Raw genomic sequence first — 55565 nt, 5'->3', positions numbered from 1 at the left:
TGATCTCACGCTGCGCGTCGCGGCGCGCCAGGTCCTGGCGCTTGTCGCGGGCCTCTTTACCGCGGGCCAACGCCAATTCCACCTTGACCTTGCCCTCGGAGAAATACAGCGACAGCGGCACCAGGGTGAGGTTGCCGTCCCTGATACGACCGATGAGCTGATCGATCTGTTTGCGGTGCAACAACAGCTTCCGGTTGCGCCGCGGCGCGTGGTTCGTCCAGGTGCCGTGGTGATATTCGGGAATGTGCACGTTGCGGAGCCACACCTCGCCGTCGTCGACGGTGGCGAACGCGTCGGCCAGCGAGGCCTGCCCGTCGCGCAGGCTCTTCACCTCGGTGCCGACCAATTGGATGCCCGCCTCGAAGGTCTCCAGGATCGAATAGTTGTGTCGAGCCTTGCGATTCGACGCGACGATCTTGTTGTTGCCGGACTTGGTGGGGTCCGCTTTCTTGCCGCCCTGTTTTGGCATGGCTACCTTCGGATGTAGAGCCGAAGTGTGACGTAGGCGGTGATTCCGGACATCGCCAGACCCAGGAACAGCATCAGCGGGGCGCTGAAGTACAGCACGTCGGCGTAGTCGACCTTGGCGATCAGGTTCGCCTGATAGAACTGGTTCAGCGCGTTCTCCAGGAACAGCGCCCGCACCAAAATCAGCCCGACGATCGCGATGACCACGCCGATCAACGCGGCCAGCATCGCCTCGACCAGGAACGGCAACTGGGTGTACCAGCGGCTGGCGCCGACCAGTCGCATGATGCCGATCTCGGTGCGCCTGGTGTACGCCGCGACTTGAACCATGTTGGCTATCAACAGGACCGCGCCGATGGCCTGCACCAACGCCACCGCGAACGCGGCACTGCTGATCCCGTCGAGCACCGCGAACAACCGGTCGATCAGGTCCTTCTGGTTGAGCACGTTGAGCACGCCGGGTTGGCCCACCATCGCCTCGTCGAATTCCTTGTGCTGCTCGGGATTCTCGAGCTTGACGATGAACGACGCCGGAAACGCCTCGCGCCCCGCCACGTCCTTGTACTGCGGGAACTTCTTGATCGCATCTTCGTAGGCCTCGTCGCGGTTCAGAAAACGGACCGAGCGCACATCGTCGCGGTCCTCGATCTGCTGACGCAGCGCCTTGCACGGGTCGGCGTCGCATGACGGATCGTTGGCCGAGACATCGTCGGTGAGGAAGACCTGGCTTTCCACGCGGTCCAGGTAGATGTTGCGGGACTGGTCGGCGAGCCGGACGACGAGCAGGCCGCCGCCGAACAGGCCGATCGAGATCGCGGTCGTCAGGATCATCGCCACGGTCATGGTGACGTTGCGACGAAAACCCGTGAGGACCTCGTTGATGAGGAAGCCGAAGCGCACTAGCGATCCATTCCGTAGACGCCGCGCTGCTCGTCGCGAATCAGCCGGCCGAGTTCGAGTTCGACGACCCGCTGGCGCATTGAGTCGACGATGTGGTGGTCATGGGTGGCCATCAACACCGTGGTTCCGGTGCGGTTGATCCGCTCGAGCAGATCCATGATGTCCTTGCTGGTTTCAGGGTCCAGGTTGCCGGTGGGCTCGTCGGCGAGCAGCACCAGGGGCCGGTTGACGAAGGCCCGGGCGATCGCGACGCGCTGCTGTTCGCCGCCGGACAGCTCCGCGGGCAGCCGGTTCGCCTTGCCCGACAGGCCGACCATCTCCAGCACATCGGGGACCACGCGATTGATGACGTCGCCGCGCTTGCCGATGACCTCGAGCGCGAACGCAACGTTCTCGAAGACGGACTTCTGCTGCAGCAGCCGGAAGTCCTGGAATACGCAGCCGATCACCTGGCGCAGGCTGGGGATGTGGCGGCCCGGCAGCTTGTTGACATGGAACTTCGACACCTGGATGTCCCCGTGTGTGGGGCTCTCCTCGGCCAGCAGTAGGCGCATGAACGTCGACTTGCCCGAACCCGACGGGCCGATGAGGAAGACGAACTCACCCTTGTCGATTTTGACCGAGACGTTGTCGAGCGCCGGGCGCGCGGACGACTTGTACTGCTTCGTCACGTTGTTGAGGGTGATCATCACGGGTCGCCAGTGTAGCCGGGCGACGGCAATGCCCTAGCTGGGCGGAGTTGTGGTCGCTCCCTGCGGCAGCAGTTGCGGTTGCGGTGGCATCAGTGGTGGCGCCTCGGTCGTCGTTTCCGGTGTGACCGTCTCGGTGGTCGGGGCGCGCGGGCCGATGCCGTCCGGGTCCTGCACCGTCGTCGTCGGCGTCGGACTGGTCGTCGTGGACTCGGTCGGGCTCGTCGTGGTCGTGGTGGTCGTAGTCGGGGCCGTCGTGGTCGTGTACGACGGTTCCGTGGTCCGTCGCACGTTGGTGCGCGGCACCCACGTGTAGTTCGGGTCCGGCACGAAGCCCGGCGGGACCACCGCGGGAGCTTGGGTGGGCGCTTGGGATGGTGGCGGCTCGAACGACTGGTTGACCCAGAACAGCCCGGCGAACGCGACGATGAGCACGATCGTCGACACGCGCATCCGGCCGAAACGGGCCTTAAACCAACTCGTCATTGCTTCTGCTCCGGCGCTCCCCTGGTCTCTTCGCCTGATCCGCCCGCGACCGCCGCGGGGTGCGGAATAGCGGCGACCATCGGGGTCTGTCCGTCGCCGGGTGAGACGATTCCGCCGCGGCGCAACGCGCGGATCACGAGCACCCGAAGCCGCCGGCCGACCTCGAACTGCTTACCGGGCAGGGTCCGGGCCACCATCCGCAGGTTGACGGTGTCGAGTTCGATGCTCTCCACGCCCATCAACTGCGGGGCGTCGAGCAGCAGATCGCGCAGCCCCGGATCCTCGTACGCGTTCTCGGCGACCCCGTGCAACAGATCGTTGACCTCGTTGAGGTCGGCCGACGTCGGCACAGGGATGTCGATGACGGCGCGCGCCCAGTCCTTCGACAGGTTCACCGACTTGACGATCTGACCGTTGGGGATCGTCATCATCTCGCCCTCGCTCGACCGCAGCTTGGTGACGCGCAGCGTGACGTCCTCGACGGTGCCCTCGGCCGGAACGGTCACACCGGTGACGGTCAGCGCGACGAGATCGCCGAAACCGTACTGCTTTTCGGTGATGATGAAGAACCCGGCGAGCAGATCCTGCACCAGGCGCTGCGCACCGAAGCCCAGCGCGGCGCCCAAGACGGCGGCCGGGGCGACGAGCGAACCAACCGGGACGGCGAGTATGTCGGTGATCTCGATGAGCACGATGACGAACAGCAGCGCCACCGACACCCATGAGATCACCGAGGCGACGGCCTGGCGATGCTTGGTGCTCTCCGAACGCACCAGTTGATCGCTGCCCATGTACTCGGCGTCGAGTCGGCGCACGATCCTGACCGCGGCCCAGTTGATGAACCGGGCGGCCAGCACGCCGCCGATCAGAAGCAGCGCGATCCGCACGCCCCGGTCGAGGATCCACACACCGATGTTGCCGGTCCAGAAACCGTGCCAGCCGTCGGCGAAGTTGACTGCGAGTACGACGCTGTTCATCTCGGGCTAAACGTCATTTTGGCTCTTGCGCCAACGGATCCCGGCTTCGAGGAATCCGTCGATGTCGCCATCCAGGACCCCTGCCGGGTTGCCGACCTCGAACTCGGTCCGCAGATCCTTGACCATCTGGTAGGGGTGCAACACGTAGGAGCGCATCTGGTTGCCCCACGAGCTGCCGCCGTCGCCCTTGAGCGCATCCATCTCGGCGCGTTCCTCTGAACGCTTGCGCTCCAACAGCTTTGCCTGCAAAACCCGCATGGCCGACACCTTGTTCTGCAACTGCGACTTCTCGTTCTGGCAGGTCACCACGATACCGGTCGGGATATGGGTGAGGCGGACCGCCGAGTCGGTGGTGTTGACCGACTGGCCGCCTGGACCGCTGGATCGGTACACATCAACGCGCACATCGCTTTCCGGTATTTCGATGTGGTCGGTGGTGTCCACCACTGGCAGCACCTCGACGTCTGCAAACGACGTCTGCCTGCGGCTCTGGTTGTCGAACGGGCTGATGCGCACCAGCCGGTGGGTGCCCTGCTCGACCGACAGCGTGCCGTAGGCGAACGGCGCGTGCACCGCGAACGTCGCGCTCTTGATGCCGGCTTCCTCGGCGTAGGAGGTGTCGAACACCTCGACGGGATAGTCGTGCTTCTCGGCCCATCGGATGTACATGCGCATCAGCATTTCGGCCCAGTCCGCGGCGTCCACTCCGCCGGCGCCGGACCGGATGGTGACGACGGCCTCCCGCTCGTCGTACTCGCCGGAGAGCAGGGTGCGGACCTCCATCGCCTGGATGTCCTCGCGCAGCTTCTTGAGCTCGGCATCGGCTTCCGCGAGTTCATCGGCGCTGCCGTCCTCGGCGGCCAGCTCGTACATCACCGGCAGATCGTCGAGGCGCTGGCGCAGATCTTCGACACGCCGCAACTCACCCTGGGTGTGCGACAGCTCGCTGGTGACCTTCTGCGCGCGCGTCTGGTCGTCCCACAGGTTCGGATCGGAGGCTTCGTGCTCGAGCTTTTCGATGCGACCGCGAAGGCCCTCGACATCGAGCACCCGCTCCACCGTGGTCAGGGTGGAGTCGAGGGCGGCGAGGTCGGCTTGGCGGTCAGGATCCACGGGAGTTCAGGTTACCCGTCAGCAGTTTGGCGCCGGTTCTCACGACTGGCGGCACGGAACCGATCGAGCGTTCTAGCATCGGGTGGGTAACCAGCCCGGTCCAGCGCGACAGCCCCTCTGCGCGAGGCCGGGCAGCGACAGAAAGCTCGGACAAAGGTATTCATGCGCCCATATCACGTGGCGATCGTCGGCTCAGGACCCTCGGGTTACTTTGCCGCGGCGTCGTTGTTGAAGTTCGCCGACTCTACCGACGACACCGACCGGAAAAGAGACGTACGCGTCGACATGCTGGAGATGTTGCCCACCCCGTGGGGGCTGGTGCGCTCCGGCGTTGCCCCCGACCACCCCAAGATCAAGTCGATCAGCGCCCAGTTCGACAAGACCGCGATGGACCCGCGGTTCAGGTTCTTCGGCAACATCGCGGTCGGTGAGCACGTGCAGGCCGCGGAACTGGCCGAGCGCTACGACGCGGTGGTCTACGCCGTCGGCGCGCAGTCCGACCGGTCACTGGGCATCCCCGGCGAGGACCTGCCGGGCAGCGTCGCCGCCGTGGACTTCGTCGGCTGGTACAACGCCCATCCCCACTTCGAGGAGATCACGCCGGACATCTCGAGCGGTCGGGCCGTCGTGATCGGCAACGGCAACGTGGCGCTCGACGTCGCGCGAATTCTGGTCACCGACCCCGATGTGCTGGCTGCGACGGACATCGCCGACCACGCGCTGCGATCACTGCACGACCGAGGCGTGGAGGAAGTGCTCGTCATCGGCAGGCGCGGCCCGCTGCAGGCGCCGTTCACCACGCTTGAACTGCGGGAGCTCGGCCAGCTCGAAGGCCTCGGCGACGTAGACGTGATCGTCGATCCGGCGGACTTCGCCGACATCACCGACGAGGACCTCGAAGCGGCAGGCAAGACCGTGCGCAACAACATCAAGGTGTTGCGGGGTTACGCCGAACAGACGCCGAAGAACGCGAAGCGTCGCATCGTGTTCCGGTTCCGCACGTCCCCGATCGAGATCAAGGGCGACGGCCGCGTGGAATCCATCGTGTTGGGCCGCAACGAGCTGGTCGACGACAACGGCCGCATCGTCGCCAAGGACACCGGTGAGCGCGAGGAGGTGCCCGCCCAGCTCGTGGTTCGCGCCGTCGGGTATCGAGGCGTACCGACGCCGGGGCTTCCGTTCAACGAGCGCAACGGCACGATCCCGCACACCAGAGGCCGTATCGACGGCAGCCGCAACGAGTACGTCGTCGGCTGGATCAAGCGTGGTCCGACCGGTGTCATCGGCAGCAACAAGAGCGACTCGCAGGAGACCGTCGACACGCTGATCGAGGATCTGTCCGGGGCGCAGTTGTCCGACTTCGACGCCGAGCATTCCCAGCGGCTGGCGGAGTGGCTGGTCGAGCGGCAACCGAAGGTCGTCACCGATGACCATTGGAAGCTGATCGACGAGTACGAGCGGTCAGCAGGAGAACCGCACGGCAGGCCACGGGTGAAGTTGACGAGCGTGGCGGAGATGCTGCGGATCGGGCACGGCTGACGACGAAGGCGGCGTAGGTCAACACCCCTCGACGGTCAACGACCCTCGACGCAATCTCAGGAATAGGGCGTGGGCGGCGGGGCCGGTGGCGGGGTTTCGGGCGACGCGAATCGCCAGTTGTCCGGGTTCTTCGGCGAGTAGACCACGGGGAACAGCTGGCCCATCGTCGGCCAGTCGTCGACGTCGACCTCGAGCCGCTGGTACACCACATGTTCGTTGACCGTCGGACCGTTGATGACGCCGGTGATCGTCGCGTACTGCGGTCCGGTGACGTCCGTGGGCCGCGGGCTGACCCCGGTCACCAGCAGTTGCCCCGACGGCCAGTCGGGTGGAGCGCCGCGGCGCCGCATCAGCAGCGGTCGGGCCAGCAGCACCAGTGCACCGACCAGCAGCAGTATCACCGCGAATTCCCACACACCGACATGGTAGGACGGCAGGCATGAGTCCCGAGGATCTGACGCTGGCACTGGCGTTGGCAGACGAAGCGGATGCGCAGACCATCGCCCGCTTCGGCGCGGTGGACCTCGTCGTCGAAACCAAACCGGATCTGACGCCTGCCACCGACGCCGACCTCGAAGTCGAATCGATGATCCGCCGGCGGCTGAGCCAGGCCCGCCCGGACGATTCCGTGTTCGGCGAGGAGTTCGGCGGCGCCGCTCAGTTCGTCGGCAGGCAGTGGGTCGTCGACCCCATCGACGGGACCAAGAACTTCGTCCGCGGAGTGCCGGTATGGGCCACGCTGATCGCGCTGCTGCAGGACGGCGTGCCGATGCTGGGCGTCGTGAGCGCGCCCGCGCTGCAGCGACGTTGGTGGGCGCTGGCAGGGCAGGGCGCGTTTTCCCGAGTGACCGGGCAGCCGGAGCGACGGCTGAGCGTTTCGAAGGTCGACGATCTGGGGTCCGCGAGCCTGACGTTCTCCAGCCTCTCCGGTTGGGCCGAGCGCGGCATCCGGGACCGGTTCATCGCATTGACCGACGACGTGTGGCGGGTGCGCGGTTACGGCGACTTCTACAACTACTGCCTCGTCGCCGAGGGCGCCGTCGACATCGCGGTGGAACCCGAGGTGTCGACGTGGGACCTGGCACCGCTCGACGTCCTGGTGCGCGAGGCCGGCGGCCGGTTCACCAACCTCGCGGGCGAGCCCGGCCCGCACGGCGGCAGCGCGGTGGCGACCAACGGTCTGTTGCACGACACTGTGCTGGATCGCCTGTAGATCCGCAGCACCGTGTGAATTGCACAACAACTTACTCGCCGGTCAGTTCGCATACCTTACTCTGGAGTCAGTTCGACGAGTTCGGACGTCCCAACCCAAAGCGAGGCAGTCGAAATGACCAACACCCTGCCGTCGAAAAACGGATCGAAACCGAAGCGAAGCGGTAAAGAAAGCGCAGTCGGGCTGAAGCGGCACAAGCGCAGCGCGACCGACCTGGGGCTGGCTCTGGTCACGCCGCTGGTCGGCCAGGAGTTTTTGGATCGCTACAACCTGCGCGATCCCCTCAACCGCGGGCTGAAGTATGGCGTCAAGCAGGTGTTCTCGGTCGCCGGCGCCGCCAGCCGCCAATTCAAGCGCGTCTCGGGCAGCCAGGCGGGTCCGACGCGGCTGAAAAAGAGCGGCTCGGACTACTTCGACCTGACCCCCGACGACGAGCAGAAGATGATCGTCGACACGGTCAGCGAGTTCGCCGAGGAGGCCATCCGTCCGGCCGCGCATCAAGCCGACGAAACCGCCGACTACCCCGAGGATCTGGTCGCCAAGGCTTCCGAACTCGGTATCACCGCGATCAACGTGCCCGAGGACTTCGAAGGTATCGCGGCGCACCGGGCGGCGGTGACCAACGTGCTGGTCGCCGAGGCGCTGGCCTACGGCGACATGGGACTGGCGCTGCCGATCCTGGCCCCCGCGGGGGTCGCGTCGGCGCTGACACATTGGGGCAGCGCCGATCAGCAAGCCACATATCTGAAGGAGTTCGCGGGCGAGAACGTGCCGCAGTCCTGTGTGGCGATCGCCGAACCGCGCCCGCTGTTCGATCCGACGGCGTTGAAGACGACGGCCGTGCGCACTCCCAGCGGCTACCGCATCGACGGGGTCAAGTCCCTGGTACCGGCCGCCGCGAACGCTGAATTGTTCATCGTCGCAGCGCAACTCAACGGTAAGCCGGCGCTCTTCATCGTCGAGTCGTCGTCAAAAGGGTTGAGCGTCACACCCGATCCCGGCATGGGCATCCGCGCGGCGGCGATCGGTCAGGTCACGCTCGACGGTGTGACCGTGCCGCTGTCGGCGCGACTGGGCGAAGCGGGCGCCACCGATGAGGATTACTCGGAGGCGGTCGCGCTCTCGCGGCTGGGCTGGGCGGCACTGGCCGTCGGCACCTCGCACGCGGTGCTCGACTATGTCGTGCCATACGTGAAGGAACGGCGCGCTTTCGGCGAGCCGATCGCGCACCGTCAGGCGGTGGCGTTCATGTGCGCCAACATGGCGATCGAATTCGACGGCCTGCGGTTGATTACCTGGCGCGGGGCTTCGCGCGCGGACCAGGGGCTGCCGTTCACCCGCGAAGCGGCGCTGGCCAAACGGCTCGGCACCGACAAAGGCATGCAGATCGGCCTCGACGGTGTGCAACTGCTCGGCGGCCACGGCTACACCAAGGAACACCCCGTCGAACGCTGGTACCGCGATCTGCGCGCGATCGGTATCGCCGAGGGCGTCGTCGTTATCTAGGCCTTACAAGCGAAAGACGAATCATGGCAATCAATTTGGAACTACCGCGCAAACTCGAGGCGGTCATCGAGAAGGCGCATCAGGGCGCCGCGGAGATGCTGCGACCGATATCCCGCAAGTGGGACCTGCGCGAGCACGAGTACCCGGTGGAGCTCGAGACCCTGGCCACGCTGTTCGAAGGGATCTCGGAGGCAAAGGCTTTCGCGTTTGCCGGCGCCGAGGCCTTCGCGGGCGGCGACGAACCCAAAGACGTCAACCACAACGGCGCCAACATGTCCGCGGTGCTCAACGTGATGGAGATCAGCTGGGGCGACGTCGCGTTGATGTTGTCGGTGCCTCGGCAGGGGTTGGGCAACGCCGCGATCTCCAGCGTCGCCACCAAAGAGCAACTGGAGCGGCTCGGCAAAGACGTCTGGGCCGCGATGGCGATCACCGAACCCGACTTCGGGTCCGACTCGGCGGCCGTGTCGACCACGGCCAAGCTCGACGGCGACGAGTACGTCATCAACGGCGAGAAGATCTTCGTCACCGCCGGCTCCCGGGCCACTCACATCGTGGTCTGGGCGACACTCGACAAGTCCCTGGGGCGAGCAGCGATCAAGTCGTTCATCGTGCCGCGCGAACACCCGGGCGTCACCGTCGAGCGTCTCGAGGACAAGCTGGGCATCAAGGCTTCCGACACCGCGGTGATCCGGTTCGACCATGTGCGGATTCCCAAGGAGAACCTGCTCGGCAGTCCGGAGATCCACGTGGACAAGGGTTTTGCCGGGGTCATGGAGACCTTCGACAACACTCGTCCCGTGGTCGCCGCGATGGCCGTCGGTATCGCCCGCGCCGCGCTCGAGGAACTCCGCAAGATCCTCACCGAGGCGGGCATCGAGATCTCCTACGACAAGCCGTCGCACGCGCAGAGCGCACCGGCCGCGGAGTTCCTGCGGATGGAATCCGATTGGGAGGCAGCGTATCTGCTGATGGTGCGCTCGGCGTGGCAGGCCGACAACGACATCCCGAACTCCAAGGAAGCGTCGATGGGCAAGGCGAAGGCCGGCCGGGTGGCCAGCGACATCACGCTCAAGGCGGTCGAATTGGCGGGCACCGTCGGCTATTCCGAAGTCACCCTGCTCGAGAAGTGGGCCCGCGACAGCAAGATCCTCGACATCTTCGAGGGCACCCAGCAGATCCAGCTGCTGGTGGTGGCGCGCCGCCTGCTCGGATTGTCGTCGGCGGAGTTGAAGTAGGACTGGGCGCCGCCGCCGCCACCGCCGCACCGCCGCCACCGCCGCAGCGCCGCCACCGCACTCCCGCCACCGCCGCACCATCGTTTGTGAATCTGACGACGTAAATCGCCGAAAAACGTCGCCAGATTCACAAACGATGGCGGAGCTAGGACGTATGGCGGCGCTACGACGTATGGCGGCGCTAGGACGTAGCGCGTCAGAACCCGTCGTGCACCACCACACGGGTGCGGCCGATGACGCCGCCGCCGATGATGGCGCGCAAAGTGTGCGGCGTCTCGAGCACCGAGATGTCGGTCGTGATATCGGCGAGGTGCTTGGGTTTGAGCTCGCCTTCGAGCTGCTTCCAAATCTCGCGGCGGAGCTCGATCGCGAGCTGCACCGAGTCGATGCCCGCCAGCGTTATGCCGCGCAGGATGAACGGCATGACCGTCGTCGGCAGATCGGCAGATCGGGCCAGCCCCGAAATCGCCGCGATCCCACCGTAATTCAGTGTGCTCAATGCGTACGCGAGGGTGTCGCCGCCGACGCTGTCCAAGACCGCCGCCCACTTGGACTTGCCGAGCGGACGGACCTTCTCCCCCGCCTCGGGTAAGCGTCCGATCACCTCGGTGGCGCCGAGGCCCATGAGATAGTCGTGCGCCTCCTCCTTGCCGGTCGAGGCGACCACCTCGTAGCCGAGGCCGGCCAACAGGTCGACGCTGGTGCTGCCGACGCCGCCGGTACCCCCGGTGACCAGTACCGGCCCGTCCTGTGGGCGTACGCCGTGAGCGCGGATGGCGTTGACGCTCATAGCCGCCGTGAAGCCGGCAGTTCCGATCGCGGCGGCGTCGGCCGTCGTCAGCCCGTCGATCTTGACCAGGTAATCGGCCGGGTACCGGGCGGTGTCGGCGTAGCCGCCGTGCCTGCCGGTCCCGATGTCGTAGCCGTGCGCGAACACCCGGTCCCCGACCGCGAATTCCGGCGACGAGGACGCCGCGACGGTGCCGGCCACGTCGATACCCGGGATCAACGGATACGACCGGGCGACACCGCCTTTCGGTGTGACAGCCAGCGCGTCCTTGTAGTTGACGCCCGAGTACTCGACCGAGATCGTCACGTCTCCCTCGGGTAGGTACCTATCGTCGACGATTTCGTGGCCGAGAGTGATCTCGCCCTCGGCGTCCTGGTGTGCGACCAAGGCGTTGACTGCGCTCATCTGCCTCATTGTTCACCTGGGCCCACGCGCGAGCCGGGGAATGCAAAAGTCCCCGGCCACCCCTGGCGTTCGGGGTGTCCGGGGACCTTGCGACGTGCCTACGAGCCCAGGTGCGAGATCAGGTCGGGCTTCATCTCCTGCAACTGCGCACCCCAGTACCCCCAGCTGTGCGTGCCGTACGGCGGGAAGTTGAACACTCCGTTGTTGCCGCCCGCGGCGATGTAGTTGTCCCGGAACGTGATGTTCGTGCGGATCGTCAGGCCCTCGAGGAACTCGGCGGGCAGGTTCGCGCCGCCGAGTTCGTTCGGCGTGCCGTTACCGCAGTACACCCAGAGCCGGGTGCCGTTCGCCACGATCTGCGGGATCTGGACCATCGGATCGTTGCGCTTCCACGCGCTGTTCGGGTCTTCGGTCCTGCCCCACATGTCGTTGGCCTTGAAACCGCCGGCGTCGCCCATCGCCATGTTGATGAGGAACGGCCACTGGCCCTCAGAGGGGTTGAGGAAGGCCGACAGCGCCCCGGCGTAGATGAACTGGTCGGGGTGGTAAACCGACAGGATGATTGCGGAGTTGCCGGACATCGACAGGCCCACCGCGGCGTTGCCGGTGGTGGACACGCCCCTGTTGGCGGAGAGCCACTGCGGCAGCTCGCTGGTCAGGAACGTTTCCCACTTGTAGGTCTGGCATCCGGCCTTGCCGCAGGCGGGCGCATACCAGTCGGAGTAGAAGCTGGACTGCCCGCCCACGGGCAGAACCAGCGACAGCGGCGTCTCGTAGAACCACTCGAACGCCTGGGTTTCGAGGTCCCAGCCGTTGAAGTCCTCACGGGCGCGCAGGCCGTCGAGCAGGTACACGGCCTTGGAGCCGGTGCCCTTCTGGAACTGCACCTTGATGTCGCGGCCCATCGACGGCGACGGCACCATCAGGTACTCGACCGGCAGGCCGGGCCGGGAGAACGCCCCAGCGGTGGCTGACTGGCCGGTCAGGCTCACCACGCCGGGCAGCAGGGCCGCCGCGATGGCAGCCACCGCGAAGCGCCGCGCCCACGGGCCACGAATCTTGTCAATCAAGCTCATTCTGCAATTCCATCCATCTTCCGGTTGCCGCTTACGAGGCTCTTCCGTCCGCGATCGAGCGATCGCCATCGACACGCAGCAACTGTTTCACTGCGCTGTCATGCCCGCTCGGCTGAGCCCGGGGCCGCCGAACGGACCGAGAAAATTTCAGTTGTCGCGTGTGCAGTAAAACATGATGATCAGCACTGAAGAAAGCCAAGGGGGTGCCGCGCGCCGCTTTGTGGGCGCGATCCGCTATTGACGGAGCCGTCCGCCAGGCGTCCGTTTCGAGGTTCGGCGGCCCGCAGGATGCCCGTAGGCTGCCGGTCATGGCAACGGCCCGCACGCCGCGACTGTCGGCCGAGGATTGGATCCAGGCCGGCTATGCGATCCTCGCCGAGGAAGGGATCAAGGCGCTCAAGCTGGAGTCGCTGTGCTCGCGCGTCGGGGCCACCAAAGGCAGCTTTTACTGGCACTTCACCGATATGGCCGGCTACCGGGCCGCGCTGATCCGGGCGTGGGGCGAGTTGCGCGACGACGATCGCCGACATTTCGCCACGCTGACCGACCTGCCGCCGCGACAGCGGTTGTCGCAAATGATGTCGGCCTTGGTCGACGCCAGGCATTGGACGCTGGAACGCGCGATGCGGGAGTGGGCCCGAACCGACGCCGACGTGGCCGCGGGCGTGCGCGCGTCGGATACGCGAGTGCTCGAGGCCGTGCGACAGGCGTTCATCGATCACGGGTTCGACGTCGAGGAGGCCGACTTGCGCGCCAACGCGACGTTCGCGGCGGGCATCGGCTTCCTGCACCTGTCCGTTTCGACGGTCAGCGCGAAGGTCGCGGCGCGTCGGGAACGCTTCCTGGACATCATGCTCACCGGCTGACCCCGATCCATACAAAAAAGTATGGTAACGTCCGCCGTATGACAGCCGCCTCGGCCACCGCTCTGATCGACGCCGAGTTCGTCGGCCGCCTCGCCGACCGGGCCCCGGAGGCCGAACGACTGCGCATGCTGCCGTCGGCGACGGTCGACGAGCTCGTCGCGTCGGGCCTCACCGATCTGCTGGTGCCGGCGCGCTACGGCGGCCGGCAGGCGCCGCTTCCGGCGATCCTCGATCCGGTCCGTCGGATGGCGCACGGCTGTGCGTCCAGCGCGTGGACCATCGGCTTCTACATCCTGCACAACTGGATGCTGGCGCTGTTCGACGAGCGGGCCCAGGAGGAGGCCTTCGCAAGCCGACCTTTTCTCGCGCCCGCTCCCCTGGCCCCGACGGGCCGAGGGGTGCCCGTCGACGGCGGGATCAGGCTCACGGGCCGGTGGTCGTGGGCCACCGGCGTCATGCACGGGAACTGGATCATCGTCGGCGCGCTGTGCGGCCCCGAGGACGACCTTGCCGCGATCTACCCCGCGCTTGCGCTGCTGCCGATCGAGGACGCCGTCATCGACGACGTCTGGCACACCGACGGCATGCGGGCCACCGGTTCGAACGACGTGGTGATCACCGACGCCTTCGTCCCCGAGCACCGCCTTATGCGGGTCGCCGACATCTACACCGGCACCGCACCCGGTGCCGCCCTGCACGACGACGACACGTATCGCTGGCCGATGGTGCCCGCGCTGGCGCTGCTGGCGGCCATGCCGGCGCTGGGCAGCGCCGAACGCGTCACGCAGGTTTACGCCGAACGCCTCTCGGAGCGCGTCCTGGCGTACGAGGGCATCCCCCAGAAGGACAAGCCGATCGCCCAGGCCCGCCTCGGCGAGGCCGAGGTGCGGCTGCGGGCATTGCGCGGCTTGCTGGCCGACACGGTCGGTGAGCTCGAAACCATTGTCGCGGCGGGCGATTCGGTACCGCGACCGGTGCGGGGCGCGGCGCGTCTGGCGGCGGCACACATCGTGCACGAGTCACGCGAGGTCATCGGGCTGTTGCTCGAGGCGTCGGGGGCCAGCGTCCACTTCGTCGACAACCCGCTTCAGCGGATCAAGCGCGACGTCGACGTGTTGGCCGGCCATGTCGTCTTCGACTACGACACCAGCCGGGAACTCGCCGGAGCACTGAAGTTGGGTATCAAGGTGTCGCGGACCGCGATGGTGTGACCAAGGGGGAATCATGGCCGAAGAGCTACGCGACCGGATCACGAAACTGTTCCAGAAGAACGTCGCGAACCGGTTCACGAAAATGATGCCGTTCCAGACGCTGCTCGAAACGACGGGACGCAAATCGGGCGAACCGCGTCGCACACCGCTGGGCGGGAGCCGGGTGGGCAACGAGTTCTGGTTCGTCTCCGAGTTCGGCGACAGTTCTCAGTACATCCGCAACATCAAGGCGAACCCGAACGTGCGGGTGCGGCTGAACGGGCGCTGGCACAGCGGCGTTGCGCACCTGCTGCCCGACGACGACCCGCACGAGCGCCTGCGCCTGCTGCCGCAGTTCAACAGCTTCGGCGTGCGCACCTTCGGGACGAATCTGCTCACTGTGCGCGTCGACCTGACGGACTGAAGCAATCAAGCGCGCCACCGCCCCCGGCGGGCACGTCATGAACGACAACCTCTGCACGCAGGACGCGATCCGCGACATCTACGACCGGCTGTTCCGCGCGGCAGGGATGGCTATTGCGGACGGCTGGAGATAAAAGTAACGTTAGTTTTACTTCGGCCTCGACCGCACCGGGAGACATCATGGAATCGTTTGTTCACCTGCGCAAAGGCCGCACGCCCAAACGGCTGCACGCCGACCTGGACGGCCTGAAAGACGACGAACTGGGCCGCGGCGGGTTCGTCGGTCGCACCGCGAACATCTACCGCCGCCACGACCCCACGGCGTACCGCGCGTCGGGTCCGCTTCGCCCGGTCGACGTGATGACCAGCGAGCTGAAACCGAGCGACGCCACCGACGCCTGCGGCACGCCGCTGCTGCTCTTCAGCAATCAGGACTGCCGGATCTCGCTGAGTCGGCGCAGCGAGCAGATGCCGTTCTTCGTCCGGCACGTCGACGGTGACCTGCTGTCGTTCGTCCACCGGGGCGCGGGCCTGCTCGAGACGGAGTTCGGACCGTTGCGCTACCGCGAGGGCGACTGGGTGTACGTGCCGAAGGCGACGACGTGGCGGCAGATCCCCGACAGCGAGACGACCCTGGTGATGATCGAGGCCGGCGACGAATTCCGCGTCCCGCCGCCCGGGCCGCTCGGCAGGCATTTTCCGTTCGATCCCGCGCAGGTCACCGTTCCCGAACCGGCGCCGATCGACACCGGCGACGGCCCGCAGCACGATGGCGAGTACGAGGTCCGCCTCGTGCATGAGGGCGGACCGACATCGCTGTTCTACCAACACAATCCGATGGACGTCGAGGGGTGGCGCGGCGACAACTTCCCGTTCACCTTCAACATCGACGACTACAACGTCATCGCCAGCGAGAGCGTGCACCTGCCGCCTACCGTGCACCTGTTCATGCAGGCGACCGGCGTGGCGGTGATGAACTTCCTGCCCCGGCCCGCCGAAACCGTGCCGGGCACCGAGCGTCCGCCGTGGTATCACCGCAACGTCGACTATGACGAGGTCTCGTTCTTCCACGGCGGCGACCTGTTCGGTATTCCCATGCCGCCGGGACTGGTCAGCCACGCCCCGCAGGGGGTGCACCACGGTGCGCCGGAGAAAGCCCGCGAGCGAGCGCGGCGCAAATTCGACGAACAGGACCGCGTCGGTTGGTACGTCATCTCGATCGACACCACCCGGCGACTGACGCCGTCGGCCGAGGTATTGGCAAACGATCTCGGAGCGACATCGAACCGAGGGCAGCACTGAGATGACGCAGACGACCGAGGCGCCGGTGCGCTACGAATACGACCGTATCCCGTATCTCGTTGCCTATCAGAACACTTCGAGTGTGCGCGACGTGTACGGCGGGGTGGCCGAGTTGGTGGTGCTGGAAAGCCACCTGCTTCGACCGAAGGACCCAGAGCCGTCCGCCGCCGGAGCCGCCCCCGCGGCGACATCAGACACCGTGCTGGTGTTCATGCACCCCATCGGTGGCGGCGCGTACCTGCCGATGATGAACGGCCTAGCGCGGGCAGGCCATCACGTCATCTACTGCAACAGCCGCTTCCGCGGGACCGATTCCGCGTTGCTGATGGAGAAGGTGGTCGAGGATCTCGGCGAATGCATCAAGGACGCCAAGAACCGGCTGGGCTACTCGAAGGTGGTGCTGGCCGGGTGGAGCGGCGGCGGTTCGCTGTCGGTGTTCTATCAGCAACAGGCGCAACACCCGACGATCACGGCCAGCCCGTCGGGCGACGGCCCCGACCTGACCAAGTTGGGCCTGATCCCCGCCGACGGCCTGATGCTGCTGGCCGCCCACGTCAGCCGCCACGGCACGATGACCGAGTGGCTGGACGCGTCGATCCTCGACGAGTCCGACCCGTCGAAGCGGGATCCCGAACTCGACCTCTACAACCCGGACAACCCCAACCAACCGCCGTACTCCCCGGAGTTCCTCGACCGCTACCGGCAGGCACAGATCGACCGCAACCGCCGAATCACCAAGTGGGTCAAGGAGAAATTGGCCGAACTGAAGGCGGCGGGCCGACCCGATGACGAGTTCGCGTTCGTCGTGCACGGCACGATGGCCGACCCGCGTTGGCTGGATCCGACCGTCGACCCCAACGAACGCGCCCCGGGAACTTGCTATCTGGGCGATCCTCGAGTGGTGAACAACAGTCCCGTCGGGCTGGCCCGGTTCTGCACGCTGCGCAGTTGGCTGTCGCAATGGAGCTACGACGACGCCAACGGCGACGCGGTGCAATGCGGCCCGGACATCGCGGTGCCGACGCTGGTGATCGGCAACCTCGCCGATGACGCCTGCACGCCGAGCCATACCCGCCGGCTGTTCGAAGCGATCGGGCATCATGACAAGGAGATGCACGAGATTCCGGGCGCGAACCATTACTACGCCGGCGCCAACCAGCGCGACAAGCTGCGCCACGCGGTCGGCGTGGTCACCGACTGGCTGCACAGGCACGGCTTCTCGCTATGACGGTCTCCGGTCCGCTGGACGGCATCCGCGTGATCGAGGTCGGCACGCTGATCTCCGGGCCGTTCGCCGGGCGCCTGCTCGGCGACATGGGCGCCGAGGTGATCAAGGTGGAGCCGCCCGGCGCACCGGACCCGCTGCGCACCTGGGGTCAGGCCGAACTCGACGGGCACCACTTCTTCTGGACGGTGCACGCCCGCAACAAGAAGGCGGTGACGCTGAACCTGCGGACGGATGCCGGCCGGGCGCTGTTCCTCGACCTGGTCGAGCGATCCGACATCATCGTGGAGAACTTCCGGCCCGGCACGCTGGAGAAGTGGAACCTCGGCTATGACGTGCTGCGCGAACACAACCGCGGCATCATCCTGGTGCGCGTCTCCGGCTACGGGCAGACCGGCCCCGAGGCCCACAAGGCGGGCTACGCCTCGGTCGCCGAGGCGGCCAGCGGCCTGCGCCACATGAACGGCTTCCCCGGCGGCCCTCCGCCGCGGCTGGCGCTGTCGCTGGGCGACAGCCTGGCGGGCATGTTCGCCGCCCAGGGCGCGTTGGCTGCGCTCTACCGACGGTCGGTAACCGGCGAGGGCCAGGTCGTCGACGCGGCACTGACCGAATCCTGTTTGGCCGTGCAGGAGTCCACGATCCCGGACTACGACGTCGGCGGTGTGGTGCGCGGCCCGTCGGGCACCCGGCTGGAGGGCATCGCGCCGTCGAACATCTACCGCAGCGCCGACGGCAGTTGGGTGGTGATCGCGGCCAACCAGGACACCGTCTTCCGGCGGTTGTGCGAGGCGATGGGTCGACCGGAGCTGGCCACCGACGACAGGTTCGCCAACCATGTCGCCCGCGGCCGTAACCAGGACGAGCTGGACAAGATCATCGGCGACTGGGCCGCCGACCGCCAGCCCGCCGAGATCATCGAAACGCTCAGCGCCGCAGGCGTGATCGCCGGACCGATCAACACTGTCGCCGAAGTCGTCTCCGACCCGCAGTTCACCTCGCGCGGGATGATCGCCGACCACTTCGACGAGCGGATCGGCCGCAATGTCAAGGGCCCCGGCGTCGTACCGGTACTGTCGGAAACGCCGGGCACCATCCGGTTCGCCGGATCGTCGCGGCCCGGGCAGCACAACGACGAGATCTACCGCGGCCTGCTGGGCAAAAGCGACGCCGAATTCGACGCGCTACGGGCGAAGGGAGTGCTGTGATTCCCGATCATGTCGATATCCGCGACGTCTCGCTGCGCGACGGGCTGCAGATCGAGGAGCCGATTCCGTTGTCGGCCAAGCTCGAACTGCTCGCCGCCGTGGCCGCGACCGGAGTGCGCGAGATGGAGGCGACGGCGTTCGTCTCGCCCTCGAAGGTGCCGGCGCTGGCCGACGCCGCCGAATTGGCGTCGCACCTGCAGCAGTTCCGCGATTCCCACGGCATCGACTTCTCCGCGCTGGTGGCCAGCCCGAACGGCGCCAAACGTGCGATCGCGGCGGGATTGTCGTCGATCGAGTACGTGGTGTCGGCCGCCGACGGCCACAGCCGCGCCAACGTGGGCCGCTCCTCGGCCGAGTCCACCGCGCTGATCGGTGAGATCACCGCGATCGCACACGACAGCGGCGCCACCGTCGAGGTGATCGTCGCGACCGCGTGGGACTGCCCGTTCGACGGGCCGACGCCACATCAGCGGGTGGTCGACGTGATCACCACCGCGCTGGCGAGCGACGTCGACCGGTTGGCGATCGCCGACACGATCGGCACCACCACCCCGCGGCGGGTCACAGAGACTGTCGAGGCTCTGCGCCCGCTCATCGGTGACGTCCCGTTGGGCGCGCACTTCCACAACACCCGCGGCGCCGGGTTGGCCAGCGCATACGCCGCGGTCAACGCCGGCATCACCCGGCTGGACGCCTCGGTGGGCGGCCTCGGCGGATGCCCGTTTGCGCCGGGGGCGAGCGGCAACATCGCCACCGAAGACCTCGTATACCTGTTGCGCGACAGCGGTGTTCACGTTGATGTCGACCTGGCCGCGGCGATCGACGCGGCCGCTGTGGCGCAGCGCCTCGTCGGCCATGACCTACCCAGCTCACTGCTACGCGCGGGCGACCGGATTCTGGGCGATTGAGTTGCCCGCCGAGACGCTCAGCGCCAAGGGCCGCCAGACTCGGGAAGCGATCGAGCAAGCGGCGCGGAAGCTGTTCGCCGAACGCGGATTCCACGGCACGACGCTCAGCGACATCACCTCGGCGGCCGGTAAGTCTCCGGCGGCGTTCTACCGCTACTTCGCCGACAAGGAGGATCTGCTGGCGGCGCTGGCGGAGTCGTTCCTGCACGATATGGTGGCGCCGTCCGGAGCCAGCCTCGAGCTGCCGGGGTCGCCGGACGACGACGCGTTCTTCCGCACGGTGGTCACCGGCTACTGGAACATGTTCAAACAGAACATCGGCATCATGATCGCCGTCGCGCAGCTCGCGGCTACCCAACCTCGATTCGCCGCCGTGCAGAACGAGTTCCGCCGCTTCGGGATGGACATCGTCGCCGCCTCCGTGCGCCGAGCGCAGGAGCAGGGCTACGCGGCCGAACTCAATCCCGAACACACCGCGGCGGCGATCGCTCTGCTGTTCGAGAATTTCACCACGGTCTTCGTCGGGACCTCCGGGCTCGGGCTCGAGATCACCGACGAGGACGCCGTCGTGACGCTGTCGACGATCTGGAAGAAGACGTTGTATGGCTGGTAGTCCGCCCCCGAGCGCACGGTTGGTGTACGCAAAACGCGAGTAGACACGCCGTGCGCTCGGCGAAAGTCTGAAAGGAATCACTGTGGATTTCGCTCTGCCCGACCATCTGCCCGAACTGCTCGCCGAGATGGACGCGTTCATCGAGGCCGAGATCAAGCCGCTCGAACGCGACCACATTCAGTATTTCGACAAGCGCCGCGAACACGCCCGCACCGACTGGGACAACGGCGGCATCCCGCGGCGGGAGTGGGAGGACCTGCTCGGCGAGATGCGTCGACGCGCAGACAAGGCTGGGTGGCTGCGCTACGGTCTGCCGTCACAATTCGGAGGCCGCGACGGCAGCAACATCGACATGGCGGTCATTCGGGAACATTTGGCGCACAAGGGTCTCGGACTGCACAACGATCTGCAGGACGAGTCGTCGATCGTCGGCAACTTCCCGCAGGTCATCATGATGGACCGGTTCGGCACCGACACGCAGAAGGCCGAATGGACCGAGGCGCTGATCACCGGTGACCGGTCGATGGCCTTCGGTCTCACAGAACCCAACCACGGTTCCGACGCCACCTGGCTGGAGACCGTCGCCGTGCGCGACGGTGACGACTGGGTCATCAACGGCGCCAAGCGGTTCAACACCGGCGTGCACCGCGCCACCCACGACTTGGTCTTCGCCCGCACCTCAGGCGAACCCGGGCAGGCCCGCGGCATCACCGCGTTCCTCGTGCCCACCGACGCCCCGGGCTTCACCGTGCCGTACTACTGGTGGACGTTCAACATGCCGACCGACCACGGCGAGGTGGAGCTGAAGGATGTCCGGGTGCCCGCAGACGCGGTGCTCGGCGAGATCGACCGCGGGCTCGAGGTCGGCCAGACCTTCCTGCACGAGAACAGGATCCGCCAGGCCGCCAGCAGCCTCGGCGCGGCACAGTACTGCATCGACCGCGCGGTCGCGTACGCGCGAGAGCGCAGCGTCTTCGGCAAGCCGCTGTCGGTGAACCAGGCCGTTCAGTGGCCGCTGGTCGAACTGCAGACCGAGGCGCAGATGGTCCGGCTGCTGGTGTACTACGCGGCCACCGAGCTGGACCGCAACCACCACATGGAGGTCTCGGACAAGGTGTCGATGGCCAACTACCGCGCCAACCGGTTGGTGTGCGAGGCCGCCGACCGGGCGATGCAGGTGTTCGGCGGGGTGGGCTACAGCCGCCACGAGCCGTTCGAGCACATCTACCGCCACCACCGCCGTTACCGGATCACCGAAGGCGCGGAGGAGATTCAGATCCGGCGGGTCGCGCAGCGGCTGTTCGGGTTCGGGCGCAAGTGAAGGATCGGCTCGAGGCCGTCCTGCGCCCGGTGGTGAGCGACGACGTCGCGATCGAGAACCTGCGGGCACTCACCGGCGGGGCGAGCCGGACGACGTGGGCGTTCGACGCGGTGACGTCGAATGCGGCGCGGGCGTTGATCCTCCGCACCGGCCCGCCCGACGATGTGCACGCGTCGATGGAGCTCGAGGCGCTCGTGCAGCAGCGCGCCGCGGCGGCCGGGGCGCCGGTGCCACACATCCTCGCCGCGGACAACTCCCCTGCCGCGCTGGGCAATCCGTACCTGATCTGCGAGGCCATCGGCGGCGAGACGATCGTCCGCCGAATCCACCGCGCGCTCGACGACACCGGCCGGGAGCGGCTGCTGCACCAGTGCGCGCGGGCGCTGGCCGCCATCCACCGCGCCGACCACGAGGGCGCCGGGCTGTCGGACTCGGATCAGCTCGCCGAGTGGCAAGACCGGCTCGACGAAATGGGCGATACCACCGCCACTTTCGAGTGGGCGTTTCGCTGGCTGGCCGCCCACCGGCCGCCGCCGTCGCGTCAGGTGCTGGTGCACGGCGACTTCCGGATGGGCAACCTGATCGTCGACGATTCCGGCCTCGCGGCCGTCCTCGACTGGGAACTGGTCCATCTCGGCGAGCGGTACGAGGATCTGGCGTGGTTCTGTATCCGGGCATGGCGTTTCGGCGCACCCGAGGAACTCGGCGCCGGCGGGCTCGGCAGCGTCGAAACCTTCCTGTGCGCCTACGAATCCGCGTCGGGTGAGACGCTCGACCGGGACGCGTTCCGATGGTGGCTCACCGTCGCCACGCTGCGCTGGGGCGTGATCTGCCGGTTCCAGGCCGAACGCCACCTGTCCGGGCAGAACGAATCCGTCGAACTCGCCGCGATCGGCCGGCGGGTGAGCGAAACCGAATGGGACGTGCTGGATCTGCTCGAAGGAGGTGGTCCGAGGTGACCTGGTTGTACGGCCGGCCGACCGCGGCGGAGCTCGTCGCCGCCGTAGCCGGCTTCCTCGACAACGATGTGCGCAACGCCACCAGGCCCGACGGCGGGTCCGCCGACGCGGGGCAGGTGAACTTCCACGCCCGGGTGGCCGCCAATGTGCTGCGCATCGTCGAACGCGAGCTACTGGACACCTCGGCCGGTGAAGTCACCGACGCGTTGGCCGGAATCGGTTATCGCGACGAGCCGCAGCTGGCTGCCGCGATTCGCGCCGGCGAACTCGACGGCCGAGCGGCCGACGTGCTGCCCGTCCTGCGCACGATCGTGCGCCACCGGCTCGACGTCAACCACCCCGGCTACTAGCGATTTGTGGAGCCGCAGCGGCGGTGAGCGCCGGTGCGACTCCACAAATCGCGGGTTAGACGCGCCGGACGCGGGCGAGCCAGGCCGGTTCGTCGACCAGCGAGCCGACGGGCATGCCGAACGTCTCGACGTGCGGCTCACCGATGACGCCGCGGTAGGTCGTGCTGTCCACGGCCTCCAGCACCCAGCCGTCGCCGAAGGCGCCGCGGATGTCGGATTCGCTGACCTCCGGGCCGAAACCGTGGCCGCGGTCCGAGAGCGCCAGCACGTGCACCAGTGCATCCGGCCGGCATGCTGCGTGCAGGCTGCGGACGTACCGCGCCCGGTCCGCCTCGTCGAAGATGTGGAACAGCGCGCTGTCGACAATGGTGTCGTAACCCGGGTTTCCGAGGTTCATTGCGTCAGCGACCTCGAAGCGCGCATCGACGCCCTTGGCCGCGGCGTTCCGACGCGCGAAGTCGATCGCCGAGGGCGCGAAGTCCACGCCGACCACGTCGTATCCGAGGCGGGTGAGCATGATCGTGTGCTCGCCGGCGCCGCAGCCGACGTCCAGCACCTTGCCGCGGATCAAGCCCGCCCGTTCCAGTTCGACGACCGCCGGCTGAGGTTCGCCGATCACCCACGGTGCGGTGCCGCTCTTGTAGGCGTCGTCGAATAGCGAGAGAGTAGGTGTCACATCCATGACCGCCAGTGTTCAACCTCAACCAGTCTTGAGGTCAAGGAGGGCCTGTGACCGTTGCCGACGACACCGTCGCCGAGGTGGCGGACCGCCTGTTCGGGGCGATCGAGTCCGGCGACCACGACGCGATCCGCGCGCTGTGGAACGACGACATCGTGGTCTGGAAGGTCGCCGACGGCGACCGCGACAAGGACCGGGCGCTGCGGGTCCTCGACTGGTTCATCGACACCACGACACAGCGCCGCTACGAGATCCTGGACCGTCAACTGTTCGACGGCGGGTTCGTCCAGCAGCACGTCCTGCACGCCACCGGACACAACGGCGGGGTGATCGCGATGCGCGTCGGCATCGTGATCAAGCTGGGCGCCAACGGGCTGATCAGCCGAATCGACGAGTACTTCGACCCGGCGGAGATCGCCCCACTGCTCGAGTCGACCACACAGTGAGGAGATGACATGGCAAGCCTGAGCGAGTTTTTCAGCGATCCGGGCTCGACCGGCACGTGGACCCTCGACCCCGGCCGGTCCACCATCGCGGTCAAGGCCAAGTCGATGTGGGGTCTTGTGCCCGTCAAAGGCAAATTCACCGAATTCAGCGGCGAGGGCCAACTGACCGCTCCGCAAACGGTTTCCGGTCGTATCGACGTCAAGGCCGCGTCGCTGCGCACCGGGATCCGTAGACGCGACACGCACCTGCACTCCGCGGATTTCTTTGAGGCCGAGAAGTTTCCGGTGATCACCGCCGTCATCTCCGGCGCCGACGCGGTCGATGGCGACACCGTCGATCTGCGCGCCGAACTGACCATCAAGGACACGACCAAACCGGTGACGCTGCGAACCAAGGTGACCCCGGTCGGTGACGGCGGGATGCGACTCATCACCAAGGCCGACGTGAACCGGCAGGACTTCGGCGTCGACGGCAATCTGGTGGGCATGATCGGCGACAAGGCGACGATCTCCGGCGACTTGGTGTTCCGCCACGGCGGCTAGCCGTACCATCACCGCATGGTCGAGTCATCGCGTCCGTTGCGGGTCCTCGTCTACAGCGACAACCCCAGGACTCGAGAAGAGGTCCGGCTCGCGCTCGGCAAGCGGGTCCATCCGGATTTGCCCGAGCTGAGCTACTTCGAGGTGGCGACCGGCCCCATGGTCATCCGCCAGATGGACCAGGGTGGGTTCGATCTGGTGATCCTCGACGGCGAAGCCACCCCGACCGGCGGCATGGGAATCGCCAAGCAGCTCAAGGACGAGATCGCGGACTGTCCACCGATCCTGGTGCTGACCGGCCGACCGGATGATGCGTGGCTGGCCCGTTGGTCGCGCGCCGAAGCCGCGGTGCCACACCCGATCGACCCGATCCGACTCGGGGATGCCGTGGCGTCACTTCTGCGCACACCGGTGCAATAGCTAGAAAACACGTAATCGCCTGTCGCACTTGCCTATCGATGGCACGGCGGCATAGCCAGGTGTTGCCTATAGCGATACTAACCAAAAGGTGTGGCACGCATCCCAAAGCCCGCTAGGGTGTGGGTAAGCTCACATCGAACAGCCCACGAGGGAGCGTTTGCTCGGTATGGATTTGTACACGCCAATCCTGGTGCTTGGCGCTATCGCCGCTGCGTTCGCGGTCGGCTCGGTCGCCATTGCTCTGCTGGTCGGCCCGCGACGCTACAACCGGGCCAAGCTCGAGGCCTACGAATGCGGCATCGAGCCGGTGCCGCACGGCGGCCCGGCCGGCCAGCCGACCGGCCAGCGGTTTCCCATCAAGTACTACCTGACCGCGATGTTGTTCATCATCTTCGACATCGAGATCGTGTTCCTCTACCCGTGGGCCGTGGCCTTCGACAATCTGGGGCTGTTTGCGCTGATAGAGATGCTGCTGTTCATGGCAACGGTGTTCGTGGCCTACGCCTATGTGTGGCGGCGGGGAGGTCTGGCATGGGACTAGAGGAGAAACTGCCCGGCGGGATCCTGCTGTCCACCGTGGAGAAGGTGGCGGGCTACATCCGCAAGGGCTCGCTGTGGCCAGCGACATTCGGGCTGGCCTGCTGCGCGATCGAGATGATGGCGACGGCCAGTCCCCGGTTCGACATCTCCCGCTTCGGCATGGAGCGGTTCTCGGCGACACCCCGGCAGGCCGACCTGATGATCGTGGCCGGCCGGGTCAGCCAGAAGATGGCGCCGGTGCTGCGGCAGATCTACGACCAGATGGCCGAGCCGAAATGGGTGCTGGCGATGGGGGTCTGCGCGTCATCGGGCGGCATGTTCAACAACTACGCGATCGTGCAGGGCGTCGATCACGTCGTACCGGTGGACATCTACCTGCCGGGTTGCCCGCCTCGTCCGGAGATGCTGTTGCACGCGATCCTGAAGCTGCACGACAAGATTCAGGAGATGCCGCTCGGCGTGCACCGCGAGGAGGCGATCCGCGAGGCCGAGCAGGCCGCGCTGGCCGTCACCCCGACCATCGAGCTCAAAGGCCTGCTGCGGTGAGCGCGACCAACGGCAACGGCGCTGGTGGCGGTGGAACACCCGAGATCATCGGCGTGCGCCGCGGCATGTTCGGCGCCAAGGGGTCGGGCGACACCTCGGGATACGGCCGGCTGGTGCGGGCGGTGGCGCTGCCAGGCAGTTCGCCGCGGCCCTACGGCGGCTACTTCGACGAGGTCGTCGACCGGCTGGCCGAAGTGCTCGGCGAGGACGGCCCCCACTCCTGGGCGGAGTCGATCGAGCGGGTGGTGGTCTACCGCGACGAACTCACCCTCGAGGTTCAGCGCGAGCAGCTGCCGACGGTGGCTGCGGCGCTGCGCGACGACCCGCAGTTGCGTTTCGAGCTGTGCCTCGGCGTGAGCGGCGTGCACTATCCCGACGACGCCGGACGTGAACTGCACGCGGTCTACCCGCTGATGTCGATCACCCACAACCGGCGGATTCGGGTGGAGGTCGCCGCGCCGGACGCCGACCCGCACATTCCGTCGCTGTTCGCCGTGTATCCCACCACCGACTGGCACGAACGCGAGACCTACGACTTCTTCGGCATCATCTTCGACGGCCATCCCGCGCTGACCCGAATCGAGATGCCGGACGACTGGGTGGGTCACCCCCAGCGCAAGGACTACCCGCTGGGCGGCATCCCGGTGGAGTACCACGGCGCCGAGATTCCTCCGCCCGATCAACGGAGGGCCTACAACTGATGAGCATTTCCCACGTTCCGCCCGCGCAGGGCGGCGCATCGTCGGCGGGTGCGCCCGATGGCGAGACGGTTGTCGTTGTCGGCGGCCAGGATTGGGACCAGGTGGTGCAGGCCGCCAAGGACGCCGCGGCGTCGCACGCCGGCGAACGGATCGTCGTGAACATGGGGCCGCAGCACCCCTCCACTCACGGCGTGCTTCGGCTCATCCTCGAGATCGAGGGCGAGACCATCATTTCGGCCCGCTGTGGAATCGGCTACCTGCACACCGGAATCGAGAAGAACCTCGAGTTCCGCAACTGGACGCAGGGCGTGACGTTCGTTACGCGGATGGACTACCTGTCGCCGTTCTTCAACGAGACGGCCTACTGCCTGGCAGTCGAGAAACTGCTGGGCGTCACCGACGCGATCCCGGAGCGGGCCAGCGTCATCCGCGTGATGATGATGGAACTCAACCGGATCTCCTCGCATCTGGTCGCACTCGCGACCGGCGGCATGGAACTCGGCGCGATGAGCGCGATGTTCTACGGCTTCCGCGAGCGTGAGCTGATCCTGTCGGTGTTCGAAACCGTCACCGGCCTACGGATGAACAGCGCGTACGTCCGGCCGGGCGGCGTCGCCGTCGACCTGCCCGACGAGGCCATCCCGCAGATTCGCGATCTGCTCGAGCTGATGCCGAAGCGGCTCAAGGATCTCGAGGACCTGCTCAACGAGAACTACATCTGGAAGGGCCGCACGGTAGGCATCGGCTACCTCGACCTGACCGGCTGCATGGCGCTGGGGATCACCGGTCCGTGCCTGCGCTCCACCGGGCTGCCGCACGACCTGCGCCGGGCCCAACCTTATTGCGGCTACGAAACATACGACTTCGACGTGATCACCGACGACGGCTGCGACTCCTACGGCCGGTACCTGATCCGGGTGAAGGAGATGCACGAGTCGTTGAAGATCGTCGAGCAGTGCCTGGACCGTCTCAAGCCCGGGCCGGTGATGATCCAGGACAAGAAGCTGGGGTGGCCGGCCGACCTGAAGGTCGGCCCCGATGGGCTGGGCAACTCGAATGAACACATCGCGAAAATCATGGGCCATTCGATGGAGGGGCTGATTCACCACTTCAAACTCGTCACCGAGGGAATCCGCGTGCCTGCCGGTCAGGTGTACGTCGGGATCGAGTCTCCGCGAGGCGAACTCGGCGTGCACATGGTCTCCGACGGCGGCACTCGCCCCTACCGGGTGCACTACCGGGACCCGTCGTTCAACAACCTGCAGGCCGTCGCCGCGATGTGCGAGGGAGGCATGGTCGCCGATGCGATTACCGCAGTGGCCTCGATCGACCCGGTGATGGGGGGCGTGGACCGCTAGTGAGCATTTTTCTCGAGCTCGGCCAGCGACCCGACGAACCCGGCCCGCCCATCCACGGGCCGGCGACGTATCCCGACGACGTCATGGCGCGACTCGCCGCCGACGCGGAGAAGATCATCGCGCGCTACCCGCAGTCCCGTTCGGCGCTGTTGCCGCTGCTGCACCTCGTGCAGTCCGAGGACGGTTGCCTGACCCCGGCCGGAATCGCGTTCTGCGCCAAGCAGTTGGACCTCACCGACGCCGAAGTCACCGCGGTGGCCACCTTTTACTCGATGTACCGGCGCACGCCGACCGGCGACTACCTGGTCGGCGTCTGCACCAACACGCTGTGCGCGATCATGGGCGGCGACGCGATCCTCGAAGCGCTGCAGGACCATCTGGGAGTGCACGCGGGGCAGACGACGCCGTCCGTTGATGGCGGCCCCAGCGTCACGCTCGAGCACGTCGAATGCAACGCGGCATGCGACTACGCGCCGGTGGTGATGGTCAACTGGGAGTTCTTCGACAACCAGACTCCGTCGTCTGCACGCGAACTCGTCGACGGGCTGCGTGCCGGTGACCCTCCGGAACCGACCCGGGGCGCGCCGCTGTGCACCTTCCGCGAAACCGCGCGCACGCTGGCGGGCCTGCCGGATCCGCGCGCGGGCAACGGCAAGCTCGGCGACGCCACCCTCGTGGGTTTGCGGGTGGCCCGCGAACGCGGCATGCAGGCTCCGGAAGCCGCTGCCACGGCGGCGGCGTCGGGCGCACCCGACGACCAGAAGGCAGCGGCGGAAGCCACTCAGAACGCGCCCGCACCCGGCCCGGCAGCTACGGTGCCGCCGAAACCGAATACCACCGAAACCAACCCGGACGCAACGGATTCGCGCGCATGACAGATCTGACCCCTGTGCTCAGCCGGTTCTGGGACGAACCGGAGCCCTGGTCGCTGGACACCTACCGGCGCCACGGCGGATACGGCGCACTCGAGCGGGCACTGAAGATGGATCCCGACGACGTCATCACGCTGGTGAAGGAGTCCGGCCTGCGCGGCCGCGGCGGCGCGGGGTTCCCCACCGGCACGAAGTGGTCGTTCATCCCGCAGGACGACACCGGCGCCGGCGCCAAACCGCACTATTTGGTGATCAACGCCGACGAGTCGGAACCCGGTACGTGCAAAGACATCCCGTTGATGTTGACGACGCCGCACTTCCTCGTGGAGGGCGCGATCATCGCGGCCTACGCGATCCGGGCGCATCACGCCTTCATCTACCTTCGCGGTGAGGTGGTGCCCGTGCTGCGCCGGCTGCACGCCGCGGTCGCCGAGGCCCACGAAGCCGGCTTCCTCGGAAACGACATCCTCGGTTCGGGTTTCGACCTGGAACTGATCGTGCATGCGGGCGCGGGCGCATACATCTGCGGTGAGGAGACTGCGCTGCTGGACTCGTTGGAGGGCCGCCGCGGTCAGCCGCGGCTGCGCCCACCGTTCCCCGCGGTCGCCGGGCTCTACGCCTGCCCCACCGTGGTCAACAATGTCGAGTCGATCGCCAGTGTGCCGCCCATCGTCAGCAACGGCATCGACTGGTTCCGGTCGATGGGCTCGGAGAAGTCGCCGGGCTTCACGCTCTACTCGCTCTCGGGCCACGTCACCAACCCTGGCCAGTATGAGGCGCCGCTCGGCATCACGCTGCGCGAACTGCTGGAGTACGCCGGCGGGGTCCGCGCCGGCCACAAGCTGAAGTTCTGGACGCCGGGCGGTTCGTCCACGCCGCTGCTCACCGACGAACACCTCGACGTGCCATTGGATTACGAGGGTATGGCCGGGGCGGGCACCATGCTGGGCACCAAGGCGCTGCAGATCTTCGACGAGACCACCTGCGTGGTGCGGGCGGTGCGCCGGTGGACGGAGTTCTACGCCCACGAATCGTGCGGGAAGTGCACGCCGTGCCGAGAGGGCACCTACTGGCTGGCGCAGATCTATGAGCGCCTCGAGACCGGGGCCGGCACGGAGGCCGACATCGACAAGTTGCTCGACATCTCCGACAACATCTTCGGAAAGTCGTTCTGCGCGTTGGGCGACGGTGCGGCGTCGCCGATCATTTCGTCGATCAAGTTCTTCCGCGATGAGTACATCGACCATCTTCAAGGCGGGTGCCCGTTCGATCCGCACGCCTCCACGTTGATGGCGACCGAAAAGGCGGGCGTGTGATGACGCTTCATTGCGCGAGCAGACGCGAACTGCCCAGAAACAGGCCGAAAACTGGGCAATTTGCGGCTGCTCGCCAGAGGAGGGGGGTGGCTCGATGACGCAGACGGCCGACACCGGCACCGCGGCCACCGAGGTGGAGATGGTGCAGCTGTCCATCGACGGCGTGGACGTCAGTGTGCCCAAGGGCACTTTGGTGATTCGCGCGGCCGAGCTGATCGGCATCCAGATCCCGCGGTTCTGTGACCATCCACTGCTCGATCCGGTGGGCGCCTGCCGGCAGTGCCTCGTCGAGGTGGAGGGCCAGCGCAAACCGATGGCGTCGTGCACCACGACGTGCACGCCCGACATGGTGGTGCACACGCAGTACACCTCCCCCGCCGCGGACAAGGCGCAACAGGGTGTCATGGAGTTGCTGCTGATCAACCATCCGCTGGACTGCCCGGTGTGCGACAAGGGCGGCGAGTGTCCGCTGCAGAACCAGGCAATGTCCAACGGCCGCGCGGAGACTCGCTTCGAAGACGTCAAGCGCACCTTCCCCAAGCCGATCAACATCTCCTCGCAAGTGCTGCTGGATCGCGAGCGGTGCGTGCTGTGCGCCCGCTGCACCCGGTTCTCCGAACAGATCGCCGGCGACCCGTTCATCGATCTGCTGGAACGCGGCGCACTGCAGCAGGTCGGCATCGCGCCCGGTGAGCCGTTCCAGTCGTACTTTTCCGGCAACACCGTGCAGATCTGTCCGGTCGGCGCGCTGACCGGAGCGGCCTACCGGTTCCGGGCCCGGCCGTTCGACCTGGTGTCGAGTCCCAGCGTGTGTGAGCACTGCGCGTCGGGATGTGCCCAGCGCACCGACCACCGCCGCGGAAAGGTGATGCGCCGCTTGGCCGGTGACGAACCTCAGGTGAACGAGGAGTGGAACTGCGACAAGGGCCGTTGGGCGTTCACCTATACCACCCAGGGCGACCGCATCACCACCCCGCTGATCCGCGACGAGGACGGCAAGCTACGGCCCGCATCCTGGTCCGAGGCGCTCGCGGTGGCTGGTGCGGGCTTGGCCGCGGCAACCGGGAGCGCCGGTGTACTGGTCGGCGGCCGGGTGACCGTCGAGGACGCTTACGCCTATTCGAAATTCGCGCGGATCGTGCTGAGCACCAACGACGTCGACTTCCGCGCCCGGTCGCACAGTTCCGAGGAAGCGGACTTCCTCGCCGCCCACGTCGCGGGGCAACCGATGACGGTCACCTACACCGACCTCGAGAACGCGCCCGCTGTCCTGCTGGCCGGGTTCGAGCCGGAAGAGGAATCGCCGATCGTGTTCCTGCGGCTGCGCAAGGCTGTGCGCAAGAAGGCGCTGCAGGTGATCTCCGTGGCACCGTTCGCCACCCGGAGCCTGACAAAGCTGCGCGGTCGACTGGCCGCAGCGGCACCCGGCGGCGAGGCCGATGCCCTCGACGGACTGACCGACGACCCGCAGTTGAGGCTGCCCGGTGCGGTCATCCTGCTCGGCGAGCGGTTGGCCAACTCGCCCGGGGCGCTGTCTGCGGCAGGCAGATTGGCGGCGGCGACCGGCGCCCGGCTGGCGTGGGTGCCGCGACGCGCCGGTGAGCGGGGCGCGACCGAGGCCGGCGCGTTGCCGAACCTGCTGCCCGGCGGCCGACCGGTCACCGACAGCGCGGCGCGCGAGCAGACGGCGGCCGCGTGGCATGTCGGCGACTTGCCGAGCACACCGGGCCGAGACACCAGCGCGATCCTGGAGGCCGCCCGCAGCGGCGAACTGGGCGCCCTGCTCATCGGTGGCGTGGAACTCGCCGACCTGCCGGACCCGCAGGCCGCGCTGGCGGCGATCGAGTCCGCGCCGTTCGTCGTCAGCCTCGAGCTTCGGGAGAGCGCGGTCACCGCGGTCGCCGACGTCGTCTTCCCCATCGCACCGGTGGTGGAAAAGGCCGGCTCGTTCCTGAACTGGGAAGGCCGCCTTCGCCCGTTCCAGCCGTCGCTCAAGACGAACGCGATCCCGGATCTTCGGGTGCTGAACTTCCTGGCCGACGAGATCGGAGTGGCGCTGAACCTGCCGAACGCGTCGGCGGCCGGCGACGAGATGTCGCGCCTGGGGCTGTGGGCGGGTCGACGACCGGTCCCACCGGACCTTCCGCCGTCGAAGCCGGCTGCACCGGCCGCCGGCCAGGCCGTGCTCGCCGGTTGGCGGATGCTGCTCGACGAAGGCCGCCTGCAGGACGGTGAGCCACACCTGGCAGGCACGGCACGCCCGCCCGTCGCGCGACTCTCTGCGGCGACCGCCGCCGAAATCGGTGCGGCAGAAGGCGATCTGGTCACCGCAAGGACACCGCGCGGCTCGATCACACTGCCGTTGGCCATCACCGACATGGATGACCGGGTGCTCTGGCTACCGCTGAACTCCCCCGGTTCGGCCGTGCACCAGAGCCTGGGCGTCTCGACCGGAGACGTCGTGTCGATCGGGCGGGCCGAGCCGTGATCCATCCCGATCCGACGCTGTTCGGACACGACCCGTGGTGGCTGATCATCGGTAAGTCGGTCGCGATCTTCGCATTCCTGATGCTGTCGGTCCTCGCGGCGATCCTGATCGAGCGCAAACTGCTGGGGCGCATGCAGATGCGGTACGGGCCCAACCGCGTCGGGCCCAGAGGCCTACTGCAATCGCTGGTGGACGGCGTCAAGCTGGCGCTCAAGGAAGGCTTGATTCCCGTCGGGGTCGACAAGTTCGTCTACCTGGCGGCGCCGGTGATCTCGGCCGTTCCCGCGTTCATCGCGTTCGCGGTCATCCCGATGGGCGGCGAGGTTTCGATCTTCGGTCACCGCACGGCATTACAGCTGACCGACATGCCCGTCGCGGTGCTGTACATCCTCGCGGCGACGTCGATCGGCGTGTACGGGATCGTGTTGGCCGGGTGGGCGTCGGGGTCGACGTACCCGCTGCTCGGCGGGATCCGCTCGAGCGCACAGGTGATCTCGTACGAGATCGCGATGGCGTTGTCGTTCGTCGCCGTGTTCATCTACGCCGGCACGATGTCGACCTCCGGCATCGTCGCCGCCCAGGACGGCACCTGGTTCATCTTCCTGCTGCTGCCGTCGTTCCTGGTCTACATCACCTCGATGGTCGGCGAAACCAACCGTGCGCCTTTCGATCTGCCGGAAGCCGAGGGCGAACTCGTCGGCGGGTTCCACACCGAGTACTCCTCGATAAAATTCGCGATGTTCATGCTCGCCGAGTACGTGAACATGACGACCGTGTCGGCGTTGGCGACCACGATGTTCCTCGGCGGCTGGCACGCCCCGTGGCCGATCAACATGTGGGACGGCGCCAACACCGGCTGGTGGCCGCTGCTCTGGTTCGTCGCCAAGGTGTGGGCGTTCATGTTCCTGTTCTTCTGGCTACGCGCCACGCTGCCCCGGATGCGCTACGACCAGTTCATGGCCCTCGGGTGGAAGGCACTGATCCCGTTCTCGTTGGCGTGGATCATGATCGTCGCCACGGCGCGCGCGCTGCGTAACGAAGGCTTCAGCCAGGTGACGACGACGTTGGCGTCTCTCGGCACCATCGTGGCGCTGCTGATCGTCGCCGCGGTGTGGCGCTCGGCGCGCCGCAGAAACGTCCGAGCGATCCCAGCACAGAAGCTGGATCCGGAAGTCTTCCCCACACCGCCGCTGCCGGTCACCGAGAAGCCGACCGCAACCAAGGAGCTTGCTCCAGAGGAGAAGACACATGCCTAAGTTCTTCGACGCGATCGCGGGTTTCGCGGTCACGTTCGGCACCATGTTCAAAAAGCCCATCACCGAGGAGTATCCGGAGAAGCCGGGCCCCGTCGCGAAGCGTTATCACGGCCGCCACCAACTGAACCGGTACCCCGACGGGCTGGAGAAGTGCATCGGCTGCGAACTGTGCGCCTGGGCCTGCCCCGCCGACGCCATCTACGTCGAGGGCGCCGACAACACCGAAGACGACCGCTATTCCCCGGGCGAGCGTTACGGCCGCGTCTACCAGATCAACTACCTTCGCTGCATCGGCTGCGGCTTGTGCATCGAGGCCTGTCCCACCCGCGCGCTGACGATGACCAACGACTACGAGATGGCCGACGACAACCGCGCCGACCTCATCTGGGGCAAGGACAAGCTGCTGGCGCCGTTGCAACCGGGCATGCTGCCGCCGCCGCATCCGATGGCGCCCGGCAGCACCGATGAGGACTACTACCTGGGCAACGTCGAACCCGTCACGCAGGAGGCGGAGAAGATCACCGAGGACGTGCGATGAGGCTGGACCTGATCGCGGCCGTGGCCGCCGACAATCCCGGACACACCACGACCACCGAGGCCGTGCTGTTCTGGGTGCTGGGCGCGATCGCGGTGCTCGGTGCGCTCGGGGTGATTTCGGCGCCGAAAGCGGTGTATTCGGCGATGTTCCTGGCCACGACGATGATCGTGCTGGCGGTGTTCTACATCGCCCAGGGCGCACTGTTTCTCGGTGTCGTGCAGGTGGTGGTGTACACCGGCGCGGTGATGATGCTGTTCCTGTTCGTGCTGATGCTCATCGGCGTCGATTCCTCCGAGTCGTTGGTGGAAGCGATTCGGGGGCAACGGATTGCCGCGACCGTCGTCGGCGTCGGTTTCGGCATCCTGCTGATCGGCGGCATCGGCAACGTCTCGGCCGGCGGGTTCACCGGCCTCGCGCAAGCCAACGCGGGCGGCAACGTGGAAGGGCTGGCCGCGCTGATCTTCGTCCGCCATCTGTGGGCTTTCGAGTTGACCAGCGCGCTGCTGATCACCGCCGCGCTCGGCGCGATGGTGCTCGCGCACCGGGAACGCTTCGAGCGTCGCAAGACCCAGCGTGAACTCGCCGAAGAGCGGTTCCGGCCCGGCGGATATCCGACGACGTTGCCCAATCCCGGTGTGTTCGCTCGCAACAACGCCGTCGACATCGCTGCCCGACTGCCCGACGGGTCCGGCTCAGACCTGTCCGTCAGCCCCATTCTGCAGAAGCGGACGGTGGTGGCGACGAACGGCAAAGGGGACGACCGATGAATCCGGACAACTACCTCTACCTGTCGGCGCTGTTGTTCACAATCGGCGCGGCCGGAGTGCTGCTGCGCCGCAACGCCATCGTGATGTTCATGTGCGTGGAGTTGATGCTCAACGCGGCGAATCTGGCGTTCGTCTCGTTTTCCCGGATGCACGGCCACTTGGACGGCCAGGTCGTGGCGTTCTTCACCATGGTGGTCGCCGCCTGTGAGGTGGTGATCGGGCTCGCGATCATCATGACCATCTTCCGTGCCCGCCAGTCGGCTTCGGTCGACGAGGCCAGCCTGCTGAAACACTAGAGGGGCGATGACGATTCCTGTTTGGCTGACCATCGCGCTGCCGCTGGCCGGGGCGGCGATCCTGCTGCTGGGCGGGCGCCGGACCGACGCCTGGGGCCACCTGCTGGGCTGTGCCGCAGCGCTCGCCTCCTTCATTGTCGGCGTCGTGTTGTTCACCGACATGCTGGGCCGCGACGCCGAGCACCGCACGGTTCACCAGACGCTGTTCTCCTGGGTGCCGGTCGGCGGGCTGCAGGTCGACTTCGGCATGCAACTCGACCAGCTGTCGATGTGTTTCGTGCTGCTGATCACCGGTGTCGGCTCGCTCATCCACATCTACTCGATCGGGTACATGGCCGACGATCCCGGGCGGCGTCGCTTCTTCGGGTACCTCAACCTGTTCCTGTCGGCGATGCTGCTGCTGGTGCTAGCCGACAACTACCTCGGGCTCTACATCGGCTGGGAGGGCGTCGGTTTGGCGTCCTATCTGCTGATCGGCTTCTGGGCTCATAAACCGTCGGCGGCCACGGCGGCCAAGAAGGCGTTCGTCGTCAACCGCGTCGGCGACATGGGCCTGGCCATCGCGATGATGGTGATGTTCGCCTACATCGGGTCGATCTCATACGCGGGCGTGTTCGCTGCCGCCCCCGCAGCCGGCGAAGGTGTGCTCACCGCGATCGGGCTGCTGCTGTTGCTGGCCGCGTGCGGGAAGTCGGCGCAGGTGCCGCTGCAGTCCTGGCTGGGCGACGCCATGGAGGGCCCGACGCCGGTGTCGGCGCTCATCCACGCCGCCACCATGGTGACCGCGGGCGTCTACCTGATCGTGCGCTCCGGGCCGGTGTTCGACCTCGCGCCGAACGCCCAGTTGGGTGTCGTGATCGTCGGAGCGGTCACCCTGCTGTTCGGCGCGATCATCGGTTGCGCGAAAGACGACATCAAGAAAGCCCTTGCGGCGTCGACGATGTCGCAGATCGGTTACATGGTGCTGGCCGCGGGGCTCGGCCCGATCGGCTACGCATTCGCGATCATGCACCTGCTGACCCACGGCTTCTTCAAGGCTGGGCTGTTCCTGGGCGCCGGGTCGGTGATGCACGCGATGAACGACGAGGTCGACATGCGCCGCTACGGCGGCCTGCGCAAGGCGCTGCCGATCACCTTCGCCACGTTCGGCCTCGGCTACCTCGCGATCATCGGAGTGCCGCCGCTGGCCGGCTTCTTCTCCAAGGACGGAATCATCGAAGCGGCGCTCGGCGCCGGCGGCGTCAAAGGATTCATCCTCGGCGGCGCGGCGATCCTGGGCGCCGGCATCACCGCGTTCTACATGACCAGGGTGATGCTGATGACGTTCTTCGGGGAAAAGCGTTGGGCCTCCGAGGCGAGCGATGGGCCCACGCCCGAAGGGCAGGGGACGACGGGGAATCAGCTTGTGGCGCATCCGCACGAGGCCCCGGCGGTGATGACATGGCCGATGATCCTGCTGGCCATCGGGTCCGTCGGCTCCGGCGCGGCCTTCGCGATCGGCGGCACCCTCGAGCATTGGCTCGAGCCGGTGGTCGGTGCGCATGAGGTGCACCACGTCGCGCCGGTGTGGGTGGTGACGACGGTGATCCTGGCGGTGGTGGCGGTGGGCATCGCCATCGCCTACCGGATGTACGCCCGCAAGCCTGTGCCCGAACAAGTCCCGGCCGGATCAGCGCTCACCGTCGCGGCCCGAAGAGACCTGTACGGCGACGCATTCAACGAACAGATGCTGATGCGGCCCGGTCAGGTGCTGACCCGCGGGCTCGTCGAAATCGACGACGAGGCGGTCGACGGCGCCGCCAGCGGGCTCGCCGGTCTGGTCAGCCGCGTGTCGGACAGGTTGCGGCGGTTGCAGACCGGTTACGCCCGCTCCTATGCGCTCTCGATGCTCGGAGGTGCGGTTCTGATGGTCGCGGCGATGCTGGCGGTGCAGCTGTGGTGAACAACTTTCCTTGGCTGACCGTGCTATGGGCGACGCCGACCGTCGGGGCTGCGCTGGTGATCCTGGTGCCGGCCGCGCAGCGGGTGCTGGCCAAATGGTTCGCGTTGGCCGTCTCGATTGCGGTGTTGGCGATCACCGCACTGCTCGCGGTGCGGTTCGAGCCCGGCGGCGAGCAGTATCAGTTCGTCGAATCGCACCGGTGGATACCGTCTTTCGGCACCGGCTACATCCTCGGCGTCGACGGTATTGCGATGGCGATCGTGGTGCTCACCGCCGTGCTGGTGCCGCTGCTGATCATCGCCGGATGGAACGACGCTGACGCCCGCACCGGCCTGCGCGGACGGTCGGTCCAGACCTACCTCGCGCTGACCCTGGCCGTCGAGGGCATGGTCCTGATGTCGCTGGTCTCGCTCGACATCCTGCTGTTCTACGTGTTCTTCGAGGCGATGCTGATCCCGATGTACTTCCTCATCGGTGGGTTCGGTGGTGAGAATCGTTCCAAAGCTGCGGTGAAGTTCCTGCTGTACAACCTGTTCGGCGGTTTGATCATGCTGGCCGCGGTGATCGGGCTGTACGTGGTGACCGGCTCGAGCGACGCCTTCGCTGCCGGCACATTCGACTTCCGCGAGATCGTGACCGCGGTATCCAGCGGCGAGTTCGTCGTCAACCCCGCCGTGATGAACATGCTGTTCCTCGGCTTCATGTTCGCGTTCGCGGTCAAGGCGCCGCTGTGGCCGTTCCACCGCTGGCTGCCCGACGCCGCGGTCGAGGCGACACCGGCCAGCGCGGTGCTGATGATGGCGGTCATGGACAAGGTCGGCACGTTCGGGATGCTGCGCTACTGCCTGCAGTTGTTCCCGGACGCGTCAATGTATTTCCAGCCGCTGGTGGTGACACTGGCGGTGATCGGAATCGTCTACGGCGCGATCCTTGCGATCGGGCAGACCGATGTGATGCGGCTGATCGCCTACACATCGATCTCCCACTTCGGGTTCATCATCCTGGGCATCTTCGTGATGACCAGCCAGGGGCAGTCGGGCTCGACGCTGTACATGGTCAACCACGGCCTGTCGACGGCCGCACTGTTCCTCATCGCCGGATTCCTGGTGTCGCGCAGGGGCACCCGTCTGATCAACGCCTACGGCGGCGTGCAGAAGGTGGCGCCGGTGCTGGCGGGCACCTTCCTCGTCGCCGGACTGGCGACGCTGTCGCTTCCGGGCCTGGCACCGTTCATCAGCGAATTCCTGGTGCTCATCGGCACGTTCACCCGCTTCCCGGCGCTCGCGGTATTCGCCTCGACCGCACTTGTGCTGTCGGCCATCTACATCCTGTGGATGTACCAGCGGATGATGACGGGGCCCGTCACCGACGGCAACGCTCGGGTGCGCGACCTGGTGCCGCGCGAGCTCGTCGTCGTCGCGCCGCTGATCGCCCTGCTGCTCGTGTTGGGGGTGTATCCGAAACCCGCGCTCGATGTCATCAATCCCGCGGTCGACCACACCTTGACCACGATCGACCAGCCTGACCCTGCACCCAGACTCGCGGAAGGGCCGACACCATGACCCTCACCCCGCCGACCGTCGAATACGGCCTGCTGTGCCCGATGTTGATCATCTTAGGGGTCGCGATCGCCGGGGTTCTCGTCGAAGCGTTCCTGCCGCGGCAACGCCGCTACGCCAGCCAACTGGTGCTCTGCTTCGCCGGTCTGGCGGCGGCCCTGGTGGCCGTGGTGGTGCTCGCGCGCGACCTGCACGGCAGCGTCGGTCGTTCGGCGGTGATGGGCGCGGTCGTCGTCGATGCTCCTGCGCTGTTCCTGCAGGGCACGATCCTGCTCGTCGGCGTGCTGGGCGTTCTGCTGATCGCTGAACGGCAGGTCGGCGCGAACATCGACGCCGACAACGGCATTCGCGGCCTGGACGGGTTCACGCCCCAAGCCTCCGCGGTGCCCGGCAGCGTCGCCGAGCAATTGGCGACCAAGGCCGGCGTCATCCAGACCGAGGTCTTCCCGCTGACGATGTTCGCGGTCGGCGGCATGTTGTTGTTCCCCGCCGCCGACGACCTCTTGACGATGTTCATCGCGCTCGAAGTGCTGTCGTTGCCCTTGTACCTGCTATGCGGGCTGGCGCGCAAGCGTCGCCTGCTGTCGCAGGAAGCGGCGATGAAATACTTTCTGCTGGGCGCCTTCTCGTCGGCGTTCTTTCTCTACGGCGTCGCGATGCTGTACGGGTATGCGGGGACGCTGAACCTGGACGGCATCGCCGAGGCCGTCGCCGCGGGGTCGGGTAAGACGTCGCTGGCGCTGATCGGCACCGGCCTGCTGCTGGTCGGTGTGCTGTTCAAGGTCGGCGCGGTACCGTTCCACTCCTGGATCCCCGACGTGTATCAAGGAGCACCTACCCCGATCACGGCGTTCATGGCGGCTGCGACGAAGATCGCCGCGTTCGGCGCGATGCTGCGGGTGTTCTACGTCGCGCTGCCCGGACTTCGCGACGACTGGCGTCCGGTGCTGTGGGCGGTCGCCATCCTCACGATGGTGATCGCCACCGTGGCCGCGGTGACCCAGGCGGACGTCAAGCGGATGCTCGCCTATTCCGCGGTGTCGCATACCGGTTTCATGCTCACCGGGTTGATCGGCGGGAACGAGGCCGGTCTGTCCTCGACGCTGTTCTATCTTTTCGCGTACGGGTTCAGCACCGTCGGGGCGTTCGCGGTCGTCGGCCTGGTGCGCGATGCGGCCGGCGAGGAGGACACCGCGATGGCCCGGTGGGCCGGTCTGGGCCGGCGGTATCCCATTGTCGGCATTGTGTTTTCGCTGTTCTTGCTCGCGTTCGCGGGCATTCCGCTGACCAGCGGCTTCGTCAGCAAGTTCGCGGTCTTCAAAGCCGCGGGCGAGGGCGGTGCGATCGCATTGGTGGTCATCGGCGTCGTCGCGAGCGCGATCGCCGCATACTTCTATGTGCGGGTCATCGTGTTGATGTTCTTCACCGAGCCACCCGATGACGCGCCGACGGTGGTGGTACCGAGCCTGTTGAGCACCACGGTGGTCACCGCCACGGCCGCGGTGACGTTCGCGCTCGGCGCGCTGCCGCAACCACTGCTGGATCTGGCGAACAACGCGAACCAGTTCCTGCGTTAGGTGGCCGGGAGCAGCCCGACCTGACGGTAGGCGGTCTCCAGGTAGCGTCGCATCTGCCTCTCGGTCGGCGGATTGGGTTGCAATACCCGGTATGTCACGGCGCCGGCCAGCATGTCGACGAGAACGTCGAGATCGGCGTCCTCGGGAACCGCGCCGTCTCGCTGAGCGCGTTCGAGCATGGCGATGGTGAGGGTGCGGCGGGGCAGGATGTAGCGGTCCCAATACGTCTGCATCAATTGCGGGTGCGTCACGGCAGAGCCGTAGATCTGCGCCGCCAGGGCCCGGAACCGGGGATCGGTCGCGGTCCGCGCCGCTCCGGCGATGTTGCGTCGGACGAAGACATGAGGCGATGTCGCCGCGATCTCCTCGCGGGTCGGCCATTGCACATCGGCGCTCACGAGTGCCTCGATCGCGTCGGCGACAAGTGGTTCCTTACCTGACCATCGCCGGTAGATGGTCGGCTTGCCGACGCCGGCACGTTTGGCCACCTGCTCGATGCTCATACCGGCGATTCCGTGTTCGATGAACAATTCGAGTGCCGCCCGCATGATCGCGGTGTCGAGCTCCTGGCTTCGCGGCCGGCCGCGGCTCGGCGCAGTCACCGCACGGTTCCCGTCGTGAGCGCACGAGACAGCCACTGGCGCAATGCCTCCTGTCGGCGCCCGCGCCACGCGAGGTGGCCGTCCGGGCGAACGAGCATCGCGTCACCGTCGATGCGTCGATCGATCACCGAAACACGGTCAGCACCGAGGTGTTCGATCGCGATCTTTGCGAGGTCGTCATCGGATCCCAGAAGTCCCCACCGCCCGTTCAATTCGGCGCCAGACAGCCCGGGTACCCGGTCGCCTGGTCGTGGTCCGCGCGACGGCAGCGATCGGCGCGCCAACGGTCCGTGACGGTAGGTCACCCACAACTGCGACGTCCGGTACGTCACCCAACGTTGCACAGCGGGCAGGTTCATCACCGGCACCACGACGCGGTCGCGGATGAAGCGCCCGATCATGCTCTGCGCCACATTCACTTTCGTCACCGCACTGGTGCCTCGCAACACTTCGGTGGCTAGTGGACGACGTTCGGCTTCGTACGTGTTCAGCAGCTTCTCGTCGGCGCGGCCGGCCGTGACGAGCGCGAGCTTGAATGCGAGATTCTCGGCGTCGCCGAGACCGGTCAACATCCCCTGACCGCCGAAAGGGGCGTGAGTGTGCGCGGCGTCGCCGGCGATCAGCACCCGACCACGCCGGTATGTCGCTGCCAGCCGGCGATGCACGCTGAACATCGACAACCACTCGGCGTGTTCTATAGGAGCTCGGCGGCCGGTGCGCTCGGGAATGATGCGCTCCAACCGCGCGAGAATCTCTTGCTGGCTGGGTTTTTGCGTTGGCGCATCCGGGTCGTAGGCGATGATGCGCCACAGCCCGTCGGGCATCGGCATCGCTCCGATCATCCCGTCCTGGTGTATCCAACCGGTGGTGCCCGAGCGGTCGAGGTCCCAACCGATGCGCAGGTCGGCGAGTAGGAAACGTTCGGTGAGCCGGACTCCGGGGAAGTCGATGTCGGCTGCACTCCGCGCGACGCTGGCCGCGCCGTCGCAGCCGATCAACCAGCGGGCCTCGATCGCGTTCCCGTCGTCAGTGACCGCCGTGACCGCATCCGACTCCTGGTGCACGCCGACGAGAGTTGTGTCCCAGTGAATTTCGCCGCCGAGTGCAGCGAGCCGGTCACGCAGCGCGCCCTCGACGGCGGCCTGCGAGATCACCATCGGCGGTGCCGCGGTGTGCATGCCGGGGTCACCGAACCGGATTCGCATGATCGGCTTGTCACCGAGATACGTCAGGATGCTCATCGCCCGCACTGACCGATCGGGCAGATCGCCGAGTGCGCCGAGGCGGTCCAGTACTTCGGACCCACGCGCGTGCAGGAAGTTCGCCCGCGACGTGGTCGCCGGCGCGACCGCCTTGTCGATCACCTGAACGCGGACACCTTGCATCAGCAGGCCGCAGGCCACGGCCAAACCCGTGGGCCCCGCCCCGACCACGAGGACATCGAGATCATTCATCGCCATATTTCCTTTACGAGTCCGTGTCGTAATTGAATATAGTCGCTCAGGCTGCCGAACGCTAGATTCGGCTTATGACCGATGCCCTCGTCCTCGTCGTCGACCACGGCCCGGTGCGGGTCCTGACACTCAACCGGCCCGAGGCGCGAAACGCGTTGAGTCGCGGCCTGATCAAGGCCGCGTACGCCGCGCTGACCGAGGCCGACGCCGATGCGTCCGTCAGCGCCGTGGTGCTCACCGGGACAGACCCGGCGTTCTGCGCCGGCGTGGACCTCAAGGAGGCGCAACGCGACGGCCTGAGCTATTTCGAGGAGTTCCGCTCGCAGAGCTGCATCGCCGCGACCGGCAACATGCGTACCCCGATCATCGGGGCGATCAACGGGGCGACGTTCACGGGAGGCCTCGAGATGGCGCTCGGCTGCGATTTCCTCGTCGCCTCCGAACGGGCCGTGTTCGCCGACACCCACGCCCGGGTCGGCATTCTGCCCGGCGGCGGCATGACCGCCCGCCTCCCCCAGGTGGTCGGGCTCGCGATGGCCCGCCGGCTGTCGATGACCGGCGAGGTGGTCGACGCGGCCCGCGCCGAGCGCATCGGGCTGGTGACCGAGGTCGTCGCGCATGACCGGTTGCTCGACCGCGCGATCGAACTGGCCAAGCAGATCGCCGAGGTGCCCGGACCGGTCATGCTGGGCCTGAAGGAGATCTACACGACCGGTGCGGCCGCGGTGATCGATCCGGCGTTGGCCGCCGAGGAGGCAATCGCGTTCGCACAGCATCGCGATTTCCCCGGCTTCTCGGCTGGGCTGGGTGACCAGTTCCGTGCGGTGACGGAGCGCAACAAGCGCCAGATCGACCGCTGAGAGCTCGCGCTAGCGCTGACGCATCAGGACGAACTCGACCGTGCGGCGCCCGCCGAACTCCCGGCGCGGCGGCGTCGACATCTCCACCTGCTTGCGGGCCTGCGCTGCGACAGGCGTATGCGGGTCGAGCACCGACAGATAGACCTTGTGCTCGGCGAGCGACGCGACCGCACGCTCGAAGCAACCGTCGTCGACGGCCTCGACGTGGGTGCCCCCGGGGCCGTTCTGGAACAGCCTGCGCGGCGGCTCGGGCAGGCTGTCATACGCGTCGAGGACCGCGGTGGCGAACTCGATGTGGTCGCGTTGGTTGGGCGCGTCCGGCGCCCACTCGGGACCGCCGTAGATGCTGATGACGACGTCGGGGTCGAGCTCGGTGATCGTCTCGATGATCTTCGCGCGAAGCTCGGCCGTGTTGCGGATCTCGCTGTCGGGAAAGGCCCAGAACCGGACGTTGTGGACACCGACGATGGCCGCCGATCGCAGCTGCTCCCGCTCGCGCAGCTGACCGGCCTGTTCGGGCGCCATTCCGGCGATGCCGGCTTCGCCGCGGCTGGCGAAGGCGTAGTGGACGGTCTTGCCCGCGGCGGTCCAGTTCGCCACTGCCGCGGCGCACCCGTACTCGGGGTCGTCGGGATGCGGGACCAGCACGAGCGCGGTGCGCCAGTCGGTCGGAAACGCGTCGGGCACGTCTGTCATGTCACCACACCGTGGATCACAATTGCGGCGGTCTGCTCGACCCAGTCGTCGCCGAGCGGCTCGCCGGGCCGCAACAGCATCCGCAGCAAGGTCGCGCCGCCGATGACCTCCACCAGCCGGTCGGGGTCGACATCGGGATGAACCTCGCGTCGCTGCACCGCGTCGGTCAACCGGTTGCGCACCGCCACGAACACCCCGGTGAACCGGTCCATCACCCGGGCGTTGAGATCGGCGTCGGCGGCCATGTCGGAGATCAACCCGGGCAACGCCGCGCGCACCACGGGGCTGGAGAACACGTCGCGGGCGGCCGCGAGCATCGCGCGGATGTCGGCGGCGATGTCACCCGGCGGCGTCTCGATCGCGGTCGGCGCGGCCGGAAAGGCGGCCTCGTGAACGAGTTCGGCCTTGCTGGACCACCGGCGATACAAGGCCGTCTTGGTGGTGCCTGCCCGTTCGGCCACCGCGGCGATCGTGAGGTTCGAATAGCCGATTTCGGCAAGCAGATCCGCGGTGGCGCGCAGTATGGCAGCGTCAATGCGCGGATCCCTGGGCCGCCCGGCGCCCGAGGTCTTGTCAACCGGTGACGCGTCTGATTTCATATCGCTACCCACCGTATCGTAATTCTCGGTCGAAGGAAGAACTTGTGGCTAGTGAACCGGCTGTCGAGGACATCAACCGCCTCGAGCATTCGAGTCGCGATCTGAGCACCCTCCCCGGTGTGATGTCGCGGTGGCTCTCGACGGTGCTGCCCGGCGGGGTGGCACCGGAGATCACCGTGGAAAGCGGCGTCGACGCCAACGGGATGTCGTCGGAAACGATCATCCTGACCGGACGCTGGACCGCCGACGGTCAGGCGCAGGAACAGAAATGGGTGGCTCGGGTGGCGCCCACGGCCGAGGACGTCCCGGTGTTCTCGTCCTACCGGATGGACCACCAGTTCGACGTGATCAGGTTGGTGCAGGAGAAGACCGATGTTCCGGTGCCGCAGGTGCGGTGGCTGGAGAACAGCGGCGAGGTGCTCGGTACGCCGTTCTTCCTGATGGACTATGTCGACGGCCGGGTCCCGCCCGACGTCATGCCGTACACGTTCGGAGGGAACTGGTTCGCCGACTCGCCGGCCGAACGGCGGCGGGAACTACAGGACCACACCGTCGGCGTGATCGCCAAACTGCACTCCATTCCACAACCGGAGACGACCTTCGGGTTCCTCGACGACGGAAGCGACCGCAATGCGTTGCGGCGCAACCTGAACTGGCTCAAGGCCTGGTACCAGTTCGCCGTACCGGACATCGGGCGCTCGTCGCTGATCGAGCGTGCCCTCGAATGGCTGGAGGCGAACTGGCCGGCCGACGTCGCGGCGAGCGACCCGGTCCTGGTGTGGGGCGACTCCCGCGTCGGCAACGTCCTGTACTCGGATTACCGGCCGGTGGCCGTACTCGACTGGGAGATGGCCACACTCGGGCCGCGCGAGATGGATGCGGCATGGATGATCTTCGCGCACAACGTCTTCCAGGAGTTGGCCGGGCTCGCGGGACTGCCCGGGCTACCCGACTTCATGCGCGAGGACGACGTCAAGTCCACCTACGCCGCGTTGACCGGCGTCGAACTCGGCGACCTGCACTGGTTCTACGTCTACTCCGGCGTGATCTGGGCGTGCGTCTTCATGCGCACCAGCGCACGACGGGTGCGTTTCGGCGAGATCGAACGGCCCGACGACGTCGAATCGCTGTTCTACCACGGCTCACTGCTCAAACGACTGATCGGAGAGGATGCCTGATGCTCGGGCCCACCGACGAATTCCCCATCCACCAGATTCCGCAACCGATTGCCTGGCCCGGGTCGTCGGACCGCAACTTCTACGACCGCTCCTACTTCAACGCCCATGACCGCACCGGCGACATCTTTCTGATCACCGGTATCGGCTACTACCCCAACCTGGGTGTCAAGGACGCATTCGTCCTCATACGGCGGGGCGACGAGCAGACCGCGGTGCACCTGTCCGACGGCATCGACTCCGACCGGCTCAACCAGCACGTGCTCGGCTACCGCGTCGAGGTGAACGAACCGCTGCACAAGCTGCGGATCGTCTGTGAGGAGACCGAGGGCATCGCGGTCGACCTCACCTGGGACGGCCTCTTCGACGCGGTGCAGGAACAGCGCCACGTGTTGCGCACCGGCACCCGGATCACGTTGGACGCACAGCGTTTCGCACAGGTCGGATCGTGGAGCGGCGTCATCGCGGTCGACGGCGAGGAGATTGCCGTCGACCCGTCGGTGTGGATCGGCAGCCGCGACCGGTCGTGGGGCATCCGACCGATCGGCGAACCCGAACCCGCCGGCAGGCCGGCGCATCCGCCGTTCGAGGGCATGTGGTGGCTGTACGTGCCGATGGCGTTCGACGACTTCGGGATCGTGTTGATCATCCAGGAGGAGCCGAACGGATTCCGCAGCCTCAACGACTGCACGCGAATCTGGCGCGACGGCCGCGTCGAACAGCTCGGCTGGCCGCGGGTGAAGATCCACTACACCCCGGGCACGCGAATCCCCCACAGCGCCACCATCGAAGCGACCACACCGGACGGCTCGCCCGTGGTGTTCGAGGTCGAGTCGAAGCTACCGGTCCCGATCCACATCGGCGGCGGGTACGGCGGCGACTCGGACTGGCTACACGGCATGTGGAAGGGCGACAAGTTCACCGAACGCCTCACCTACGACATGACCGATCCGGCGGTCAACGGCCGCGCCATGTTCGGGGTCATCGACCATGTCGGTCGCGCGGTGTGCCGGGAGGGCGGTCGGTCCGCCGAAGGGTGGGGTTTGTTCGAGCACGGTGCGCTCGGCCGGCACGACCCGTCGGGATTCAAGGACTGGCTCACCGTCGCCGACTGAGCGGTTTCGGTGCGCTGCTGATCGCTGCGCGATGGCTAGCGCGCCGAAACCACCCATAGCGCTGCCGCCGCGATCGCCTCCACCACGAGGTAGAACCAGTTCGGATAGAACGACGTTCGCTGATCGATGACGGCCGACACCACACGACCGAACGCCATTCCGGCCAACGCGGCGGCGACCGTGAGCAGCACGCCCGTCCGCAGAGCGCCGCCCTCGAGGGCCGCGTACGCCAGCACGCCGGCCATGGCCAAGCCGAAGCCACCGTAGACGGCGCGCACTTCGGATCGCGATGCGGCGCCGCCGAGCGTGGTGCCGAACGGCCGGACGAGCGCGTCCGGGGCGGCCAGCGCATAAACGCCCATACCCGCGAAGAACACGGCGATCACTGCCACCACTGCGGATGCCAAGGTAGCCTCCTGTCGATCGATCAGGAGTCCAGCATGACCGCACGCGTGGCTGACGCGCTTCCACAAACCTGCTGTCCGTCGGTGTGGCTGTGGCCCGGCCAAGCGTTGTACGCCGGCCCGAGCCTCAAGCTCGCGCCGCATTCCGGGTCGGTGTGGTGCCTGGCGGTCGGTATCGGTGGCCCGCTCACCGTCGCGATCCCCGACGCGGACCGGGTCGACGGGCGCAGTGTCCTGATCCCGCCGCGGCTGACTCACCAGTTGATCTGTCACGGCGAGGGTCTGGTCTCGTGCTACCTCGAGCCGACGACCAGCCGCGCCGAAAGCTGCCGCGCCAAGATCGGCGAATGGCATGGCGCACTCGGCAGCGGTCACGTCGACGAGGACCGGCTGCAGTTCACGCCCACTGACGATGCCGAGGCGTCGCACTGGCTGGCGCTGGCCGCACCCGCTGCGGACAGGCGCATCGATCCGCGGGTCATGAACGCTGTCAATCGAATTCGCGCTGACCCCACTGCGTCGATTCCATCGCGGGCATTGGCCGCCGAGGTGGGCCTGTCGGAGTCACGGTTCCTACACCTGTTCCGCGACGAGTTGGGCACCACCGTGCGTCGCTACCGGCTGTGGACGCGTTTGATGGAGGCGGGCAACGCCATTGCCGACGGCATGAGCCTGACCGAAGCGGCGATGTGCACCGGCTTCGCCAGCCCGTCGCATCTGTCGGACCGGTTCAAGTCGACGTTCGGGCTGACCGCTTCACAGCTGCTGTCGTCCGGAGTCGTCGTCCGCGTCCCTGACCAGAGGCCGCGAGCAGACGCAAAGTGACCCGAAATGCCGTGAAATCAGGGCACTTTGCGGCTGCTCGCGCCAGGAAAGTCCGTGCTTATCAGGCGACTGGCGCGGCCGGGACCGGCGCCCGGCCGAACACCATCGACTCCTCGATCCGGTCGAATCGGTGGTCGATCGCGTCGAGCACATAGTTGTGCCGAACGTTCCACGGCCGGTGCGTTCCGGATTTCGGCAACGCGTGCAGGGCGCGTTGTACGTAGCCGGCGTTGATGTTCCACGCCGGCTTCTCCGGCATCGGCTTGTCGCCGAGATGCGGATAGGCGTGCGTGTACCCGTGAGAGTCCATGTAGGACACCAACCGTGCGAAAGCGCGGGCGGTCAGATCCGCTCGCAGGGTCCATGAGGCGTTGATGTAGCCGACACACCAGGCCAGATTCGGCACGTCCTCGAGCATGTGCTCCTTGTAGACGAAGCGATCCTGCGGTTTGATCTCGGCGCCGTCGATGCTGACATGGACACCGCCGAGCGCCTGCAGTTGTATCCCCGTGGCGGTGATGATCACGTCGGCGTCGATCCGCTGCCCGGAACTCAACACGATGCCGGACGCGTCGATGTGGTCGATGTGGTCGGTGACCACGTCCAGGCGGCCGGTGTTGATCGCCTCGTAGAAGTCGTTGTCGAGCATCGCGCACAACCGTTGATCCCACGGGTCGTAACGCGGGTTGAAATGGACGTCGACCGGATAGCCCTCCGGCAGATTGCGTTTGGCGTTCCGGCGGATGAAGCGCCTGCTGAGCTTGGGTGCCGCGCGGGCGAACGCGTAGATGAACACGGTGAAGATCGTGTTGTAGATGCGGGCGCCCCAGTACCCGGCCCGTCCCGGCAGCACTGCGCGAATCGCCTGCACGACGGGATTGACTCTCGGCCCCGAGAGCATGTACGTCGGCGACCGCTGCAGCATCGTCACGTGCCCGGCCGTCTCGGTCAGCGACGGGATCATGCTGACCGCCGTTGCGCCGCTGCCGATCACGACGATGCGCTTGCCGGCGTAGTCGAGCGACTCCGGCCAGTGCTGCGGGTGCACCACCTCGCCGCTGAACTCGTCGAGGCCGGGGAAATCCGGGCGGTAGGGCTCGTCGTAGTTGTAATAGCCGGTGCCGAAGAACAGGAAGCGGCCGCGGTACGTCGTCGGCGTCCCGTCCTGCTCGGTCTGCACCGTCCAGGTGTCGGTCGTCGAGTCCCAATCCACGGACAACACATGGGCGTTGAACCGGATGTGCTTGTCGATGCCGTGCTTGCGGGCGGTCTGGGCCAGGTATTCGCGGATGTCGGGGCCGTCGGCCACGTTCTCCGGGCGCGTCCACGGTTCGAAGGGATAACTCAGCGTGAAGATGTCGCTGTCGGACCGGATGCCCGGATAGCGGTGCAGGTCCCAGGTGCCGCCGATGCGTGCTCGGCGCTCGAGGACCAGGTAGCTCAGGTTCGGGTTCTTCTCCTGCAGGCGATAGGCGGCGCCGATCCCCGAAATGCCCGCGCCGATGATCAGTACGTCGGCGTACTGCACCCGGTTGTCCATCCGCAAACTCCTTTGGTTCCGCTGAGTACCACGATAGGAGTCAGGCGGCCAGCGCGTCGACGATCTCGGCCAACGCGTCGGCGGCGATGGGGCCGGGCTGGTAGAGGCAGATCCGGTCGGACACCCCCCCGACGCGGTCACGGATGTGGGCGGCCACCTCGGCCGGACTGCCGCACGCGGCGATGGTGCGCAGTATCTTGTCGTCGATCAGCGTGCCCATCTCCTGCCAGCGACCCTGCTTGGACAACGCGTTGAGCTCCGGCTGCAGCTCACCCCAGCCGTGCACGTCGAGCACCGGGCGGTAGGCGGGCGTGGAGCCGTAGAAGGCCAGCAGCCGGCGCGCGGCCGCGTGCGCCGTCTCGTCGCTGCCCACGGACACGATGATCTCGGGCACCACCGCGAAGTCGTCGAGGGACCTGCCCGCCTGCGCCAACCCGTTGCGCACAGCCGGCATCGTCACCTCGTGCAGGAACCGTTTGGACCCGAACGGCATCACCAACAGCCCGTCGGCGACCTCGGCGGTGGCGCGGGTCAACCGCGGGCCCAGCGCACCGAGATAGATCGGCGGCATTCCGTAGGGGTTCGGCCCGGGGTTGAATGTCGGGGTCATCAGCGTGTGCCGGAAGTACTCACCGCGGAAATCGAGGCGTTCGCCGGTCTCCCAGGCCGCGAACACCGCGCGCAGCGCGCCGACCATCTCCTTCATCCGCTCGACCGGACGGTCGAATGCCGCGCCGTAACGTTTTTCGATCTGCGCGCGCACCTGCGTGCCGAGGCCCAACGTGAAGCGACCCTTGGCGAGCAGCTGGAGGTCGTAGGCCTGATGGGCAAGCTGAATCGGGTTGCGCGGAAACGCGATGGCCACGTTGGTCATCAGGTCGAGGCCGTCGACGGTGGACGCGAGCGTCAGCGGCGAGAAAACGTCGTGCGGTCCTTCGAAGGTGAACACTCCGCTGGCGCCCGCGTCGCGCAGCAGCTGCGCCCGTTCGATCGCATCGGTTGGACCGAACAACGCTGTCATGACCTTCACGGCGTGAGAGCCTAATCGCGTGCCTAATTCCTCCGTCCCGGCCGACACCGATGTGGTCGTGGTGGGCGCCGGGTTCGCCGGGCTGTCGGCGGCGCGGGCGTTGGTGCGCCTGGGCCACGACGTCGTGGTGCTCGAGGGCCGCGACCGGGTGGGCGGGCGGTCGTCGACGGCGACGATCGCGGGTGTCCCCGTCGACCTCGGCGGCACGTTCGTCGGGCCGACTCAGGACGCCGTCGGCGAATTGGCGGCCGAGCTCGGCTGCCGAACCGTCCCGACGTACTGCCAGGGCAAGAACCTGATCCGCTGGCGGGGCAAGGTCCGGTCCTATCGCAGCACCATCCCACGGCTGTCGATCATCGAACTGCTCGACGTGTCGCGGATCCAGTGGCGCTTCGAACGTGTCTGTCGCAAGGTGCCGGTCGACAAGCCGTGGGAGGCCACCATCGCCGACAGCCTGGACTCCCAAACGCTCGACGGCTGGCTGAAGTCCGTACACGCGAGCGCGGGAACACGGGATCTGATGGCGATCATGTCGAGGGTCACCTGGGGGTGCGAACCCGATGCGGTGTCGATGCTGCACGCGGTGCGCTACGTCAAGGCGGCCGGCGGCTTGGACCGCATGCTCGACGTCGAAGGTGGCGCCCAACAGAGCCGCTTTCCCGATGGCACACAACAGATCGCGGCACGGATAGCCAGAGAATTAGGCCCGCGCGTCGTGCTCGATGCCGCGGTGCGCAGCATCGAACGCCACAACGACGGCACACTCACCGTGACCTCCGATCGCGGGCCCGTGCGCGCCAAGGCCGTCGTCGTCGCAATACCGCCCCAACACCGCAACGCGATCGCGTTCCTGCCCGAGCTGCCCGCCGAGTACGGCAAGCTCGCGCAGCACTGGCCGCAGGGCAATCTCAGCAAGGCCTACGCCGCATACGAGACGCCGTTCTGGCGCGCGAAAGGCCTGTCCGGCGAGGCGCTTTCCGACGAAGGGCCGGTGTTCATCACGTTCGACGTGAGCCCAGGAGACGAGGGCCCCGGCGTCCTGCTCGGGTTCACCGACGCCCGCTCATTCGACTCACTGCCACCGGCGCGGCGCCGCGAACGCGCGCTGTCGGGCTTCGCGACGTTGTTCGGTGACGCCGCGTTGGCACCGATCGACTACCTCGACCACTGTTGGGGCGCAGAACAGTTCGCGCCGGGCGGGCCCACTGCCGCCGTGCCGCCCGGCTCCTGGACCGCATACGGACCGTGGTTGCGCAAGCCCGTCGACGGGATCTATTGGGCCGGTACGGAAACCGCCGACACCTGGACCGGCTTCCTCGACGGCGCGGTGCGCTCTGGCCGGCGCGCCGCAGACGAGGTGCATCGCGCACTGACCGGTTAGGCCGGTGGGCCGAATCAGGAGCTTATGCGGCCCTCGGAGGTCACCGAGTCGATCAGCAGCCGCAAGTGCTTGTTCACCTCGTCCGGGCGTTCCAGGATTGCGCAATGTCCACCGGACAGTTCGACGAACTGGGTCAGATTGGGTGCCTCACGGGCGATCCGGCGCGCCGACGCGATCGGCAGCAGCCGGTCCTTCTCACTGCCGATCACCAGGGTCGGCACCACGAGGTTGGCGAGCCCGATGTGTCGCGGACCGAGGTGGTCGACCAGCGTATGGGCCCAGCCGCCGCGGCCGGCGGGCGCAGTCGCAAGGAACAACTCATGGACGAACGCGGCGATGGCGGGGTCGGCGTCGCGGCCCACCGCGAGCATCGACAGGAAGCGCTGGTTCGGGCCGGCGGCGGCGCGTGGCAGCGGCATCGCGCCGAAGGTCTTCAGGAACGCCCCGGCGGTGAGCACGCGCACGCCGGCCAGTCGCGCCGGCACGGGCAGCAGCTGGACGTTGCGCAACAGGTCGCCGGTCGTGGTGTTGATGAGCGCGACGGCGTCCGCGCGTTCGGTCACCCGCTCGGCGTACCGCTCCGCCCACGACGTGATCGCGATGCCGCCCATCGAATGGCCGGCGATGACCGCCCGCTCACCCGGTGCGAGCGTCGCGTCGAGCACCGAATCGAGGTCGGCCGCCAGATGATCGAGGCTGTACGCGCGACGACGGGCCGGCACCGCGCTGCGACCGTGGCCACGGTGGTCGAACGCGATGACGCGATAGTCGCGCGACAGATCGGTGATCTGATGCGCCCACACCCGGATCGCGCACGTGATTCCGTGCGCCAGCACGATCGGATAGCCGTCCTCGGGCCCGAAGACCTCGGCGTGCAGGCGGATGCCGTCCTTGGAACGCACCGCGACGGCGCGGCTTTCGGGCAGCGACTGGGCGGGGGCAAAGGCGGGGGCCTTCGACCGGCCGCGTGGACCACCACTCATCTTCGCTCCGTTCGACCTCGGCAACGTTGCCGCATAAGTGAGCTTATCTAACAGTGTGCAGTACAGGCGTGACCGCGGCGCGGATATCAGGCATTCGAGGATGTTAAATAAGCGCCATGCGTGCGATTCAAATAGCCAGCCTCGACGGACCTTCGGCGGCGAAGCTCGTCGACGTCGAGGAACCGGACGGTGATGGCGCGGTCGTCATCGAAGTGCACGCGGCCGGCGTCGCGTTTCCCGACGTGCTGCAGTCACGCGGGCTCTATCAGTACAAGCCGGAGCTGCCGTATACGCCTGGCGGCGAGGTCGCGGGCGTGGTGCGCAGCGCACCGGACGGCTCGCACGTCCGTGCGGGTGACCGCGTCGCCGCGCTGACGATGCTGTGCGGCGCGATGGCCGAAGTCGTCGCGCTGCCCGCCGAACGCGTCTTCAAGCTGCCCGACAACGTCTCGTTCGAGGCCGGCGCCGGTCTGCTGTTCAACGACCTGACCATGCACCACGCGCTGCGGACACGGGGCCGGTTGGCCGAGGGCGAAGCGGTGCTCGTGCACGGGGCGGCCGGCGGCATCGGCACGTCGACCCTGCGGTTGGCGCCGGCGTGGGGGGCATCACGGGTGATCGCGGTGGTGAGCACGGAGGACAAAGCCGAGGTGGCCAGGGCCGCCGGGGCGACCGATGTAGTGCTGGCGGACGGTTTCAAGGACGCCGTGAAGGGGTTGACCGACGGCCGCGGCGTAGACATCGTCGTCGACCCGGTCGGCGGCGACCGCTTCACCGACTCGCTGCGCTCGCTGGCCCCGGGCGGACGGCTGCTCGTGATCGGCTTCACCGGTGGCGAGATCCCAACTGTGAAGGTGAACCGGTTGCTGCTCAACAACGTTGACGCGGTCGGCGTGGGCTGGGGCGCATGGACGTTCACCCATCCGAACTATCTTGCCGAGCAGTGGGCCGAGCTGGAGCCGCTGCTGGCCTCGGGCAAGGTGTCGGCGCCGCAACCTCAGGTGTTCCCAATCGAGCGCGCCGCCGATGCGATCGCCGCGCTGGAGGACCGCTCGGCGAAGGGCAAGGTCGTCGTCGCGGTTCGCTGACTTTCCCGGCGACTTGTGCACGTTCAGGAGCGGTGAGCGCTCTGTTCTGTTTCGGGACATCGCTGACAGGTTGATGTCTCGGGACATCGTTGACAGTCATGGTGCTGGTTTGGGTTCGCGTTTGCCGTGTGTTCCGGGTTTTCGGTGACCGTTTTGGTATCGGCGGTTGGGGTTGGCGGTGAGTTCACGCACGAGTGTGGTGCCGCTGAAGATGACGATGTGGGTGCCATCGCAAATGGTGTCGCAGGCGTGTCCGCTCCATCGGCGTCCGACGTTGACAATGTAGGGCCCGACGGTGAGATTGCCTGAACCGGCGCTGACGACCTGACGGTTGACGAAGACGGGCTGCGGCAACGGCCGGTCGGCGGGGCGGGCCTTGTGGGTGGCGTGGAAGGTCTCGGCCGGGGTGGCCCCGCGCAGTGCCCGGTGCGGGCGGTGATGGTTGTAGTAATTGCGGAACTGTTCCAGTAGCGCGTTGAGCTCATCGATGGTGGTTGGCGCATCGTGGGTGCGCAGCCATTTCTTCAGTGTCTGCCAGAGCCTTGCCGCAGGTCTGCGGGTGAAACGGTGTCGAGTTGATGGTCACCGTGCCCAGCGCGCGCAGGTTGGCCTCGAAGGTGGCCTCGAACCCACGCCACTTGCCGGTGTAAACAAATCCGTTGTCGGTCAACGACATTGCCGGGATCCCGCACTCGACAATGCCGGCCACCATCACCGACCACACCAACTCGCCGGTGGCGTCACCGGGCCCGGCCCGCAGAGCGGGCAGGTAGCGGGAGTGATCATCAAGGGTGCCGGCGATGGCCACCGGGGCGCCGTCGGCCAAATGCCACCCCGTCCAGTCGGACTGCCAACACTCATTGGGGCGGCTGAAGGTGAACCGTTTAGTCGCCGATTTCGGTCGTTTCTTGGGCTGCGGCACGATCGCGCCGTGGCGCGTCAGAATTCGCCACGCTGTCGAGCGCGAGGGCACCTCGGGCATGCCCTCGCGCTGCAGCGCCCACACGATCGACTGCGGCCCATGATCACGACCGGCCTCGATCAGCTGTTTGCGTTTTCGCAGCACCAATTCCTCGACCGCCGCAGCGGTCTGCCCGGGCGAGTGGTGCGGCCGTCGTGACCGTTCTTGAAGACCAGCCAGACCCTCGGCACCAAACTGGCGTCGGTACTTGTAGAACGTCTGCCGACTGATCTGCTGATCACGGCAGAA

58 protein-coding genes (2 of these 58 cut by a window edge) are annotated in these 55565 nt (G+C 67.0%); 38 read left to right on the top strand and 20 right to left on the bottom strand.

Features of this window, described 5'->3' with window-relative positions; translation table 11 throughout:
• The 6 genes in view from smpB to prfB are tightly spaced (at most 36 nt apart) and all read right to left on the bottom strand, a layout consistent with a single transcriptional unit that may run on beyond the window.
• Nucleotides 1–469 carry the 5' portion of an SsrA-binding protein SmpB gene (smpB, locus tag AU185_RS16395; protein ID WP_059101027.1) on the bottom strand. It extends 38 nt beyond the left edge of the window, so the window shows 469 of its 507 coding nt (coding positions 1–469); it begins with the start codon at nt 467–469; its stop codon lies beyond the left edge, outside the window.
• A 2-nt stretch (nt 470–471) separates the two neighbouring features.
• Nucleotides 472–1368 (bottom strand): permease-like cell division protein FtsX, encoded by an 897-nt coding sequence (gene ftsX, locus AU185_RS16390; RefSeq protein ID WP_059101028.1) that lies wholly within the window; start codon nt 1366–1368, stop codon nt 472–474.
• The gene (gene ftsE, locus AU185_RS16385) at nt 1368–2057 is read right to left on the bottom strand and encodes a cell division ATP-binding protein FtsE (protein WP_059101153.1); all 690 of its coding nucleotides are present in this window, start codon (nt 2055–2057) and stop codon (nt 1368–1370) included. The genes ftsX and ftsE overlap by 1 nt, the downstream gene beginning before the upstream one ends.
• 36 nt (nt 2058–2093) lie before the next feature.
• The gene (locus AU185_RS25365) at nt 2094–2543 is read right to left on the bottom strand and encodes an Rv3103c family proline-rich protein (protein ID WP_059101029.1); all 450 of its coding nucleotides are present in this window, start codon (nt 2541–2543) and stop codon (nt 2094–2096) included.
• Nucleotides 2540–3520 (bottom strand): mechanosensitive ion channel family protein, encoded by a 981-nt coding sequence (locus tag AU185_RS16375; protein ID WP_059101030.1) that lies wholly within the window; start codon nt 3518–3520, stop codon nt 2540–2542. Before AU185_RS16375 ends, AU185_RS25365 begins: the two co-directional genes overlap by 4 nt.
• A 6-nt stretch (nt 3521–3526) precedes the next feature.
• Nucleotides 3527–4633: a peptide chain release factor 2 gene (prfB, locus tag AU185_RS16370; protein WP_059101031.1), complete on the bottom strand. Its 1107-nt coding sequence runs from the start codon at nt 4631–4633 to the stop codon at nt 3527–3529.
• Nucleotides 4634–4795: 162 nt separating this feature from the next.
• Here prfB and AU185_RS16365 point away from each other — a divergent pair, with 162 nt between their 5' ends.
• On the top strand, nt 4796–6172 hold the full coding sequence (locus AU185_RS16365) for an FAD-dependent oxidoreductase (RefSeq protein WP_059101032.1): 1377 nt from the start codon (nt 4796–4798) through the stop codon (nt 6170–6172).
• A gap of 56 nt (nt 6173–6228) precedes the next feature.
• Here AU185_RS16365 and AU185_RS16360 read toward each other — a convergent pair whose 3' ends face one another.
• On the bottom strand, nt 6229–6588 hold the full coding sequence (locus AU185_RS16360) for a hypothetical protein (protein ID WP_059101033.1): 360 nt from the start codon (nt 6586–6588) through the stop codon (nt 6229–6231).
• Nucleotides 6589–6611: 23 nt separating this feature from the next.
• On the opposite strand from AU185_RS16360, the gene hisN reads away from it, so the two are divergent.
• The 3 genes from hisN (at nt 6612) to AU185_RS16345 (ending at nt 10129) form a co-directional block, all read left to right on the top strand.
• Nucleotides 6612–7385 carry a histidinol-phosphatase gene (gene hisN / locus AU185_RS16355; RefSeq protein WP_059101034.1) on the top strand — a complete coding sequence of 258 codons (774 nt, stop codon included), beginning with the start codon at nt 6612–6614 and terminating at the stop codon, nt 7383–7385.
• 114 nt (nt 7386–7499) lie between these two features.
• Entirely contained in the window at nt 7500–8891 is a 1392-nt protein-coding gene (locus tag AU185_RS16350; RefSeq protein WP_059101035.1) for an acyl-CoA dehydrogenase family protein, read from the top strand.
• A gap of 23 nt (nt 8892–8914) precedes the next feature.
• Nucleotides 8915–10129, top strand: coding sequence for an acyl-CoA dehydrogenase family protein (locus tag AU185_RS16345; RefSeq protein WP_059101036.1), 1215 nt, complete (start codon nt 8915–8917; stop codon nt 10127–10129).
• A gap of 196 nt (nt 10130–10325) precedes the next feature.
• On the opposite strand, the gene AU185_RS16340 is transcribed toward AU185_RS16345, so the two are convergent.
• Nucleotides 10326–11324, bottom strand: coding sequence for an acrylyl-CoA reductase family protein (locus tag AU185_RS16340; RefSeq protein ID WP_059101037.1), 999 nt, complete (start codon nt 11322–11324; stop codon nt 10326–10328).
• Between the two features lie 98 nt (nt 11325–11422).
• Entirely contained in the window at nt 11423–12400 is a 978-nt protein-coding gene (locus tag AU185_RS16335; protein ID WP_059101038.1) for an esterase family protein, read from the bottom strand.
• Between the two features lie 308 nt (nt 12401–12708).
• Between AU185_RS16335 and AU185_RS16330 the strand changes: the two genes are divergently transcribed.
• From AU185_RS16330 to AU185_RS16280, 11 genes are all read left to right on the top strand, one after another.
• Complete coding sequence (locus AU185_RS16330; RefSeq protein WP_059101039.1) at nt 12709–13266, top strand: TetR/AcrR family transcriptional regulator; 558 nt, start codon at nt 12709–12711, stop codon at nt 13264–13266.
• 38 nt (nt 13267–13304) lie between these two features.
• Nucleotides 13305–14477: an acyl-CoA dehydrogenase family protein gene (locus AU185_RS16325; protein ID WP_059101040.1), complete on the top strand. Its 1173-nt coding sequence runs from the start codon at nt 13305–13307 to the stop codon at nt 14475–14477.
• Between the two features lie 13 nt (nt 14478–14490).
• Nucleotides 14491–14880, top strand: coding sequence for a nitroreductase/quinone reductase family protein (locus tag AU185_RS16320; protein WP_059101041.1), 390 nt, complete (start codon nt 14491–14493; stop codon nt 14878–14880).
• A 179-nt stretch (nt 14881–15059) separates the two neighbouring features.
• On the top strand, nt 15060–16181 hold the full coding sequence (locus tag AU185_RS16315; RefSeq protein WP_059101042.1) for a homogentisate 1,2-dioxygenase: 1122 nt from the start codon (nt 15060–15062) through the stop codon (nt 16179–16181).
• Between the two features lies 1 nt (nt 16182).
• The gene (locus tag AU185_RS16310; protein WP_059101043.1) at nt 16183–17409 is read left to right on the top strand and encodes an alpha/beta hydrolase family protein; all 1227 of its coding nucleotides are present in this window, start codon (nt 16183–16185) and stop codon (nt 17407–17409) included.
• Nucleotides 17406–18611 carry a CaiB/BaiF CoA transferase family protein gene (locus tag AU185_RS16305; protein ID WP_059101044.1) on the top strand — a complete coding sequence of 402 codons (1206 nt, stop codon included), beginning with the start codon at nt 17406–17408 and terminating at the stop codon, nt 18609–18611. The genes AU185_RS16310 and AU185_RS16305 overlap by 4 nt, the downstream gene beginning before the upstream one ends.
• On the top strand, nt 18608–19519 hold the full coding sequence (locus tag AU185_RS16300; RefSeq protein WP_156425548.1) for a hydroxymethylglutaryl-CoA lyase: 912 nt from the start codon (nt 18608–18610) through the stop codon (nt 19517–19519). Before AU185_RS16305 ends, AU185_RS16300 begins: the two co-directional genes overlap by 4 nt.
• A 1-nt stretch (nt 19520) precedes the next feature.
• A complete protein-coding gene (locus AU185_RS16295) occupies nt 19521–20132 on the top strand; it encodes a TetR/AcrR family transcriptional regulator (RefSeq protein ID WP_172800333.1) in 612 nt (203 codons plus the stop codon).
• A gap of 82 nt (nt 20133–20214) precedes the next feature.
• Nucleotides 20215–21453: an acyl-CoA dehydrogenase family protein gene (locus AU185_RS16290; RefSeq protein ID WP_059101047.1), complete on the top strand. Its 1239-nt coding sequence runs from the start codon at nt 20215–20217 to the stop codon at nt 21451–21453.
• Nucleotides 21450–22412 (top strand): phosphotransferase family protein, encoded by a 963-nt coding sequence (locus tag AU185_RS16285; protein ID WP_059101048.1) that lies wholly within the window; start codon nt 21450–21452, stop codon nt 22410–22412. Before AU185_RS16290 ends, AU185_RS16285 begins: the two co-directional genes overlap by 4 nt.
• Nucleotides 22370–22762, top strand: a complete 393-nt coding sequence (locus tag AU185_RS16280) for a DUF6285 domain-containing protein (RefSeq protein ID WP_059101049.1) — start codon at nt 22370–22372, stop codon at nt 22760–22762. Before AU185_RS16285 ends, AU185_RS16280 begins: the two co-directional genes overlap by 43 nt.
• A 55-nt stretch (nt 22763–22817) precedes the next feature.
• Here AU185_RS16280 and AU185_RS16275 read toward each other — a convergent pair whose 3' ends face one another.
• Nucleotides 22818–23444, bottom strand: coding sequence for a class I SAM-dependent methyltransferase (locus tag AU185_RS16275; protein ID WP_059101050.1), 627 nt, complete (start codon nt 23442–23444; stop codon nt 22818–22820).
• Between the two features lie 47 nt (nt 23445–23491).
• Between AU185_RS16275 and AU185_RS16270 the strand changes: the two genes are divergently transcribed.
• The 17 genes from AU185_RS16270 to nuoN all read left to right on the top strand — a co-directional run bounded on the left by AU185_RS16270 (nt 23492) and on the right by nuoN (nt 40603).
• Nucleotides 23492–23887 carry a nuclear transport factor 2 family protein gene (locus AU185_RS16270; RefSeq protein ID WP_059101051.1) on the top strand — a complete coding sequence of 132 codons (396 nt, stop codon included), beginning with the start codon at nt 23492–23494 and terminating at the stop codon, nt 23885–23887.
• Between the two features lie 9 nt (nt 23888–23896).
• On the top strand, nt 23897–24430 hold the full coding sequence (locus tag AU185_RS16265) for a YceI family protein (RefSeq protein ID WP_059101052.1): 534 nt from the start codon (nt 23897–23899) through the stop codon (nt 24428–24430).
• A 15-nt stretch (nt 24431–24445) separates the two neighbouring features.
• Nucleotides 24446–24847 carry an Rv3143 family two-component system response regulator gene (locus AU185_RS16260; protein ID WP_059101053.1) on the top strand — a complete coding sequence of 134 codons (402 nt, stop codon included), beginning with the start codon at nt 24446–24448 and terminating at the stop codon, nt 24845–24847.
• 166 nt (nt 24848–25013) lie between these two features.
• Nucleotides 25014–25388: an NADH-quinone oxidoreductase subunit A gene (locus AU185_RS16255; protein ID WP_059101054.1), complete on the top strand. Its 375-nt coding sequence runs from the start codon at nt 25014–25016 to the stop codon at nt 25386–25388.
• Nucleotides 25379–25933: a NuoB/complex I 20 kDa subunit family protein gene (locus tag AU185_RS16250; RefSeq protein WP_059101055.1), complete on the top strand. Its 555-nt coding sequence runs from the start codon at nt 25379–25381 to the stop codon at nt 25931–25933. The genes AU185_RS16255 and AU185_RS16250 overlap by 10 nt, the downstream gene beginning before the upstream one ends.
• Complete coding sequence (locus AU185_RS16245) at nt 25930–26634, top strand: NADH-quinone oxidoreductase subunit C (protein WP_059101056.1); 705 nt, start codon at nt 25930–25932, stop codon at nt 26632–26634. The genes AU185_RS16250 and AU185_RS16245 overlap by 4 nt, the downstream gene beginning before the upstream one ends.
• Nucleotides 26634–27992 carry an NADH dehydrogenase (quinone) subunit D gene (nuoD, locus tag AU185_RS16240; protein WP_059101057.1) on the top strand — a complete coding sequence of 453 codons (1359 nt, stop codon included), beginning with the start codon at nt 26634–26636 and terminating at the stop codon, nt 27990–27992. The genes AU185_RS16245 and nuoD overlap by 1 nt, the downstream gene beginning before the upstream one ends.
• Nucleotides 27992–28867, top strand: a complete 876-nt coding sequence (gene nuoE / locus AU185_RS16235) for an NADH-quinone oxidoreductase subunit NuoE (RefSeq protein WP_059101058.1) — start codon at nt 27992–27994, stop codon at nt 28865–28867. Before nuoD ends, nuoE begins: the two co-directional genes overlap by 1 nt.
• Nucleotides 28864–30180, top strand: a complete 1317-nt coding sequence (gene nuoF / locus AU185_RS16230) for an NADH-quinone oxidoreductase subunit NuoF (RefSeq protein ID WP_059101059.1) — start codon at nt 28864–28866, stop codon at nt 30178–30180. Before nuoE ends, nuoF begins: the two co-directional genes overlap by 4 nt.
• 94 nt (nt 30181–30274) lie before the next feature.
• Nucleotides 30275–32668 carry an NADH-quinone oxidoreductase subunit G gene (locus AU185_RS16225; protein WP_059101060.1) on the top strand — a complete coding sequence of 798 codons (2394 nt, stop codon included), beginning with the start codon at nt 30275–30277 and terminating at the stop codon, nt 32666–32668.
• Entirely contained in the window at nt 32665–33924 is a 1260-nt protein-coding gene (nuoH, locus tag AU185_RS16220; protein ID WP_059101061.1) for an NADH-quinone oxidoreductase subunit NuoH, read from the top strand. The genes AU185_RS16225 and nuoH overlap by 4 nt, the downstream gene beginning before the upstream one ends.
• Entirely contained in the window at nt 33917–34462 is a 546-nt protein-coding gene (gene nuoI, locus AU185_RS16215; protein WP_059101062.1) for an NADH-quinone oxidoreductase subunit NuoI, read from the top strand. The genes nuoH and nuoI overlap by 8 nt, the downstream gene beginning before the upstream one ends.
• Nucleotides 34459–35229 carry an NADH-quinone oxidoreductase subunit J gene (locus AU185_RS16210; RefSeq protein ID WP_059101063.1) on the top strand — a complete coding sequence of 257 codons (771 nt, stop codon included), beginning with the start codon at nt 34459–34461 and terminating at the stop codon, nt 35227–35229. The genes nuoI and AU185_RS16210 overlap by 4 nt, the downstream gene beginning before the upstream one ends.
• Nucleotides 35226–35525: an NADH-quinone oxidoreductase subunit NuoK gene (nuoK, locus tag AU185_RS16205; protein WP_059101064.1), complete on the top strand. Its 300-nt coding sequence runs from the start codon at nt 35226–35228 to the stop codon at nt 35523–35525. The genes AU185_RS16210 and nuoK overlap by 4 nt, the downstream gene beginning before the upstream one ends.
• A 7-nt stretch (nt 35526–35532) precedes the next feature.
• On the top strand, nt 35533–37467 hold the full coding sequence (nuoL, locus tag AU185_RS16200; RefSeq protein ID WP_059101065.1) for an NADH-quinone oxidoreductase subunit L: 1935 nt from the start codon (nt 35533–35535) through the stop codon (nt 37465–37467).
• A complete protein-coding gene (locus AU185_RS16195) occupies nt 37461–39029 on the top strand; it encodes an NADH-quinone oxidoreductase subunit M (protein WP_059101066.1) in 1569 nt (522 codons plus the stop codon). Before nuoL ends, AU185_RS16195 begins: the two co-directional genes overlap by 7 nt.
• Entirely contained in the window at nt 39026–40603 is a 1578-nt protein-coding gene (gene nuoN, locus AU185_RS16190; RefSeq protein WP_059101067.1) for an NADH-quinone oxidoreductase subunit NuoN, read from the top strand. Before AU185_RS16195 ends, nuoN begins: the two co-directional genes overlap by 4 nt.
• On the opposite strand, the gene AU185_RS16185 is transcribed toward nuoN, so the two are convergent.
• Together AU185_RS16185 and AU185_RS16180 are read right to left on the bottom strand one after the other, a co-directional pair.
• Nucleotides 40600–41205, bottom strand: a complete 606-nt coding sequence (locus AU185_RS16185; RefSeq protein WP_059101068.1) for a TetR/AcrR family transcriptional regulator — start codon at nt 41203–41205, stop codon at nt 40600–40602. The two genes, nuoN and AU185_RS16185, sit on opposite strands and share 4 nt — an antisense overlap.
• Nucleotides 41202–42659, bottom strand: a complete 1458-nt coding sequence (locus AU185_RS16180) for an FAD-dependent monooxygenase (RefSeq protein WP_156425547.1) — start codon at nt 42657–42659, stop codon at nt 41202–41204. The genes AU185_RS16185 and AU185_RS16180 overlap by 4 nt, the downstream gene beginning before the upstream one ends.
• 74 nt (nt 42660–42733) lie before the next feature.
• Between AU185_RS16180 and AU185_RS16175 the strand changes: the two genes are divergently transcribed.
• Nucleotides 42734–43519, top strand: a complete 786-nt coding sequence (locus tag AU185_RS16175; RefSeq protein WP_059101070.1) for an enoyl-CoA hydratase — start codon at nt 42734–42736, stop codon at nt 43517–43519.
• Nucleotides 43520–43528: 9 nt separating this feature from the next.
• On the opposite strand, the gene AU185_RS16170 is transcribed toward AU185_RS16175, so the two are convergent.
• Both AU185_RS16170 and AU185_RS16165 read right to left on the bottom strand, forming a co-directional pair.
• Nucleotides 43529–44215 carry a PIG-L deacetylase family protein gene (locus AU185_RS16170; protein ID WP_059101071.1) on the bottom strand — a complete coding sequence of 229 codons (687 nt, stop codon included), beginning with the start codon at nt 44213–44215 and terminating at the stop codon, nt 43529–43531.
• Nucleotides 44212–44814: a TetR/AcrR family transcriptional regulator C-terminal ligand-binding domain-containing protein gene (locus AU185_RS16165; RefSeq protein WP_059101072.1), complete on the bottom strand. Its 603-nt coding sequence runs from the start codon at nt 44812–44814 to the stop codon at nt 44212–44214. The genes AU185_RS16170 and AU185_RS16165 overlap by 4 nt, the downstream gene beginning before the upstream one ends.
• A gap of 44 nt (nt 44815–44858) precedes the next feature.
• Here AU185_RS16165 and AU185_RS16160 point away from each other — a divergent pair, with 44 nt between their 5' ends.
• Both AU185_RS16160 and AU185_RS16155 read left to right on the top strand, forming a co-directional pair.
• Entirely contained in the window at nt 44859–45992 is a 1134-nt protein-coding gene (locus AU185_RS16160; RefSeq protein ID WP_059101073.1) for a phosphotransferase family protein, read from the top strand.
• The gene (locus tag AU185_RS16155) at nt 45992–47104 is read left to right on the top strand and encodes an Rv3169 family protein (protein WP_059101074.1); all 1113 of its coding nucleotides are present in this window, start codon (nt 45992–45994) and stop codon (nt 47102–47104) included. The genes AU185_RS16160 and AU185_RS16155 overlap by 1 nt, the downstream gene beginning before the upstream one ends.
• A gap of 35 nt (nt 47105–47139) precedes the next feature.
• On the opposite strand, the gene AU185_RS16150 is transcribed toward AU185_RS16155, so the two are convergent.
• The gene (locus AU185_RS16150) at nt 47140–47511 is read right to left on the bottom strand and encodes a DUF4345 family protein (RefSeq protein WP_197413452.1); all 372 of its coding nucleotides are present in this window, start codon (nt 47509–47511) and stop codon (nt 47140–47142) included.
• Nucleotides 47512–47544: 33 nt separating this feature from the next.
• Here AU185_RS16150 and AU185_RS16145 point away from each other — a divergent pair, with 33 nt between their 5' ends.
• Nucleotides 47545–48333 carry a helix-turn-helix transcriptional regulator gene (locus tag AU185_RS16145; protein ID WP_059101075.1) on the top strand — a complete coding sequence of 263 codons (789 nt, stop codon included), beginning with the start codon at nt 47545–47547 and terminating at the stop codon, nt 48331–48333.
• A gap of 61 nt (nt 48334–48394) precedes the next feature.
• Here the strand turns inward: AU185_RS16145 and AU185_RS16140 are convergent, their stop codons facing one another.
• Nucleotides 48395–49873 carry a flavin-containing monooxygenase gene (locus AU185_RS16140; RefSeq protein ID WP_059101076.1) on the bottom strand — a complete coding sequence of 493 codons (1479 nt, stop codon included), beginning with the start codon at nt 49871–49873 and terminating at the stop codon, nt 48395–48397.
• Between the two features lie 40 nt (nt 49874–49913).
• Nucleotides 49914–50903, bottom strand: a complete 990-nt coding sequence (locus tag AU185_RS16135; protein WP_059101077.1) for a TIGR03617 family F420-dependent LLM class oxidoreductase — start codon at nt 50901–50903, stop codon at nt 49914–49916.
• Nucleotides 50904–50922: 19 nt separating this feature from the next.
• On the opposite strand from AU185_RS16135, the gene AU185_RS16130 reads away from it, so the two are divergent.
• On the top strand, nt 50923–52284 hold the full coding sequence (locus AU185_RS16130; protein ID WP_059101078.1) for a flavin monoamine oxidase family protein: 1362 nt from the start codon (nt 50923–50925) through the stop codon (nt 52282–52284).
• A gap of 14 nt (nt 52285–52298) precedes the next feature.
• On the opposite strand, the gene AU185_RS16125 is transcribed toward AU185_RS16130, so the two are convergent.
• A complete protein-coding gene (locus tag AU185_RS16125) occupies nt 52299–53267 on the bottom strand; it encodes an alpha/beta fold hydrolase (RefSeq protein ID WP_059101079.1) in 969 nt (322 codons plus the stop codon).
• Nucleotides 53268–53383: 116 nt separating this feature from the next.
• Between AU185_RS16125 and AU185_RS16120 the strand changes: the two genes are divergently transcribed.
• Entirely contained in the window at nt 53384–54355 is a 972-nt protein-coding gene (locus tag AU185_RS16120; RefSeq protein WP_059101080.1) for an NADPH:quinone oxidoreductase family protein, read from the top strand.
• A gap of 96 nt (nt 54356–54451) precedes the next feature.
• Here AU185_RS16120 and AU185_RS25670 read toward each other — a convergent pair whose 3' ends face one another.
• Together AU185_RS25670 and AU185_RS25665 are read right to left on the bottom strand one after the other, a co-directional pair.
• The gene (locus AU185_RS25670; RefSeq protein WP_231740401.1) at nt 54452–54844 is read right to left on the bottom strand and encodes an integrase core domain-containing protein; all 393 of its coding nucleotides are present in this window, start codon (nt 54842–54844) and stop codon (nt 54452–54454) included.
• Nucleotides 54837–55565, bottom strand: the 3' portion of a protein-coding gene (locus AU185_RS25665; RefSeq protein ID WP_231740393.1) for a helix-turn-helix domain-containing protein. It continues 54 nt past the right edge of the window; 729 of the gene's 783 nt are visible here — the last part of the coding sequence; its start codon lies off the right edge, out of view; it ends in the stop codon at nt 54837–54839. The genes AU185_RS25670 and AU185_RS25665 overlap by 8 nt, the downstream gene beginning before the upstream one ends.

The sequence above is a fragment of the Mycobacterium sp. GA-0227b genome (assembly GCF_001499855.1).
Classification (GTDB): Bacteria; Actinomycetota; Actinomycetes; order Mycobacteriales; family Mycobacteriaceae; genus Mycobacterium.
Note: the sequence above shows the minus strand (reverse complement) of the source record. Positions and strands in the feature narration are given on the sequence as shown.

What these genes read in the sequence shown, in the direction of transcription:
- ftsE (WP_059101153.1), bottom strand. Translation starts at nt 2,057, where the DNA reads ATGATCACCCTCAACAACGTGACGAAGCAGTACAAGTCGTCCGCGCGC.
- AU185_RS25365 (WP_059101029.1), bottom strand. Translation starts at nt 2,543, where the DNA reads ATGACGAGTTGGTTTAAGGCCCGTTTCGGCCGGATGCGCGTGTCGACG.
- AU185_RS16375 (WP_059101030.1), bottom strand. Translation starts at nt 3,520, where the DNA reads ATGAACAGCGTCGTACTCGCAGTCAACTTCGCCGACGGCTGGCACGGT.
- AU185_RS16365 (WP_059101032.1), top strand. Translation starts at nt 4,796, where the DNA reads ATGCGCCCATATCACGTGGCGATCGTCGGCTCAGGACCCTCGGGTTAC.
- hisN (WP_059101034.1), top strand. Translation starts at nt 6,612, where the DNA reads ATGAGTCCCGAGGATCTGACGCTGGCACTGGCGTTGGCAGACGAAGCG.
- AU185_RS16350 (WP_059101035.1), top strand. Translation starts at nt 7,500, where the DNA reads ATGACCAACACCCTGCCGTCGAAAAACGGATCGAAACCGAAGCGAAGC.
- AU185_RS16345 (WP_059101036.1), top strand. Translation starts at nt 8,915, where the DNA reads ATGGCAATCAATTTGGAACTACCGCGCAAACTCGAGGCGGTCATCGAG.
- AU185_RS16340 (WP_059101037.1), bottom strand. Translation starts at nt 11,324, where the DNA reads ATGAGCGCAGTCAACGCCTTGGTCGCACACCAGGACGCCGAGGGCGAG.
- AU185_RS16335 (WP_059101038.1), bottom strand. Translation starts at nt 12,400, where the DNA reads ATGAGCTTGATTGACAAGATTCGTGGCCCGTGGGCGCGGCGCTTCGCG.
- AU185_RS16330 (WP_059101039.1), top strand. Translation starts at nt 12,709, where the DNA reads ATGGCAACGGCCCGCACGCCGCGACTGTCGGCCGAGGATTGGATCCAG.
- AU185_RS16325 (WP_059101040.1), top strand. Translation starts at nt 13,305, where the DNA reads ATGACAGCCGCCTCGGCCACCGCTCTGATCGACGCCGAGTTCGTCGGC.
- AU185_RS16320 (WP_059101041.1), top strand. Translation starts at nt 14,491, where the DNA reads ATGGCCGAAGAGCTACGCGACCGGATCACGAAACTGTTCCAGAAGAAC.
- AU185_RS16315 (WP_059101042.1), top strand. Translation starts at nt 15,060, where the DNA reads ATGGAATCGTTTGTTCACCTGCGCAAAGGCCGCACGCCCAAACGGCTG.
- AU185_RS16310 (WP_059101043.1), top strand. Translation starts at nt 16,183, where the DNA reads ATGACGCAGACGACCGAGGCGCCGGTGCGCTACGAATACGACCGTATC.
- AU185_RS16305 (WP_059101044.1), top strand. Translation starts at nt 17,406, where the DNA reads ATGACGGTCTCCGGTCCGCTGGACGGCATCCGCGTGATCGAGGTCGGC.
- AU185_RS16280 (WP_059101049.1), top strand. Translation starts at nt 22,370, where the DNA reads ATGGGACGTGCTGGATCTGCTCGAAGGAGGTGGTCCGAGGTGACCTGG.
- AU185_RS16275 (WP_059101050.1), bottom strand. Translation starts at nt 23,444, where the DNA reads ATGGATGTGACACCTACTCTCTCGCTATTCGACGACGCCTACAAGAGC.
- AU185_RS16265 (WP_059101052.1), top strand. Translation starts at nt 23,897, where the DNA reads ATGGCAAGCCTGAGCGAGTTTTTCAGCGATCCGGGCTCGACCGGCACG.
- AU185_RS16260 (WP_059101053.1), top strand. Translation starts at nt 24,446, where the DNA reads ATGGTCGAGTCATCGCGTCCGTTGCGGGTCCTCGTCTACAGCGACAAC.
- AU185_RS16255 (WP_059101054.1), top strand. Translation starts at nt 25,014, where the DNA reads ATGGATTTGTACACGCCAATCCTGGTGCTTGGCGCTATCGCCGCTGCG.
- AU185_RS16250 (WP_059101055.1), top strand. Translation starts at nt 25,379, where the DNA reads ATGGGACTAGAGGAGAAACTGCCCGGCGGGATCCTGCTGTCCACCGTG.
- nuoD (WP_059101057.1), top strand. Translation starts at nt 26,634, where the DNA reads ATGAGCATTTCCCACGTTCCGCCCGCGCAGGGCGGCGCATCGTCGGCG.
- nuoF (WP_059101059.1), top strand. Translation starts at nt 28,864, where the DNA reads ATGACAGATCTGACCCCTGTGCTCAGCCGGTTCTGGGACGAACCGGAG.
- AU185_RS16225 (WP_059101060.1), top strand. Translation starts at nt 30,275, where the DNA reads ATGACGCAGACGGCCGACACCGGCACCGCGGCCACCGAGGTGGAGATG.
- nuoI (WP_059101062.1), top strand. Translation starts at nt 33,917, where the DNA reads ATGCCTAAGTTCTTCGACGCGATCGCGGGTTTCGCGGTCACGTTCGGC.
- AU185_RS16210 (WP_059101063.1), top strand. Translation starts at nt 34,459, where the DNA reads ATGAGGCTGGACCTGATCGCGGCCGTGGCCGCCGACAATCCCGGACAC.
- nuoK (WP_059101064.1), top strand. Translation starts at nt 35,226, where the DNA reads ATGAATCCGGACAACTACCTCTACCTGTCGGCGCTGTTGTTCACAATC.
- nuoL (WP_059101065.1), top strand. Translation starts at nt 35,533, where the DNA reads ATGACGATTCCTGTTTGGCTGACCATCGCGCTGCCGCTGGCCGGGGCG.
- nuoN (WP_059101067.1), top strand. Translation starts at nt 39,026, where the DNA reads ATGACCCTCACCCCGCCGACCGTCGAATACGGCCTGCTGTGCCCGATG.
- AU185_RS16180 (WP_156425547.1), bottom strand. Translation starts at nt 42,659, where the DNA reads ATGAATGATCTCGATGTCCTCGTGGTCGGGGCGGGGCCCACGGGTTTG.
- AU185_RS16175 (WP_059101070.1), top strand. Translation starts at nt 42,734, where the DNA reads ATGACCGATGCCCTCGTCCTCGTCGTCGACCACGGCCCGGTGCGGGTC.
- AU185_RS16170 (WP_059101071.1), bottom strand. Translation starts at nt 44,215, where the DNA reads ATGACAGACGTGCCCGACGCGTTTCCGACCGACTGGCGCACCGCGCTC.
- AU185_RS16165 (WP_059101072.1), bottom strand. Translation starts at nt 44,814, where the DNA reads ATGAAATCAGACGCGTCACCGGTTGACAAGACCTCGGGCGCCGGGCGG.
- AU185_RS16155 (WP_059101074.1), top strand. Translation starts at nt 45,992, where the DNA reads ATGCTCGGGCCCACCGACGAATTCCCCATCCACCAGATTCCGCAACCG.
- AU185_RS16145 (WP_059101075.1), top strand. Translation starts at nt 47,545, where the DNA reads ATGACCGCACGCGTGGCTGACGCGCTTCCACAAACCTGCTGTCCGTCG.
- AU185_RS16140 (WP_059101076.1), bottom strand. Translation starts at nt 49,873, where the DNA reads ATGGACAACCGGGTGCAGTACGCCGACGTACTGATCATCGGCGCGGGC.
- AU185_RS16125 (WP_059101079.1), bottom strand. Translation starts at nt 53,267, where the DNA reads ATGAGTGGTGGTCCACGCGGCCGGTCGAAGGCCCCCGCCTTTGCCCCC.
- AU185_RS16120 (WP_059101080.1), top strand. Translation starts at nt 53,384, where the DNA reads ATGCGTGCGATTCAAATAGCCAGCCTCGACGGACCTTCGGCGGCGAAG.